General features: G+C 66.9%; 44 protein-coding genes and 1 tRNA gene. 22 read left to right on the top strand and 23 right to left on the bottom strand.

Annotated features, from left to right (window positions below; all coding sequences use genetic code 11):
• Positions 1-197: 197 nt before the first annotated feature.
• The 7 genes from lexA to EDC64_RS22500 all read right to left on the bottom strand — a co-directional run bounded on the left by lexA (position 198) and on the right by EDC64_RS22500 (position 5,643).
• Complete coding sequence (gene lexA, locus EDC64_RS22530; protein ID WP_132035983.1) at positions 198-905, bottom strand: transcriptional repressor LexA; 708 nt, start codon at positions 903-905, stop codon at positions 198-200.
• Positions 906-1,039: 134 nt separating this feature from the next.
• Positions 1,040-2,251 (bottom strand): molybdopterin molybdotransferase MoeA, encoded by a 1,212-nt coding sequence (locus EDC64_RS22525; protein WP_132035981.1) that lies wholly within the window; start codon positions 2,249-2,251, stop codon positions 1,040-1,042.
• Positions 2,252-2,258: 7 nt separating this feature from the next.
• Entirely contained in the window at positions 2,259-2,738 is a 480-nt protein-coding gene (moaC, locus tag EDC64_RS22520) for a cyclic pyranopterin monophosphate synthase MoaC (protein ID WP_132035979.1), read from the bottom strand.
• A gap of 2 nt (positions 2,739-2,740) precedes the next feature.
• Positions 2,741-3,157 (bottom strand): DUF2147 domain-containing protein, encoded by a 417-nt coding sequence (locus tag EDC64_RS22515; RefSeq protein ID WP_132035978.1) that lies wholly within the window; start codon positions 3,155-3,157, stop codon positions 2,741-2,743.
• Positions 3,158-3,217: 60 nt separating this feature from the next.
• Positions 3,218-4,009: an indole-3-glycerol phosphate synthase TrpC gene (trpC, locus tag EDC64_RS22510; RefSeq protein ID WP_132035976.1), complete on the bottom strand. Its 792-nt coding sequence runs from the start codon at positions 4,007-4,009 to the stop codon at positions 3,218-3,220.
• Entirely contained in the window at positions 4,006-5,040 is a 1,035-nt protein-coding gene (trpD, locus tag EDC64_RS22505) for an anthranilate phosphoribosyltransferase (RefSeq protein WP_132035974.1), read from the bottom strand. Before trpD ends, trpC begins: the two co-directional genes overlap by 4 nt.
• Before the next feature lie 3 nt (positions 5,041-5,043).
• Positions 5,044-5,643 (bottom strand): anthranilate synthase component II, encoded by a 600-nt coding sequence (locus EDC64_RS22500; RefSeq protein WP_132035972.1) that lies wholly within the window; start codon positions 5,641-5,643, stop codon positions 5,044-5,046.
• 281 nt (positions 5,644-5,924) lie between these two features.
• Here EDC64_RS22500 and EDC64_RS22495 point away from each other — a divergent pair, with 281 nt between their 5' ends.
• Positions 5,925-7,736: an FAD-binding protein gene (locus EDC64_RS22495; RefSeq protein WP_132035970.1), complete on the top strand. Its 1,812-nt coding sequence runs from the start codon at positions 5,925-5,927 to the stop codon at positions 7,734-7,736.
• A 120-nt stretch (positions 7,737-7,856) separates the two neighbouring features.
• Here the strand turns inward: EDC64_RS22495 and EDC64_RS22490 are convergent, their stop codons facing one another.
• Together EDC64_RS22490 and EDC64_RS22485 are read right to left on the bottom strand one after the other, a co-directional pair.
• Positions 7,857-8,096, bottom strand: coding sequence for a CsbD family protein (locus EDC64_RS22490; protein WP_132035968.1), 240 nt, complete (start codon positions 8,094-8,096; stop codon positions 7,857-7,859).
• An 84-nt stretch (positions 8,097-8,180) separates the two neighbouring features.
• Positions 8,181-9,128, bottom strand: a complete 948-nt coding sequence (locus EDC64_RS22485; protein WP_132035966.1) for an alpha/beta fold hydrolase — start codon at positions 9,126-9,128, stop codon at positions 8,181-8,183.
• A 207-nt stretch (positions 9,129-9,335) separates the two neighbouring features.
• On the opposite strand from EDC64_RS22485, the gene EDC64_RS22480 reads away from it, so the two are divergent.
• The gene (locus EDC64_RS22480) at positions 9,336-9,842 is read left to right on the top strand and encodes a DUF305 domain-containing protein (protein WP_132035964.1); all 507 of its coding nucleotides are present in this window, start codon (positions 9,336-9,338) and stop codon (positions 9,840-9,842) included.
• An 87-nt stretch (positions 9,843-9,929) separates the two neighbouring features.
• On the opposite strand, the gene EDC64_RS22475 is transcribed toward EDC64_RS22480, so the two are convergent.
• On the bottom strand, positions 9,930-10,316 hold the full coding sequence (locus EDC64_RS22475) for a hypothetical protein (protein ID WP_132035962.1): 387 nt from the start codon (positions 10,314-10,316) through the stop codon (positions 9,930-9,932).
• 425 nt (positions 10,317-10,741) lie between these two features.
• Between EDC64_RS22475 and EDC64_RS22470 the strand changes: the two genes are divergently transcribed.
• The 10 genes from EDC64_RS22470 (at position 10,742) to EDC64_RS22425 (ending at position 21,131) form a co-directional block, all read left to right on the top strand.
• On the top strand, positions 10,742-11,527 hold the full coding sequence (locus EDC64_RS22470; RefSeq protein ID WP_132035960.1) for an enoyl-CoA hydratase-related protein: 786 nt from the start codon (positions 10,742-10,744) through the stop codon (positions 11,525-11,527).
• Between the two features lie 50 nt (positions 11,528-11,577).
• A tRNA-Gln gene (locus EDC64_RS22465) sits at positions 11,578-11,652 on the top strand.
• Positions 11,653-11,679: 27 nt separating this feature from the next.
• Entirely contained in the window at positions 11,680-12,612 is a 933-nt protein-coding gene (locus EDC64_RS22460; protein WP_132035958.1) for a 2-hydroxyacid dehydrogenase, read from the top strand.
• A gap of 41 nt (positions 12,613-12,653) precedes the next feature.
• Positions 12,654-12,926 carry a hypothetical protein gene (locus tag EDC64_RS22455; protein ID WP_132035956.1) on the top strand — a complete coding sequence of 91 codons (273 nt, stop codon included), beginning with the start codon at positions 12,654-12,656 and terminating at the stop codon, positions 12,924-12,926.
• Between the two features lie 294 nt (positions 12,927-13,220).
• Positions 13,221-14,243, top strand: a complete 1,023-nt coding sequence (locus tag EDC64_RS22450; RefSeq protein ID WP_132035954.1) for an ABC transporter substrate-binding protein — start codon at positions 13,221-13,223, stop codon at positions 14,241-14,243.
• A 310-nt stretch (positions 14,244-14,553) separates the two neighbouring features.
• The gene (locus EDC64_RS22445) at positions 14,554-15,576 is read left to right on the top strand and encodes an ABC transporter substrate-binding protein (protein ID WP_132035952.1); all 1,023 of its coding nucleotides are present in this window, start codon (positions 14,554-14,556) and stop codon (positions 15,574-15,576) included.
• Positions 15,577-15,688: 112 nt separating this feature from the next.
• The gene (locus EDC64_RS22440) at positions 15,689-17,437 is read left to right on the top strand and encodes a CocE/NonD family hydrolase (RefSeq protein WP_207916166.1); all 1,749 of its coding nucleotides are present in this window, start codon (positions 15,689-15,691) and stop codon (positions 17,435-17,437) included.
• Positions 17,438-17,525: 88 nt separating this feature from the next.
• Entirely contained in the window at positions 17,526-18,689 is a 1,164-nt protein-coding gene (locus EDC64_RS22435) for a serine hydrolase domain-containing protein (RefSeq protein WP_132035950.1), read from the top strand.
• 13 nt (positions 18,690-18,702) lie between these two features.
• Entirely contained in the window at positions 18,703-19,851 is a 1,149-nt protein-coding gene (locus EDC64_RS22430; protein ID WP_132035948.1) for an alpha/beta hydrolase family protein, read from the top strand.
• Positions 19,852-20,108: 257 nt separating this feature from the next.
• Positions 20,109-21,131, top strand: a complete 1,023-nt coding sequence (locus EDC64_RS22425; protein WP_132035946.1) for an ABC transporter substrate-binding protein — start codon at positions 20,109-20,111, stop codon at positions 21,129-21,131.
• Positions 21,132-21,193: 62 nt separating this feature from the next.
• Here the strand turns inward: EDC64_RS22425 and EDC64_RS22420 are convergent, their stop codons facing one another.
• The 5 genes from EDC64_RS22420 to EDC64_RS22400 all read right to left on the bottom strand — a co-directional run bounded on the left by EDC64_RS22420 (position 21,194) and on the right by EDC64_RS22400 (position 27,194).
• The gene (locus EDC64_RS22420; protein ID WP_132035943.1) at positions 21,194-22,738 is read right to left on the bottom strand and encodes an acetolactate synthase large subunit; all 1,545 of its coding nucleotides are present in this window, start codon (positions 22,736-22,738) and stop codon (positions 21,194-21,196) included.
• 67 nt (positions 22,739-22,805) lie between these two features.
• Positions 22,806-23,531: a GntR family transcriptional regulator gene (locus EDC64_RS22415; protein WP_132035941.1), complete on the bottom strand. Its 726-nt coding sequence runs from the start codon at positions 23,529-23,531 to the stop codon at positions 22,806-22,808.
• A gap of 65 nt (positions 23,532-23,596) precedes the next feature.
• Positions 23,597-24,355, bottom strand: coding sequence for an SDR family oxidoreductase (locus EDC64_RS22410; protein ID WP_132035939.1), 759 nt, complete (start codon positions 24,353-24,355; stop codon positions 23,597-23,599).
• Positions 24,356-24,470: 115 nt separating this feature from the next.
• A complete protein-coding gene (locus EDC64_RS22405) occupies positions 24,471-25,526 on the bottom strand; it encodes an ABC transporter substrate-binding protein (RefSeq protein WP_132035937.1) in 1,056 nt (351 codons plus the stop codon).
• 75 nt (positions 25,527-25,601) lie between these two features.
• On the bottom strand, positions 25,602-27,194 hold the full coding sequence (locus EDC64_RS22400) for a phytoene desaturase family protein (protein ID WP_165933864.1): 1,593 nt from the start codon (positions 27,192-27,194) through the stop codon (positions 25,602-25,604).
• Positions 27,195-27,309: 115 nt separating this feature from the next.
• On the opposite strand from EDC64_RS22400, the gene EDC64_RS22395 reads away from it, so the two are divergent.
• Positions 27,310-28,353, top strand: a complete 1,044-nt coding sequence (locus tag EDC64_RS22395) for a ketopantoate reductase family protein (protein ID WP_165933863.1) — start codon at positions 27,310-27,312, stop codon at positions 28,351-28,353.
• 73 nt (positions 28,354-28,426) lie between these two features.
• Here EDC64_RS22395 and EDC64_RS22390 read toward each other — a convergent pair whose 3' ends face one another.
• The 5 genes from EDC64_RS22390 to EDC64_RS22365 all read right to left on the bottom strand — a co-directional run bounded on the left by EDC64_RS22390 (position 28,427) and on the right by EDC64_RS22365 (position 33,401).
• Complete coding sequence (locus tag EDC64_RS22390) at positions 28,427-29,578, bottom strand: Gfo/Idh/MocA family protein (protein ID WP_132035930.1); 1,152 nt, start codon at positions 29,576-29,578, stop codon at positions 28,427-28,429.
• A 28-nt stretch (positions 29,579-29,606) separates the two neighbouring features.
• Entirely contained in the window at positions 29,607-30,491 is an 885-nt protein-coding gene (locus EDC64_RS22385) for a polysaccharide deacetylase family protein (RefSeq protein WP_245504846.1), read from the bottom strand.
• 4 nt (positions 30,492-30,495) lie between these two features.
• Entirely contained in the window at positions 30,496-31,626 is a 1,131-nt protein-coding gene (locus EDC64_RS22380; protein WP_165933862.1) for a C45 family autoproteolytic acyltransferase/hydrolase, read from the bottom strand.
• Between the two features lie 31 nt (positions 31,627-31,657).
• Positions 31,658-32,473, bottom strand: coding sequence for an ABC transporter ATP-binding protein (locus EDC64_RS22370; RefSeq protein WP_132035921.1), 816 nt, complete (start codon positions 32,471-32,473; stop codon positions 31,658-31,660).
• Between the two features lie 88 nt (positions 32,474-32,561).
• The gene (locus tag EDC64_RS22365) at positions 32,562-33,401 is read right to left on the bottom strand and encodes an ABC transporter permease (RefSeq protein ID WP_132035918.1); all 840 of its coding nucleotides are present in this window, start codon (positions 33,399-33,401) and stop codon (positions 32,562-32,564) included.
• Between the two features lie 190 nt (positions 33,402-33,591).
• On the opposite strand from EDC64_RS22365, the gene EDC64_RS22360 reads away from it, so the two are divergent.
• The 4 genes from EDC64_RS22360 (at position 33,592) to EDC64_RS24130 (ending at position 36,966) form a co-directional block, all read left to right on the top strand.
• A complete protein-coding gene (locus EDC64_RS22360) occupies positions 33,592-34,422 on the top strand; it encodes an IclR family transcriptional regulator (RefSeq protein WP_132035915.1) in 831 nt (276 codons plus the stop codon).
• 115 nt (positions 34,423-34,537) lie between these two features.
• Complete coding sequence (locus EDC64_RS22355; protein WP_132035912.1) at positions 34,538-35,605, top strand: calcium:cation antiporter; 1,068 nt, start codon at positions 34,538-34,540, stop codon at positions 35,603-35,605.
• Positions 35,606-35,689: 84 nt separating this feature from the next.
• Positions 35,690-36,100 carry an NADH:ubiquinone oxidoreductase subunit NDUFA12 gene (locus tag EDC64_RS22350; RefSeq protein ID WP_245504845.1) on the top strand — a complete coding sequence of 137 codons (411 nt, stop codon included), beginning with the start codon at positions 35,690-35,692 and terminating at the stop codon, positions 36,098-36,100.
• Between the two features lie 182 nt (positions 36,101-36,282).
• Complete coding sequence (locus EDC64_RS24130; protein ID WP_420808975.1) at positions 36,283-36,966, top strand: DUF2155 domain-containing protein; 684 nt, start codon at positions 36,283-36,285, stop codon at positions 36,964-36,966.
• Here the strand turns inward: EDC64_RS24130 and aat are convergent.
• Positions 36,876-37,574 carry a leucyl/phenylalanyl-tRNA--protein transferase gene (gene aat / locus EDC64_RS22340; RefSeq protein WP_132035902.1) on the bottom strand — a complete coding sequence of 233 codons (699 nt, stop codon included), beginning with the start codon at positions 37,572-37,574 and terminating at the stop codon, positions 36,876-36,878. The two genes, EDC64_RS24130 and aat, sit on opposite strands and share 91 nt — an antisense overlap.
• Before the next feature lie 170 nt (positions 37,575-37,744).
• On the opposite strand from aat, the gene EDC64_RS22335 reads away from it, so the two are divergent.
• Both EDC64_RS22335 and EDC64_RS22330 read left to right on the top strand, forming a co-directional pair.
• Positions 37,745-39,487, top strand: coding sequence for an ABC transporter permease (locus EDC64_RS22335; RefSeq protein WP_132035899.1), 1,743 nt, complete (start codon positions 37,745-37,747; stop codon positions 39,485-39,487).
• Between the two features lie 11 nt (positions 39,488-39,498).
• Entirely contained in the window at positions 39,499-40,824 is a 1,326-nt protein-coding gene (locus EDC64_RS22330) for an ABC transporter ATP-binding protein (protein ID WP_132035896.1), read from the top strand.
• Between the two features lie 7 nt (positions 40,825-40,831).
• On the opposite strand, the gene EDC64_RS22325 is transcribed toward EDC64_RS22330, so the two are convergent.
• Together EDC64_RS22325 and EDC64_RS22320 are read right to left on the bottom strand one after the other, a co-directional pair.
• Positions 40,832-41,989, bottom strand: a complete 1,158-nt coding sequence (locus EDC64_RS22325; protein WP_132035893.1) for an enolase C-terminal domain-like protein — start codon at positions 41,987-41,989, stop codon at positions 40,832-40,834.
• Between the two features lie 3 nt (positions 41,990-41,992).
• The gene (locus EDC64_RS22320) at positions 41,993-42,832 is read right to left on the bottom strand and encodes a fumarylacetoacetate hydrolase family protein (RefSeq protein ID WP_132035890.1); all 840 of its coding nucleotides are present in this window, start codon (positions 42,830-42,832) and stop codon (positions 41,993-41,995) included.
• Positions 42,833-42,996: 164 nt separating this feature from the next.
• Between EDC64_RS22320 and EDC64_RS22315 the strand changes: the two genes are divergently transcribed.
• The 3 genes from EDC64_RS22315 (at position 42,997) to EDC64_RS22305 (ending at position 45,463) form a co-directional block, all read left to right on the top strand.
• On the top strand, positions 42,997-43,872 hold the full coding sequence (locus EDC64_RS22315) for a polysaccharide deacetylase family protein (RefSeq protein ID WP_132035887.1): 876 nt from the start codon (positions 42,997-42,999) through the stop codon (positions 43,870-43,872).
• Between the two features lie 53 nt (positions 43,873-43,925).
• Positions 43,926-44,612: a GntR family transcriptional regulator gene (locus EDC64_RS22310; protein ID WP_245504844.1), complete on the top strand. Its 687-nt coding sequence runs from the start codon at positions 43,926-43,928 to the stop codon at positions 44,610-44,612.
• Between the two features lie 83 nt (positions 44,613-44,695).
• On the top strand, positions 44,696-45,463 hold the full coding sequence (locus EDC64_RS22305; RefSeq protein WP_132035881.1) for an HXXEE domain-containing protein: 768 nt from the start codon (positions 44,696-44,698) through the stop codon (positions 45,461-45,463).
• Positions 45,464-45,562 lie beyond the last annotated feature (99 nt).

Below are 45,562 nucleotides of genomic sequence, written 5' to 3'. Positions count from 1 at the left end.
AGCGGTCTGGGTCGGGCCGGGTTTCTTCAGCATACCCGAATGAATCAAAAACCCCCGGCTCGCGCCAGGGGTTTGTCAGCGGTCTGAGGCCGCCTGAAGGCGGCCTACGCTCCGCGTCAGACGGCGCGAAAAATCCGGATCGGCCCGGCGCTCGCCCGGGCCGTTTCCTCCAAGCGGGCGCCAGCGAAGCTCGCGCCTCAATAGCGGCGCATCAGTCCGATCAGCCGGCCCTGAATGCGCACCCGATCGGGTCCGAAGATGCGGGTCTCGTAGGCCGGATTGGCTGCCTCGAGCGCGACGGACGCGCCTTTGCGGCGCAGACGCTTCAGCGTCGCTTCCTCGTCGTCCACCAGTGCGACGACGATGTCGCCGGTCTCCGCCGTGTCGCCTTTGCGGATCAGCACCGTGTCGCCGTCGAGAATACCGGCCTCGATCATGCTGTCCCCGCGCACTTCCAGCGCGAAATGCTCGCCAGAGCCGAGCATTTCCGGCGGCAGATGCAGCGTGTGGCTGCGGCTCTGAATCGCCGAGATCGGCGAGCCGGCGGCGATCCGCCCCATCACCGGGACGGCGACGATCGGCGGCACCTCTTCGTCTTCCGCCATCGGACGGACTTTGCCCAGGCTGCCCTCGATCACGCTCGGTGAAAAACCGCGCCCACTCCGCTGTCCGGCGAGCCCCGGCGCGACACTGTCCGGCAGGCGGACCACTTCGAGCGCCCGCGCGCGATTGGGCAGGCGCCGAATGAAGCCGCGCTCTTCGAGTGCCGTGATCAGGCGGTGAATGCCCGATTTGGAGCGCAGATCGAGCGCCTCCTTCATCTCGTCGAAGGAGGGTGGCACGCCGGTCTCCTTGAGGCGCTCATGGATGAAGCGCAGGAGATCGTACTGCTTGCGTGTCAACATGGCCGCCCCGTCCGTTCCGGCATCCTCGCCGCCCGCCCTCGTCCCCAGGCGGGAAAAGCGGCGAAACAAATCGGGAACGAGGATTACCTGTTCCTTTTGTGTTCCGCAAGCGTGAACATGGCGTAAACGGCCGGTCAGGCGTTGAAGGGAATGATCTCGCAGCCGTCGCCCGGCTCTCCCGGCGGGGCGTTCGGCTCGCGAATCAGCAGGCAGTCGGCCTGCGCCAGCACTGAGAGCATGGCCGAATCCTGGGTGGCGAACGGCGCCACAGCGAGGCCGCCATCGGCCGACGGCGTCGTGCGCGCACGCATATAATCCCGCCGGCCGTCATTGGCGCGCACCGGAGCGGCGAGCCGCGCGGGGCGGCGGTTCGGGCCGGGGGCCGCCCCCTGCAGCGCGTTGACGAGGGGCACCAGGAAGAGCAAAGCGCAGACATAGGCGGAGACCGGATTGCCCGGCAGGCCGAGCACCCGCAGGTCGGCGCGGCGGCCGAACATCAGAGGCTTTCCCGGGCGCAGGGCGATCTTGTGGACGGAGAGCGCGATCCCCTCCGCGCGCAGCGCCGGGGCGATGAGATCGTGCTCCCCGACCGACGCGCCGCCGGACGTGACCAGAATGTCGTAGCCGCGCGACGCCGCATCGCGCACGGCTGAGCGGGTCGCGTCCATGTCGTCGCGCACCAGGCCGAGATCGTCGACATGGGCGCCGGCGGCACGGCACAAGGCCGCGAGACCATAGACGTTCGAAACCACCACTTCGGATGCCGCGCCGGTGGCGTCGCCCGGCCGGACCAGTTCGTCCCCGGTCTGGAGAATGGCGATGCGGGGCCGGCGCCGCACCGGCAGTTCGGCCAAATTTCCGGCGGCAGCGAGCATCAGGCTGCGCGCGTCGAGCCGGTGGCCGGCGGGAAGAAGCAGCCCCCCGGCCGCGAAATCGAAGCCGGCCAGGCGGACATTGCGGCCGGCTCCCGTCGCTGCGATCAGCGTGACGTCGTCGCCGTCCCGGCTGGTGTTTTCCTGAATGACGACGGTGTCGGCGCCCGCGGGCACGAGGGCGCCGGTAAAGATGCGCACCGCTTCGCCGGCCCCCACCCGACCCTGGAAAGGATGTCCCGCCGCCGATGTGCCGATCACCCGCAGGCGGGCGGGGAGACCGGGGAGCGCGTCCGACGCCACGGCATAGCCGTCCATCGCGGACATGTCGGCTTCCGGCTGGCTGCGGCGGGCGGACAGCGCCGCGGCGAGCACCCGCCCGTCGGCTTCTCCGATCGCCACGGTTTCGGCGGGCAGGGGATCGAGATCGGCGAGGATCTCGGCGAGCGCCGTATCCACCGGCATCAGGGCCATCGGCGCCTCACGCCTCCGCCACGAAACGGCCCGAGCGCCCGCCGGATTTCTCCAGGAGGCGTACGCCCTCGATCCGCATGGCGCGGTCGGCGGCCTTGGCCATGTCGTAGATGGTGAGGCAGGCCACCGAAACGGCGGTCAGGGCTTCCATCTCGACCCCGGTCTGCCCAGCGGTTCGCACCCGCGCGATGACGCGCAGGCCCGGAAGCGCAGCATCGGGGGTGATCTCGACCTCCACCTTGGTCAGCATCAACGGGTGGCAGAGCGGGATCAAATCATGGGTCCGCTTCGCTGCCATGATGCCGGCAATGCGGGCGACGCCCAGCACGTCGCCTTTCTTGGCATTGCCTGAAAGGATGAGGTCGAGCGTCTCCGGTGCCATCGCGACATGGCCTTCGGCCAGCGCCTCGCGTGCGGTCGTCTCCTTGTCGGAGACGTCGACCATCCGGGCGGCGCCGCTGGCGTCGAGATGGGTGAGGGACGCCATGTCTATTTGGACCGCGTCCAGGTCTGGGTTTCGCAGAACGGCACCACCACGCAGCCGCGCACCTTGAGGGTGTTGTCCCCCTCCAGTGTCAGGGTGGCGCTGTAGGTCTTGCCGTCGTCGGGATTGTAGATCTTGCCACCGGACCAGGCCCCCCCGCTGCCGGTGAAGCCCTGGAGCATCAGCAGGCCCTTCAGCGGCCGGCTGCGTTGGCTCGCGTCAGAATTGCGGGAATCGGTCAAAGCCGGATTGGCCTTGATGTCGTCGGAGGAAACGAGGCGGCCGCAGACCGACGCGCCGCAGGGCGCGATCTCGACGATGCCGTTGTCGGTCGGGGTCAGCCAGGTGCCGGTGACGTCCGCGGCCAAGGCCGGTGCGGACAGAAACGCGAGGGTTGCGACCGCAATGAGCGCCGAACGCATGAAAGTCTCCGAAGCAAGCGCCGCATCCCCCGGCGCGGCGGCACTATGCCAGAGCCGGTTTCACCTCGCCAGCAAGGCGCGCGTGGCGGCGGCGACATCCGCCTGCCGCATCAGGCTCTCGCCGACCAGGATGGTGTGGATCCCGGTCGCGGCGAGGCGTGCGACGTCGGCGGGCGTGAAGATCCCGCTTTCGCCGATGCACAGCCGGTCGTCCGGAACCCTCGCCGACAGGCGCTCGCTGGTCGCCAGATCGGTCTCGAACGTGCGCAGATTGCGGTTGTTGATCCCGATGAGCGGCGCGGGCAGCCGCAGCGCACGGTCGAGTTCTTCTTCGTCGTGTACCTCGACGATCGCATCCATGCCCCAATCCTGCGCGCAGGCATAAAGGTCGGCCGCGAGCGCGTCGTCGACCGACGCCATGATGATCAAGATGCAGTCGGCCCCCCAGGCTCGCGCTTCCGCAACCTGATAGGTGTCGTGCATGAAATCCTTGCGCAGCGCCGGCAGGCGCGTCGCGGCGCGCGCGGCGATCAGGAAATCCGGCGCGCCCTGGAAGGAAGGGCCGTCGGTGAGCACCGAGAGGCAGGCGGCGCCGCCGGCCTCATAGGCGGCGGCGAGGGCGGGCGGATCGAAGTCGGGGCGGATCAGGCCCTTGGACGGGCTCGCTTTCTTCACTTCGGCAATCAACGCCGTTTCGCCCGCTTCGAGCCGCGCGCGCAAGGCGCCGGCGAACGGACGCACCGGATCGGCCGCGCGCGCCGCCGCCTCGATCTCCGGCCGCGGCCGGGCGGCCTTGGCGGCGGCGATTTCTTCGCGCTTGTAGTCGGCGATCCGGGTCAGAATATCGCTCATGGCTCGACCTTGGGGGCAAACTTCTGGGACACCGAGACCAGCGTTTCGAGCCGGGCACGGGCCGAACCGGTGTCGAGCGCGGTGGCCGCCATCGCGACGCCTTCGGTGAGGTCGGCGGCGCGGCCGGCGATCAGCAAAGTGGCCGCGGCATTGAAGATCGAGACGTCGCGATAGGCCCCCGGCGCGCCGTCCAGCACCGCCCGCAGCGCCTCGGCATTGTGGGCGGCATCGCCGCCCTTCAGCGCATCCGGCTCGGCACGGGTCAGTCCGACCTGTTCCGGGGCGATGGTGAAGGTGTGGATATGGCCGTCCTCCAGAGAGGCGACATCGGTGGGGCCGCACAGGGTGATCTCGTCCAGCCCGTCCGATCCGTGCACCACCCAGGCCCGCTCCGATCCCAGCGTCTTCAGCACCTCCGCGAGCGGCGCCAGCCACGCTTTGGAGAACACGCCGACCATCTGCCGCCGCACTCCCGCGGGATTGGACAGCGGACCGAGCAGATTGAAGATGGTCCGGGTGCCGAGTTCGACGCGCGCCGGCCCGACATGCTTCATCGCCGGGTGGTGGGCGGGGGCGAACATGAAGCCGATGCCGGCTTCGGCGATACAGCGCGCAATGGCGTCGGGGGCGAGATCGATCCGCACGCCGAGCGCGCTCAGGGCGTCCGCCGCCCCGGAGCGCGAAGACAGGGCGCGGTTGCCATGCTTCGCCACCGGCACGCCGGCTCCCGCAACGATGAAGGCGGCACAGGTCGAAATGTTGTAGGAGCCGGAGGCGTCGCCCCCAGTGCCGACCACATCCACCGCCGCGTCGGGCGCTTCGACGGGCAGCATCTTGGCGCGCATGACGGATACGGCGCCAGCGATTTCCTCGACCGTCTCGCCCCGCACCCGCAGTCCCATAAGCAGCGCGCCGATCTGCGCGGGGGTCGCCTCGCCCGACATCATCCGGTCGAACACATAGGCGGCTTCGGCGCGGGTCAGCGATGCGCCGGTGGCGACTTTCGAGAGCAGGGGGCGGAACTCGTCCATGCGTCAGCCTTTCCGGCTCTGGTTGAAGGCCGTCGCGATCTCCAGGAAATTGCGCAGCAGCGCGTGCCCGTTCTCCGAGGCGATGCTCTCGGGATGGAACTGGACGCCGTGGACCGGCAGCGCGCGGTGCGCGAGCCCCATGATCAGCCCGTCCTCGGTGTGCGCCGTGACTTCGAGGGCATCGGGAAGCGTCTCCCGCGCGACGATCAGGGAATGATAGCGCGTCGCCTGGAAAGCGCGGTTCAGCCCTCGGAACACCGAGCGGCCTTCGTGATGGATCTCCGACATCTTGCCGTGCATCGGCAGCGGGGCGCGCACCACGTCGCCACCGAACACCTGGCCGATCGCCTGATGGCCGAGGCATACGCCGAACAGCGGCACCTCCGGGCTCGCCCGCGCGATCAGATCGAGGCAGATGCCCGCCTCTGTCGGCGTGCAGGGGCCGGGGGAAATGACGATCGCGTCCGGCTTTTCCCCGAGCACCGCCTCGACGTCGCGCGCATCGTTGCGGTGGACGGTGACGGTCGCGCCGAGCTCGCCCAGATAGTGCCAGAGATTGTAGGTGAAGCTGTCGTAATTATCGATCAGCGTTACGGCGGTCATCGTGGCTCCCGGCCCGGCGGATCCGGGCGGCGCGCTCGCGCTCGATCCCTCGCAAGCCGCGGTTCGAATTAATGCCTAAGGCGGCCCGCGGCAAGCGCGGGCTCCCTTTGATGGTCCAAGAACCCCCGTCACGCCCGGATCGACGATGGGCGCAGGGGCGCGCGGCGCGCCCTTGGCCGGTCGGACCTGCGTGATCCAGCGCCCACGGCGATGCGTCCGCCCGTCATTCAGCTTCAACTCGGCCGGATGCGGCTTTAGTCTCTGTCGAAAAGGGAGGGGAAATGGACCGCCGGCAAGTGATCAAGACCTTCGCCTCGGCTGCCTTTCTGGCGCCGGCGGGTCGGCTGAATGCACAGTCGCCGCTTCCCGCCGCGCCCCAGACACGTGTGCGTCCCGCCGATCCGCAATGGCCGAGCGCTGCGGACTGGGCGGAGCTGCGCCGCCGCGTCGGTGGCCGGCTCGAGCGTGTCGCCTCGCCTTTGGCCGCGTGCGAGCGCACGCCCGATGGAGCGCTGTGCGAGACGGCGCTGCAAAATCTGGCGAACCCGTTCTTCATCCAGGACCAAGCGGGGGGGACCCAGTCCACGGGGTGGCTCGACGGCTGGACGGCCGCGCCGAGCGTCTATGCGGTCGTGCCGGAAAGCGCCGCGGACGTCGCCGCCGCGGTGGATTTCGCCCGCGCCAAGAGTCTCCGCCTCGTGGTGAAGGGGGGCGCGCATTCCTATCTCGGCCAGTCGAACGCCCCGGACAGCCTCCTCGTCTGGACCCGGCGGCTCGACGCGATCGAGATGCATGACGCCTTCGTGCCGGCAAACTGCGCCGGGGCGATCGCCCCCCAGCCCGCGGTGAGCATCGGTGCGGGCGCGAAGTTCATCCAGCTCTACGACCGCGTGGTGACGCAAGGCGGGCGCTTCGTCCAAGGCGGGGGATGCACCAGCGTCGGGGTCGGGGGACATGTCCAGACCGGCGGGTTCGGCAGCTTCTCCAAATATGGCGGCCTCGTTGCCGCGAGCCTGCTGGAGGCGGAAATCGTCACCGCGGACGGCCGGGTGCGGATCGCCAATGCCTGCACGCATCCGGACCTGTTCCTCGCCTTGAAGGGCGGCGGGGCCGGCTTCGGCATCACCACGCGTCTGACGCTCGCCACCCGCGACCTGCCGGAGCGGGCGGGATTTTTCGGCTGGAGCCTGCGCGCGACGTCCGATGCGGACTTCCGAGCCCTCGTCGCGGCGTTCTGCACCTTCGCGCAAGACCGTCTGATCAATCCCCATTGGGGCGAGCAGGTTGCGCTCGCCCCGGACAATGTGCTCGCCATCGCCATGGTGTTCCAAGGGCTCTCCGACGCCGAGGCCCATGCGACCTGGGAGCCCCTGCGGCGGTGGATCGCGGCGCAGGACGGGCGCATCGCCGAAGTCGCGCGGCCGCGCATCGTGTCGATGCCGGCGCGCCATTGGTGGGACTTCGCCTATCGCAAGGCACATGTGCCGCAATCGATCATCGAAGACACGCGCCCCGGGGCGGCGCCGGGGCGGTTCTGGTGGGCGGGGAATGCCGGGGAAGTGAGCCTCTACCTCACCGGCTACGAATCCGTCTGGCTGTCCGAGCGGTTGCTCGCGGCGGATCGCCGGGGCGGGCTGGTGGACGCCTTGTTCGCGGCGTCGCGCCATTTCGAGGTGTCGCTGCATTTCAACAAGGGGCTCGCGGGGGCAACGGAGGCCCGGCGGCGGGAGGCCCGCGAGACGTCGATCCATCCCGACGCGGTCGATGCCTTTGCGCTCGCTCTGGTGGCGAGCGGTCAGCCGCGCGCGTTTCCGGGGGTGCCGGGCCATGAGCCCGATGTCGTCGCGGGGCGGGCGAGCGCGGCGAAGATCGCCGCCGCCTTCGCGGAATTGCGCACGATTGCGCCGCGCGCGGGCTCCTATTCCTCGGAAATGAGCTTTTTTGAAAAGAAGTGGCAGGAGGCGGCGTGGGGGCCGAACTATGACCGTCTTCTCGCGGCCAAGATGAAATACGACCCGCAGGGCCTTTTCACCGGTCATCACCAGGTCGGTAGCGAATATTGGAGCGAAGACGGATTCACCCGTCTTAAATAGCGCCGCCGCACTGGATGGCGCGGAAGCTCCGTCCCGAGGTCGCGACCGAGCCCGTTCAGGATCAGGCGATCCTGAACGGGCTCGGTCTTTCAGCCGCGCGCTAAAGCGCCGCCTGTCGCCTCAGTGACGGCCGACCCACATGCCGACCACGAACCCGATGACCCCCGCCGCCAGAACCGCGTTCATGGGCCGGTCGTTCACGTAATCCTTGACCTGCCCGACCGCATTCTCGGCACGGCCCTGGATCTGGTCGGCATAGCCTTCGCCCCGGAGCGAATCGTTGCCGGAGATCGCGCCCGCGGCTTCTTTGGCCTTACCACCCCATTCGTTTGCGGCGCCCTTGATCCTATCCTCGTCCATGTGCATCTCCTTTGCGACGTCGGAAGCGCAACGTATTGGTGAGGTGTCTGTTCCACGGAGTGGCGGAATCCGGGCGCTTCACTTTCACGCAGACTGCAGAGCAGGCGGTGCGTCGAGAGCAGCCATGAGTGCGGCGGTGTGGGTCTGGTGGATCATGTGGCCGCCGCCGCGGACACGGTGAAGCGTGCTGTCCGGAATCAGGCGGTGCAGGCGTTTGGAATGGCCGAAGCCGATCACGCGGTCGGCATCGCCGGCGATGATCGCGACGGGCGCCGTGATACGCGCATAATCCTCCTGCGCCGCGAAGGCATGGGGAATGAGCATGGCGGTTTCCGCTGCCGCCGCCCGCAATTGCGAAGGGCGTAGCGCCATGCTGCGGGGGAAGGCGGAAAATTTCGCCGGTGTGCGTGGCGGTCCGAAGAACATGCGCATCAGAAGGGGCCAGGCCATCCTGCTCAAGGCGGGGGCGATCGTATAGCGCACGATGTCGCCGAGGATCGGGATCGCCGGCACGGAGAGGCCGAGAAAGCCCGGGCGGAAGGTCGGGAAATAATAGCCCGAGGCCAGGACCAGCCGCTGGACCATGTCCGGATGCCGAGCGGCCAATTGAACGGCGATGCTCGCGCCGAAGGAGTGGCCGAGCACGGTCGCCTTTTCAACGCCGATCAGGCCGAGCGCCTTGTGGATGAGATCCGCCTGCGCGGCCGGGGTCCACAGACGCCGGCGCGGCCGCGTGCTGTGTCCGAAGCCGGGACGGTCGAAGACGATGACCCGGTGTGTCTCGGCCGCGCGATCGAGCAACCCGCTCGCGGCGAAATCCTGGATCATCGCGCCGTTGCCGTGCAGCAGGACAAGCGGCGGCCCGCTTCCCCGCTCGACGAAATGCAGGCGCAACCCGTCGACTTCGAGGATCCGACCCTTCGCCGGATTGTCGCGTTCCGCCTTGCGGGCGAGGCGGGCATTGATGAGTGCCGCCGCGGTGAGGGCGGCGACGGTGGCTGCTGCGGAAAGGGCGATGGTTTTGGATTTCATGATGCGCGTCCTTGCAGGTGCGCGTGCTGCAGTGCGGGATGAGGCGCGATTCGATAACGGCCCAAAGTCCGCAGGTGTTCCGACGCGGTCCGACGTATTCCGTCAGGGATGCTGCGAAAGCCGGACGACGCTCATCTTGAGCCGTGGCGCGGTCCGCGAAACTTCGCCGCCGCCAAGGCGTTTCCGCCAAAATGCGGAGGATCAATCATGAGCTATGTGCGCTTCGCTGCCATGATCGCCACGTCGACCATCGTCATGTTTGGTCTGATGTATCTCAATACTTATGCGCTCGACCACGTGCTCTATAGCCAAACACGCACCTGGATGGCGCTGCTGATGGGGGCCACCATGGCGGTCGTCATGATGGCGTTCATGTGGGGGATGTATCCCAACCGACGTCTCAATGCCGGGATCATCGGCGCTGCGTTGGTCGTGTTCGGCGGATCTCTCTGGCTCGTCCGAAGCCAGGAGACAGTCGCCGATTTGGCCTACATGAAGGCGATGATCCCGCATCATTCGATTGCAATCATGACCAGTGAGCGTGCGCACATCCGAGACCCCCGTGTGCGCGAACTGGCCGACGCGATCATCGCGGCCCAACGGCGGGAAATTGCGGAAATGAAGAGCTTGATCGGCGACTTGTCGGCGCATCCGATTTCGGCCGACGCGCCGGATCTTCTCCCCTCTCAGCGGCTCGGGACCGCTTCGAACTGACCCCGACCTCGCTCGCCCCGGCGACGCGCGGGCGGCCGGAACGCCGCCGGGGCGGCCGGCTCTCTGGCCGGCCGTTTTGCCATAGCGTCAGTACATTGGCATGAAGGGGCCGCCCCAGGGCCCGTAATCGAACGCCATCTGCTGGTTCATCATCGCCGTCATCTGCTGCTGATTGGCGAGGCGTTGCTGAAACATCATCTGCTGATAATTCGCGTAATTGTCCTGCGTCCCATAATAAATGCAGCCGCACACGGTCGGATCGGCATAAATGTAGACCGGCTGGCCGTTCTGGTTCTGGACGGTGAATTTGTGCGGCGGCAAGGTCTTCAGCGAAGCGATCTTGTCCGGGGTATCAGCCAGGCGCATGCGGAAGCCCGCAGCCGCGAGCATGTTTTCCTTGTTCTGCGTTGCGGTCACGCACGCGCCGAGCGTCAAGCTTGCAAGCGTCGCAAGGGCAATGGCTTTAAGTTTCACTCTGGGCTCCTTGGCTGTCTCGAGGGCTTAACCCTAGCCGCAGAGGCTCGCGTGTCGAGTCGGAAGCTGGCGCATCCGGACCAGACGTTCCGAGGTGCAGCGAGGTTGCAGGCCGTTTGTGATGGCACGTCTCGGGATCCGGCCGAAGTCGTGAAAGAGTATTGGACTGGATCCAAAAAAGCTCGAACTGGATTGCAATGGGGTGCGGCGGCAAGTAACAAACCGGGCACTCAATCGGTCGCGCCCCATCCGCAGCGGCTTCCGGGTGTCAAGCCCTGACCGGCACCCGGCAGAGGCGGGGCGGTGCCCTGTGGCACCGCCCCGCGTTCGTCGCCGGCACAACCGACCGGGGCGCATTCGCAGTATGGCGGTGGCCGCGGCGAAAAATATTGGCTATGTGGTTCCAACGCTACGGTGGGGACCCCATGGCAACCGGTGATGTCTCAGTGACGATCGAGGGCGGCATCGCGCGCCTCACCCTGTCGAATCCCGCGCGGCGCAATGCCATATCCAGCAAGATGTGGCACGATCTGTCGTCTTTCGCCGCCGAAGCCGGCGGACGCGGCGACATTCGTGTCGCGCTGCTGCGCGGGGAGGGGACCCTGGCCTTTTCCGGGGGCGCCGACATTTCCGATTTCAGCGCCGCGCGCTCCGATGCCGCCGGCGCGCAGACCTATGACGAGCTCGTCGAGAGCGCCTGTACCGCGATCGAGAACCTCGCTTTTCCCGTCGTCGCTCTGGTGCGCGGCGCGTGCGTGGGGGCCGGAGCCGCTTTGGCCGCGAGCTGCGACATCCGGGTGGCGGCCGACGACGCCTTCCTCGCCATTCCCGCAGCGCGCCTCGGTCTCGGCTACGACCCGCGCGGCGTGGCACGGCTGGTGCGCGCCTTCGGCGGTCCGGTGGTGCGGCAACTCTTCTTCACCGCGACGAGCCTCGCCGCCCGGCGCGCCTATGAAATGGGGGCGCTCGACCATCTCGAGCCGCCGGATGCGGTGGATGCGGTCGCCGAGCGAATCGTCACGCGCATCTCGGAGAATGCGCCGCTGACGCTGAAGGCCGCGAAGCTGTCGATCCGCGCCGCCGAGGGCGTCGGCGGCGGTATCCTGACCGAGGCGCGGCACGTCACGCAATTGGCCAATGCGAGCGCCGATTACCGCGAGGGCAGGCTCGCTTTCGCAGAAAAACGGGCGCCGCGATTCACCGGGACGTGACGGCGGGCGTTGCACAGACGGCGCGGCCCGAATATGGTCCGCGCCCGCATTGGGGCGTAGCCAAGTGGTAAGGCAGCGGATTTTGATTCCGCCATCCCCTGGTTCGAATCCAGGCGCCCCAGCCACCCTTTCCGCGATCGGAGACAGAACAGATGCCTGAGGCGCTGGTGTTTCATTCCGCGGTCGATGCACGGGACAAGTGGGAAGCGGCGTTGCGGGCAGAAATGCCGGACATCGACATCCGCGCCTCTCCCGATATCGGGGATCCGGCGGACGTGCGCTACGCGCTGGTCTGGCGGCCGCCTGCGAATTTCTTCGTGCCGTTCAAGAACCTCGCCTTGATCACGAATCTCGGCGCCGGCGTCGATGGCCTCCTGATTCGCGACGATCTGCCGAACGTGCCGATCACCCGCATCTCGGACCCGAACATGTCCCGGATGATGGCGTCGTTCGTGACGTTTGCCGTGCTGCGCCATGCCCGCGACATCCCCACCTTCGAACGCGCGCAGCGCCAGCGCCGCTGGCATTACGTCCAGCCGCGCACGGCCGATGAAATCCGCGTCGGCGTGCTGGGACTGGGCGAACTCGGCGGCCTCGCTGCGGGCGAACTGGCGCGGCAGGGGTTTCAGGTGAGCGGCTGGTCACGCAGCGCGCGGCAGATTCCGGGTGTCGCCTGCGTCGCGGGGATCGAGGCGCTGCCCGGCTTCCTGGCCGGCTGCGAGATCCTGGTCGTGATGCTGCCGTTGACGCGCGAGACGCGCCACCTTCTCGATGCCGATCGGCTCGCCATGCTGCCGGCCGGCGCGAAGCTGATCAATGTCGCCCGCGGCCCGATCATCGACGAGCCGGCGCTGATCGCGGCCCTGCAGTCCGGTCACCTCGCCGAGGCGACGCTCGACGTGTTCGAGCACGAGCCGCTGCCGCCCGAGAGCCCGCTTTGGGATATGGACACCGTCCTCATCACGCCGCACCTCGCCTCGATTGCGATCCCGCGCTCCGCAGCGGCGCAGATCGCCGCGAACGTGCGCCGAATCCAGGCCGGGGAACCCGTTCTCCAGACGGTCGATCCGGCGCGCGGGTATTGAGCGCGCCATAACTCGGCCAAAACCGGGCGCTAGACAGGGGCATGATCCGTGGACGCCCGAACATGAACCGCTTCTTCGTCACCTTTCGCACCGCCGCCATTTTGGTCGTCGGCGGCATCGCTGCGGCGCTGCTGTTCGCGGTTTTGGGCAGCCTCCTGGTGGCGCTCGGTCTGTTCGCCATTGTCGCCGCCGTGGCGGGCGGATTGCATTTCCTGATCTTCGGCCGCGGGCGGGTCGCTCCGGTTCAGCGCTCGCCCGACGGCTACGACATGATCGACATTACGCCGCCGCGGCCGCCCCGACATAAACGCTGACCGCGGCCGGCGGGTCGCCGGCGTCGTGAATTCCTCTCCCGATCCCTGTCTTAGCTGCCCGCTCGGCCTGCGACCGTCATTCCGTTGCCGCACGCCAAAGCGATTGACAAGCGCAGGATCGTGGCGTTCCCTTCTGGAATAATAAAAACGTTCGTATTGTAATACAATACGAAAGCATCAGAGGGGCGTGGTGACTGACGCGTTTCTGCGGTCTCGCCTTCCGTTCCGCCCTCCCTCGTGCCGGGGGCGGTCGCCGGCCGCCCGCCGGGTCGTTTCCCTGCGCGGAGTCCTGCCATGAAGCCGTTACGTCGCCTGATTCTCGGGCTTGTCGCCCTTGCCACTCTGCCGTCTGTTTCCGCGGTTCCCGCGCACGCGCTCGATCAGGTCGTGCTGCGGATCAACTTCACGCCCTGGGCCATGCATGCCCAATATTATGCCGCGATCGCTCAGGGCTTTTATGCCAAAGAGGGCATCGCGGTGGAAATCCGCGCCCCCTCCGCCGGGCAGAGCAGCGAAGTGCTCGTCGGTTCCGGCCGGGAGCAATTCGGCGTCGCGAACATCGACAGCTTCGTGAAGGCGCGGGCCAATGGCATTCCGGTGGTGGCGGTGATGGCCGACCAGCCGGATACGCCGACGTCCGTCATCACGCTCAAAAGCTCGAACATCACCAAGCCGTCCGACCTGAAGGGCAAACGGATCACTTGGTTCTCGTCCAATGTGAAAGGCCAGATCGACCCGCTGCTGAAGGCGGGAGGGCTGACGCGCGACGACATCGAGTTCGTCCTGGTCTCGCGCGGTTCCGAGGTGCAATTGGTGGCGGCTGGCAAGATGGACGCCTTGTGGGGCTATGCGTTCGGCCAGGCGCTGACCTTGGAGAGCAAGGGTTTTCCCGTCAATATCATGCCGCTGAAGGATTACGGGCTGAAGAATTACGGCACGCTGCTTTATACCAGCGACGCCCTGCTGAAGAGCAATCCCGATCTCGTCCGGCGGTTCGTCAAGGCGACCCTTCAGGGGCTCATCTGGACCCACGACCATCTGGAAGCCGCGGTGGCCGAGGTGGTGAAGGTCGCGCCGGACCGCGATCTCAAGCTCGAAACCCAAAAGCTCGCCATCATCTACGATCTCTACAAGTCGCCGGACTTCTCCGAACGGTTCGGCAAGATGAACGAAGCGAAATGGGAAACCTCGATCAATGCTCTCGCCGAGGACATTCCGCAAAAGCCGAAGGCATCGGACATGTTCACCAACGCGATCGTCGACAGCCTCGACGAGTCCAAGGATCTTGCGACGGTGATCCGTACCCCGGCGAAATAAGGTCGGATCCCTCGGGGCGGCGTCGCGTGAGGCCGCCTCGGGTGGAAAATACCCGGTCACATGGGCGGCGCGGCACGGCGATCGTGAAACCCGGTTGACAAACGGTGCCCGCTGGCGTTCCATTTTCGCGAAAATAAAAACGATCGTATTGTATATTAATACGACAAGATCAGAAGGGCCACATGTTCAACGCAGCCTCGCGCTTCGGCGTGCACAACCGCTCGTCTGCGGTGCGTTATGGCCCCGACCATCGCTTCTTCATCCCGCCGTCCCATCCGGCACGGCGCGTGATCTCCGGAGGAATCCTTCCATGAAAGTCGTGTCCCGCCTGCTCACCGGACTTGCCGCGCTGGCATCGGTCTCCGTTCTTTCGGCAGTGCCGGCGAGCGCGCTCGATAAGGTCGTTCTGCGCATCAACTTTTCGCCCTGGGCGATGCACGCGCCCTATTTCGCGGCGGTGTCGCAAGGCTTCTATGCCAAGCAGGGACTCGAGGTCGAGATTCGCCCCCCGTCCGCCGGCCAGAGCGGCGAGGCTCTGGTGGCCAGCGGGCGCGAGCAGTTCGGCGTCGCCAATGCGGACGGCTTCGTGAAGGCGAAGGCGAGCGGCATGCCGATCATCGCCATCATGGCGGATCAGCCCGACACACCGATTTCGGTCATCACGCTCAAGAGCTCGAACATCGCCGCCCCCAAGGACATGAAGGGGAAGAAAATCACGTGGTTCCAAGCCAATGTGAAGGGCCAGCTCGATCCGCTGCTGAAGAAGGGCGGCCTCAGCCGTGACGATATCGAATTCGTCCTGGTGGCGCGCGGCGCCGAAGTTCAGATGCTTGCGGCCGGCAAGGTGGACGCGCTGTGGGGCTATTCGTTCGGCCAGGCGCTGACGCTCGAAGACAAGGGCTTCCCGGTCAACATCATGGCGCTGCGGGACAACGGCCTGGTGAATTACGGCACCGTGATCTATTCCAACGAAGCCCTGGTGAAGAACGATCCCAAGCTGGTCCAGCGTTTCGTGACGGCTACGCTTCAGGGCTACATCTGGGCGCAGAAGAACCAGCAAGCCGCCGTCGCCGAGGTCATCAAGGTTTCGCCGGACCGCGACCTCAAGCTCGAAACCCGCAAGCTCGGCATTATCTACGGTCTCTACAATTCGCCCGATTATGCCGAGCGCTTCGGCAAGATGAACGACGCCAAATGGGCGGCGACGATTGATTCCCTCTCCGAGGACCTGCCCAACAAGCCGGCCCCGTCGAGCATGTACACCAACCAGTTCGTGGATGCGGCCGAAGAAGCGAAGACGTTGTCCGCCGCGGTGCGCAAGCCAACCAACTGACATGACGGCGCGGCCCTCGGCCGCGCCGCTTGCTCCCTCAGCGCCTGAGGTGCCGCGCGGCTGCGCGCCGGCAGCGCCCGGCCATGTCCGAAAATCGAAGCCGGAGTGCCCCATGAGCGACGACCAGCACAAGATCGAAGTCCGCGACGGGATGCGCGTGGAATGGGATGCGCCCATCCCGATGCCGGACGGCATCGTGCTCCGCGCCGATATCTTCCGTCCGCTCGACGACGCCAAGTATCCCGTGATCCTGCATTACGGGCCGTATGCCAAGGGCCTCCACTTCGAAGACGGCTATAAGAGTGCCTGGACCCGTATGATCGCCAGCTTTCCCGAAGTCCTGGAAGGCACGACCAGCGCGTACCAGAGCTGGGAATTGTGCGATCCCGAAAAGTGGGTGCCGGACGGCTATGTCTGCCTGCGCATCGATTCCCGTGGCGCGGGCCGCTCCCCCGGCTTTCTCGATCCCTTCGGGCCGCAGGAAACGCAGGATCTTCACGACTGCATCGAATGGGCCGGCGTGCAACCCTGGTCCAACGGCAAAGTGGGGGTCTCCGGCATCTCTTATTATGCGGTGAACCAGTGGCTGGTTGCGCCCACCCAGCCCAAGCATCTCGCCGCCTTGTGCATCTGGGAAGGCTATTCCGACTTCTACCGCGAACAGCTGCGCTCCGGCGGCATCCTCAACGAGTTCATGGGAAATTGGTACGAGCGCCAAGTCATCTCCATGCAGCACGGCCAGGGCGAGCGCAGCAAGAAGAGCCGCGTCACGGGCGAACATGTCGGCGGCCCCGAGACCTTGTCCGAAGAGGAATTGAAGGCCAACCGGATCGACCTGCTCGGCGAGATGCGCGGCAAGAGGCTGATCGACAAATTCCACGAGGATCGCTCGCCGTCGGACTTCTCCAAGATCGTCACGCCGCTGCTCTCGTCCGGCAATTGGGGCGGCGTCGGCCTGCACACGCGCGGTAATTTCGAGGGCTACCTCAAGGCCGGCACCAAGCAGAAATGGCTGGAGGTGCATGGCGATACGCACTTCTCGCATTTCTATTCCAATTACGGACTCGCGCTTCAGAAGAAGTTTCTCGGCTATTTCCTGAAGGGCGAGGATACCGGCTGGGACAAGCAGCCGCCGGTTCAGCTCAACATCCGCCATCCCGGCGAGAAATTCGTGCTGCGCGACGAGCAGGAATGGCCGCTGGCGCGGACCGAGTGGACCAAGTTCTATCTCGATCCCGCCACCATGACCCTCGGCACGGAGAAGCCGGCCGCGGCCACCACCTTGACCTACGAGGCGATGGGCGACGGCCTTTATTTTTCGACGCCGCCGCTCGAAGCGCCGATGGAGATCACCGGGCCGCTCGCGGCCAAGCTGTTCCTGTCCTCGCAGACCGAGGATGCCGACGTGTTCCTGGCGATCCGGGTCTACGATCCGGAGGGCAAAGAGGTGGTGTTCATCGGCTCGAACGACCCGCGCACGCCAGTCGGCCTGGGCTGGCTGCGCGCCTCGCAGCGCAAGCTCGATCCAGAGCAGAGCCTGCCCTACCGGCCCTGGCACACCCATGACGAGGTGTGGCCGCTCGAGCCGGGCGAGCCGGTCGAGCTCGACGTCGAAATCTGGCCCACCTGCCTCGTCATTCCGGCCGGCTACCGGCTCGCGCTGAACATCCGCGGCAAGGATTACGAGTATGACGGAACGCCCGCCGACCTGCCGTACAATTCCTACAAGATGTACGGCGTCGGTCCGTTCACCCACAACGACCCCGTCGATCGTCCGATGGAAATCTATGGCGGCACCTACACGCTGCATTTCGGGGACGGCGAGACCTATCTGATGCTTCCCGTCATTCCCATGGCGTGACCAGCAGGCCCGGCACCTCAGGTGCCGGGCCTGATTTTTTCGTGCCCCCTTCCGGTCGCCCGCCGCCAGTCGAGAGAGGATACGGCCCATGGCTGACACCATCGATGTTCAGGTGCACGGGCAGTGCGATCCCGAATTTGCGGCCGTGCGCGACGCCTTCGCCGAGAATTTCAGGCGGCGCGGCGAGATCGGCGCCGCGGTGGCCGTCTACAAGGACGGCGAAAAGGTCGTCGACCTCTGGGGCGGCCACAAGGACAAGGCGCGCACCGACCCCTGGCGCGAAGACACCATCGTCATCATGAACTCGCTCGCGAAGAGCATGAGCGCGCTGTGCGTTCACATCCTTCTCGATCGCGGGCTGGTGGCGTTCGATGCGCCGGTCGCGGACTATTGGCCGGAATTCGCCCAGGCCGGGAAGGACAAGGTCCTGGTGCGCCATGTCCTCTCCCACACCTGCGGGGTGATCTATTGCGACCATGCCTATCCCGGCTCGATCTATGACTGGGACGGTCACATCCGCGCCATGGAACTCCAGGAGCCGGCCTGGGAGCCGGGCACCTATGGCGCGTACAATTCCCTGAATATCGGCTTCCTGCTGGGCGAGATCGTGCGCCGGGTCACCGGGCGGACGATCGGCACCTTCCTGCGCGAGGAGGTTACGGCCCGGCTCGGCGCCGATTACAATATCGGCCTAAAGCCGGACGAGGTCGCGCGAGTCAGCGATCTGCACAAGAACCCGAACAACGGCTTTGCTTTGGTCGCCGCCGATCCGACCTCGCCGCTCCACCGGACCCGCAAGGCGGTGCCGCCCGGTTTCTACCAGAACGACGTCGAGATCCGGGTGCGCGAGGTGCCGTCCTTCGGTGGGCACGGAAACGCCCGCGGCATGGCGTGCATCTATGCCAGTCTCGCGGCGGGCGGCAGGCTCGACGGCGTCGAGATCCTCAGCCCGGAGGCGGTCGAGCGGGCGAGCCAATTGGTCTGGGCGCACGATTGCATGATGACCCGGCGCAAGATGCGCATGGGCTACGGCTTCATGCACAATGAGAGCGAGACGGTGCCGATGGGCAGCAACCCGGCGGCCTTCGGCCATACCGGCACCGCCGGTGCGTTCGCCTGGTGCGACCGCGACCGCAATATGAGCTTCGCCTATTGCACCAATTTCCAGCGCGAGGGACCCGGCATCGGTCCGCGCGGCGCGAGCCTCGCGGTGGCGGCCGGCGGCGGGCCGGCTCCGACCTGGCTGACTTGAACCGGAGCCTCCCATGTTCGAATATTTTCGCGGCAATTATCCCTGGAACCTCGCCATCTGCGCCGCGCTCAACAATGGCGCGAACATCAACGAAATCGACGAGGTGTGCCGGCCCCTCATCGAGAAGGCAGGCGACGGCGTCGCCGCCTCCGGCGACTGGGGACGCGCCTGGGCGCAGCTTGGTGACCGGCTCGCGCGACTCGGGGCCGCAGACGAGGCGGCCGGCCACCGGCGCAGCGCGGGGCGCAAATATCGCCGCGCCGCGCTCTACGACCTCGTCGCCGAACGCAATATGAGCTCGCACGACGACCGGCGCCTGGAATTCTACACCAAGGCTCTCGGCGAATTCCGCAAGTTCGTGGAGCTGATGGACGAGCCGGTGGAGTTCGTCGAGGTGCCCTATCAGGGCGACACGCTGCCCGCGCTCTTCATCCCGGCCAAGGGTGTGTCGGGGCCGGCGCCCTGCATGATCCATTTCGACGGCTTCGACGTGATGAAGGAGATCCTTTATCTGCGGGGCATCGCGACCGAACTGCGCGAGCGCGGCATCTCGGTGCTTCTCGTCGACCATCCCGGCGTCGGGGCGGCGCTCCGGCTGAAGGGCATGACGCTGTTTCCGGAGACCGAAGTGCCGGCGGGTGCCTGCGTCGATTATCTGGAGACCCGCGCCGAGGTGGATCCGAAGAAGATCGGCATCATCGCGATTTCGCTCGGTGGGTATTTCGCGCCGCGCGCTGCGGCGTTCGAGAAGCGCCTCGCCTGCTGCGTCGCCTGGGGGGCGATCTGGGACTATGGCGCGATTTCGGAGAGCCGGGCGAAGAAGCTGGAGGGCAAGGCCCTCTCGGTCTCCGACTGGGTGGATCACATCAAATACGTGTTCGGCACGCAAACGGTGGAGGAGGCGCTCGCCATCACCCGGCGCATGACGTTGGAAGGGGTGATGGAGAATTTGACCTGTCCGATCCTGATCACCCATGGCGAAGGCGACCGGCAGGTGCCGCTCGATTATGCGGTCAAGACCTACGAGGCCGCGATCAATTCCTCCCGCCGCGAACTGAAGGTGTTTACGGCTGCGGAGGGCGGCATCGAGCACTGCCAGGTCGACAATGCGCCGAACGGCACCGACTATATGTGCGACTGGATCATGGACGTGCTGAAATAAACAGCGTGTCGAAAGCGGCGGCGCGGCTCTTGCGGGCGGTGTCGCCGCGCCGCAACGTGGTGGCGGTTGACATCGGTGACCGGCTGGCGGACCGTATTCGAAAGATAAGCATAATCGTATTACTATAAAAGACGACCTCTTCCGAGGGACGTGATGAAGACGACACCGTCCCGGCTCCGAGACCTCCCTCCGCCCGATCGCTTTCGGGCGCGACCCGGCACGGGTCACATCTTCCACGCAACCTATGGAGTGGTGCCATGAAAGCCTTGCCGCGTCTTTTGCTCGGGCTCGCCGCCTTTGCGTCCGCAAGCGGCCTTGCCGCTTTGCCGGCCGCCGCTTTGGACAAGGTCGTCCTGCGCATCAACTTTTCGCCTTGGGCGATGCATGCCCAATATTATGCTGCCATCGCGCAAGGCTATTATGCCAAGGAAGGGATCGAGCTGGAAATCCGACCGGTTTCGGCGGGCCAGAGCGTCGAGGCGCTGGTGGCGAGCGGGCGCGAGCATTTCGGTCTCGACAATGCGGATTCCTTCGTCCAGGCCAAAGCGAGCGGGATGCCCATCGTCGCCATCCTCGCCGACCAGCCGGATGCGCCCACCGCGGTGATCACCCTCGCATCGTCCGGCATCGCCAAAGCGAACCAGCTCAAGGGCAAGAAGATTTCCTGGTTTCAGGCCAATGTGAAGAGCAAGCTCGACCCGCTGCTGAAGTCCGCTGGCCTGTCCCGCGACGACATCGAATATGTGATGGTGACGCGCGGCGCCGAGGTGCAGATGCTCGCGGCTGGCAAGGTCGACGCCATCTGGGGCTATGCCTTCGGCCAGGCGTTGACGCTAGAGAGCAAGGGCTTTCCGGTCAACGTCTTGGCGATGAAGGACAATGGCCTCGTCAATTATGGCACGGTCATCTTCACGACCGAGGCGCTGATCAAGAGCGACCCGGACCTCGTGCGCCGCTTCGTCAAGGCCACGCTGCAGGGCTATATCTGGACGCAGAAGAACCAGGAAGCGGCGGTCGCCGAGGTCATCAAGGTGGCCCCGGACCGGGACCAGAAGCTCGAGACGAAGAAGCTCGGGATCATCTTCGCGCTCTACAATTCGCCCGATTATGTCGAGCGCTTCGGCAAGATGAGCGATGCGAAATGGGCTGCGACGATCGACTCTCTCGCCGAGGATCTCCCCTCCAAGCCGTCGCCGTCCAGCATGTACACCAACCAGTTCGTGGATTCGATCGACGAGGCGAAAACCCTGTCGCAGGCGGTGCGCGCGCCGACGAACTGAGCCATTCAGACCTGCGGCGCCCGGCGCCGCAGGTTCTCCTCGCAGCGCCGGTCCGTTTCGGCCTAAAGGACAGCCTCGATCAGGAACGGGCCGGTGCGCCGCAGAGCGGCGTCGAACAGATCCGCGAATCCCTCGATCGTCGTGGCACGGGCGGCCTCGACGCCCATGCCCCGAGCCAGCGACACCCAGTCGAGGTCGGGATCCGAGAGCGTCAGCATGCGGCTCGCGTTGCGGCCGAACGTATTGACGCCGACATTGCGCATCTCGCCCTGGAGAATGGCGTAAGCGCGGTTCGAGAACACGATGGTCACGACGTCGAGGTTTTCCCGCGCCTGGGTCCACAGCCCCTGCACCGTATACATGCCGGAACCGTCGGCCTGGAGGTTCACCACCTTTCGGCCGGGCGCGGCAACGGCGGCACCCGCGGACAGGGGAATGCCGATGCCGATCGCGCCCCCGGTGATCGGCAGATGGTCGTGCGGCGCCATAATGGGGGCGAGCATCGGATAGCGCCCGCCCGAGGTCAGCGCTTCGTCGCACAGGATCGCGCCTTCGGGCAGGGCCCGCGCCACCGCGATCGAGATGGCGTCCGGCGTCAGCGCGCCAGTGGGAGCGGGGAGGTCGCGCGCCGTCCAGCCGCTGGTGACGGGCGGGGCCTTGGCGCCCAGCGCCTCGGCGAGGGCCTCCAGCGCCGCGGACAGGTCGTTGGCATGCGTGGCGAGCTCGACCACCTCGCAGCCCTCGGGGAGCAGCACGCCGGGCTTGCCGGGATAGGCGAAGAACCCGACCGGCACCCGCCCGCCGACCAGAACCACCACTTCGAGGTCCGCGAGCGTGGCGATCGCCATGTCGATCGGATAGGGGACCGGCCGCGCATAGACCCGTCCCGCGCCGCGTTCGCTGCGGCCGGAGACCTGCGAGAACAGGGTGACGCCGGTGGCGGCGGCTATCCGCCCCGCAGCCGCCAGCGCGTCGACACGCAGCGCCTTGCCGGCGAGGAGCAGGGCGGCCTTGCGCCCGCTTTTCAGCGCGGCCACTGCTGCTGCAAGCGCCGTGTCGGCAATCGGGGCGGGCTGCGGAACCTGGGTCGGGGCGAGGGGCGTATCGTGCGCCGCGCTCCATGCGGCATCCGCCGGCAAAATGAGGGTCGAGACGCCCGGGTGCGACATGGCGGCGGCATAAGCCGCGCCGCAGACGGGCGCGACATCGTCCGGCCCGGCGGCGCGGCCGACCCAGTGCGACATGGGCCGCGCCAGGCTCTCGATGTCGCTGGTCAGGGGCGCATCGAGGGCGAGATGGTAGCTCGCATGATCGCCGACCACATTGATCATGGGGGTGCGGGCGCGGCGGGCATTGTGGAGGTTGGCGAGCCCGTTGGCGAGGCCGGGGCCGAGATGGAGCAGAGTCGCCGCCGGCTTGTCCGCCATGCGCGCATAGCCGTCGGCGGCGCCGGTCACCACGCCTTCGAACAAGCCGAGCACGCAGCGCATTTGCGGCTTGCGGTCGAGGGCCGCGACGAAATGCATCTCCGACGTGCCGGGATTGGCGAAGCAGACATCGACCCCATTCACGAGAAGCGCATCGCACAGGCGATCGGCACCATTCATCACGCAAGGCTCCGAAGGAAGGAGAGAGAAGGAAGGCGCCGGAGAGGCGTCGCCCGGCATCGTTTGTTCAGACCGAGCCGGTCCGATCGGAGGCGGTCGCTGCCGGGACATCCTGCGCCGCGGCACTCTCCGCGGCTTCCGCCATCAGCGCCCGGATGGCGTCCAGATTGAACTGGGCGTGCTGGCGGCTGAGCGTCCGAAATCCTTCGAAATCGCGCTGCTCGATCAGGTGGATCATTGCATCGTGCTGGGCCGTCGCCTCGGCGACGAAGGCGGGGCCGCGTTTGAACACCTGCGAGCCGCGCTCGCCCCGATCCCAGACATCCTCTATATTGGCGACCAGCTTCTGGTTCGGGCAGAAGCCGAGAATGGTGCGGTGGAAGGTGCGGTTGAGTTCGGAATAGCGCGCCGCGCTCTTGGCCCGCCGGCGATCCGCCATCTCGGTATTGATCGTCTTCAGCAGCTTGATCGCCGCTTTGTCGAGCAAGGGTGCGGCGAGAAAGTTGGCTTCCGGCTCGAGCAGGGTCCGGATATGGGTGTAATCGAGGATCTCCTCGACGCGGAGCTGGGTCACGTAGGCGCCGCTGTGCGGGACCAATTCGACGAAGCCCCGCGCCTCCAGCGAGCGGAACGCCTCGCGGACGGGGATCTCGCTGCAGCCGAATTCGTCCGCCACCGCCTTCAGCAGCAGGCGCGTGCCCGGCTGGAGGCTGCCTTCCAGAATGCGCTGCTTCAGCTCGCCGAAGACGACCTGGGTCTTGGTCTGGAAGTCGGCAGGCTGAGCCCGGGCCATCGGGATGGTCCTTCTTGTCGCCGGGAGCGCCCGGGCGCCGCGCAAAGCGGATTTCGATTCTGTCTTCAAGGCATATACCAGCCGCCATTGATGTCGAGTATTGCGCCCGTGACATAACTCGCCTCGTCGGAGGCGAGATAGAAGGCGCAGGCGGCGACTTCCTCCGGCGTGCCGAGGCGGCCCGCCGGAATGAAGGTGTCGATCAACTGGTCCGAGGTCCCTTCCGCCTGGTTCATGTCGGTGAGGATCCGGCCCGGGGCGATCACGTTCACGGTGACGCCGGCGCGCGAGACTTCCAGCGCGAGGGTGCGCGACATGCCGATGAGGCCGGCCTTCGAGGCGGAATAATGCATCCCGTTGATGCGCGAGCCGACGCGGCCCCCCATCGAGGACATGTTGATAACGCGGCCCCAGCCCGCTTGCGTCATCGCCGGCACAAAGGCGCGCACGAACAGAAAGGCGCCGGTGAGATTGACCGCGAGCACGCGGCTCCAATCTTCCAGGCTCAGGGCGAGGGCAGGGACCTTGGTCCCCTCTTTGCGTAGAACGATGCCGGCATTGTTGACCAATATGTCGACCTTGCCGTGACGCGCCTTCACGTCCTGCGCGAGCGTGGCGACGGCGGCTTCGTCCGAGACGTCGCAGACGAGGCCCTCCGCCTTCAGTCCGTCGGCGGTCAGCTCCGCCGCATAGGCACGGGCGCGGTCCGACTGGTCGACGACGACGACATGGGCGCCGGCCTCGGCGAGACGCCGGCAGATGCGACGGCCGATCGATCCCGCGCCGCCCGTCACGAGCGCGACGCGGCTTTCATGCATGGCCATTTTCTTTCACTCCGGGGGGCGGCGGGAGGTTGGGGATTGGCGGCTCAAAGGGGCCGAAGAGCAGCCCGGCGCGCGGACGCGCCGGGCTTCGGGGGAGAAGGCGCGGGCTATCGGCTCACTGGCTGCCGGATGCCTTGATCTTCTTCGCAAGGTCGGCGGTCTCTTTCGCCCCGTCGACGAACTGGTTGGTGTACATGTCGGACGGCTTGATCGGCTGAGAAAGATCGCCCCCCTCCTTCAAATAATCGATGGTGGACTGCCACTTTTCATCGTTCATCTTGCCGAAGCGCTCGGCGAAGTCCGGCGACTTGTAGAACTGGTTCTGGATGATCTTGAGCTTGACCGTCTCCAGGTCCTGGTTCCGGTCGGGCGAAACCTTGATCACCTCCGCCACCGCTGCCTCGGGGGCGTCCATCGCCGCCATGATCGCGCGCGTGGTCGCCTTGACGAAACGCTGGACGAGGTCGGGATTTGTCTTGATGAGGTTCTCGTTGGTGTAGATCAGCACCCCGTAGAACTTCACGCCGTAATCCTTCAGCGCCATCACGTTCATCGGAAAGCCGCGCATTTCCATGGTGAGCGGCTGGCCGTGGATCATCGCCCACATCACGTCGGTCTGCCGGGCGGCGAGCATCTGCGTCTCGGTGCCCGGGGCGATGGTGATGAACTGGATATCGTCGAGGGTCAGATTGCCCGACTTGAGCAAGGGCAGGATCAGGCTTTTCACGTTCTGGTGGAACCAGGAGATTTTCTTGCCCTTGAGCTGGCTCGGATCGGTGATGTTGTCCGCTTTGTGGGACGCGACCGAGAACGGCGTGTCGGGCTGTTCCGCCATGATCGCGACGATCGGCAGGCCGCTGCCCTTGGCGCGGGTGAACGCGTCGGCATTGGTGACGCCGAACTGCTCCCGGCCGGAGGCGATGAAGCCTTCATTCTGCTGGCCCGTCGAGGGGGGGCGGATTTCGAGGTCGATCCCCTCCTCGCGATAGAAGCCCTTCGCAAGGCCGTAGAAATAGGGGGCGTGCATGCCCCACGGGGTGAAGTTGATCCGCAGGATCACCTTGTCGAGCGGTTTTTGCGCGGGTTGTGCGTGACCTGGCACGATGGACGCGACGGCGCCCATCACGGCCAAGCCGAGACCCAAGATCCACGAACGTCGGCTGCACGTCATTGTACCCCTCCATCGTGCTCGTCTGGAAAGAAGGTTGGTTGTTGCGGACCGCTTATGTGCGGCCTTGTCGCTCCGTCAGTGCGTCCATTCCGGCGCCGGAACCGGCGTCCAGGTTCGCACAAGTCCGAGATCGTCGCTCACCGCATTGGCGGCGATATAACCGGGCGCTCCGTTGAGCCCGCCGCCGGCGCCGGTGGTCGAGGAGCCGCACAGATAGAGGCCCTCGATCGGCGTCCGCGTGCCCGACAATTCCGGGTGCGGGCGGTTGTAGCCGAGCTGGCTCGGCACCCAGGCCCCCATGCGCGCGGCGCCCTGCACCATGTTGACGTTCAGCCGCTCATAGTCGAGCGGCGTCGCGAGATGGCTGGCGCGGATGTTGTCGCCGTCGAGATTGTCGGAATGGGCGCGCCAATGCTCCAGCAGGCGGGCGGCATAGTCCTCCGCGCGGTCATCCCAATTGGACGGGCTGCCATCGACGCTGTAAGGCGCGAACGGCCACCAGAAGGCGACGTGCCCTTCGGCCGGCGCGTAAAGCGGATCGACCGCGCTGTTGCAGGCGCCGTTGCCCATCAGGATGCTGGGGAAGCGCCCGGTCTCGCAGTCATGAAACGAGGCTTCGATGTCGTCGAGGCTGTCCATGCCGAAGAAGATGTTGAACGCCTTGCCGATCTCCGGGTCGTAGGCGGCCGAGCGGTAGGTCGGCGGCCGCTTCAATGCGAGGTGGAGCGTCACCGAGGAATGATTGCCCCAGTACCAGTTCTTCAGCTTGTCCCGCACGCTCTGGGAATAATGCTCTTCCCCGGAGATGCGCATCGTGGTCGGCGCGTCGATGCCCGAAGCGACGAAGCGTGTGGCCCGGACGGTCTCGCCCGTGTCCAGCCGCACGCCGGTCGCCCGGCCGTTCTCGACCACGATCTCGCGCACGTCGGCATTGCAGATGACGCGGCTGCCGCCGGCCTCCAGAACCCGCTCCAACGCGCGCGTGAAGGAGGCGGAGCCGCCCACGGGCAAAGTATAGGCGCGCACCGCAGCCATGCTGCCGGGGAAGAGGGCGCCCGCGCCGGGCGCGTTCTCGATGGTGCCGACATGCATCAGCGCCGCGAACATGGTGCGCACCCGCTCATGCTCGAAATAATGGCGGATGACGCCGAACAGGTCGAACCGGCCGTGGGAGAGGAATTCCTTGCCCTGGGGACCGGACAACCGATCGCGCAGGACGTCCGGCGGCAGCGGGGCATTGTAGCGCAGCGAGGTGAGAAGCGGGCGCATCTCCTGATCGTAGCGCAGCGACAGTTCCCGGAACGTGTCGGCATCCCGCTTCGAGAAGCGCGCGATGGCGGCGCAACTCGCCTCCAGATCCTGATGGAGCACGATGCAGGTGCCGTCGGAAAAGGTGGTGCCCTGCTGGACCAGCGGCTCGACGAAAGAGAAGCCGTAGCGATAGAGTTCGAGGTCCCGCATGAAGGGGGCGTGGCGGAAGCCCATGTAGAAATTGGAATGGATGTTGAACCGGTAGCCCGGCAAAGCCGGCTCCTCCGTGGTGCAGCCGCCGCCGACCCGGTCGTTGCGTTCCAGAACCGCGATCTTCAGGCCGGCGCGCGTCAGATAGGCCGCCATTACCAGGCTGTTGTGGCCCGCGCCGATGATCACTCCGTCATAGCTCGTCATGAGTTCCCGGCCCCCTGGACGTTCCTGCAGATCCGATATCATATATTTGATATCTTTCCCTCGCCGGTCAACCCGCGTGTTTGCAGGCCGGCGCCATCGCTGTCAGAGGTGCGTGATGACTGAAAACGAACACGGCCGGCCCTGGGCCGGCGCTCCCGTCCTCGTCTGGGGCGCGGGTGCGATCGGCGCGACCCTCGGCGCGCATTTCGTGCGGGCCGGGCGCCAGGTGCTGTTCGTCGATGTCAACGACGCCCATCTCGCGGCGATCCGTGCCGGGCAGCTCAAAATCGGCGGTCCCGTGGTGCAGATTCAGATCGGCGCGCCGGCGGTGCGGCCGGAAGCGGTGGATGGAATCTTCCCCCTGATCCTCCTCGCGGTGCGGCTGCCCCAGACCGATGCGGCGATGACGGAGCTGCTGCCCCATCTGGCGCCAGACGGCACCGTCGTCTCCTGCCAGAACGGGCTCGGCGCATTGGACGTGGCGCGCCATGCCGGCATCGGCCGCACCATCGCCGCGTCCTTCTTTCTACCGGCGGACTTCAACGGGCCCGGGGATGTCACCTACGGGGCGCGGGCGAGCCTCACCTTGGGCGCGCTCGATCCGGAGCGCGGCCCGCCGCTCGATCCGGTGCTCGCGGTTTTCCGCGATTTCGACCCGGACATCCATGTCTCCGACGATATTCTCGGCGTCGTCTGGACGAAGATGGCCTATGGCGCGCTGCTGGGTGCCGCAGCCATGGACGATGGCCTGACGGCTAAGTTCCTGTCGGACCCGCGGTTGCGCCCGATCGCGGTGGCGATCGCCCGGGAGGTCACCGACGTGGCGCGGGCGAGCGGCCATCCCGCGCAGGACGCCCCCTGGTTCGCGCCGAACGATCTCGGCTCGGACGATCCGTTGCGCCAGCAAGCCTGCGTCGATGCGGTGCTGGCCCGGTTGAAGGGGTCCGCCAAGCAGCACAGCGGCTATTACACCCAGATCATCCAGGGCCATGCGCCGGAACTGCCGGTCCAGTTCGAGCCGATGCTGGCTTTGGCGCAGCGGCAGGGCATTTCGGTCCCCGTGACGCGGACCATGCTCGCCTTGATGGACGACCTGTCCGCCGGGCGCCTGTCGCCGGAGCCGGCGACGATGGAGCGCCTGCTTTCCGCCGCCCGATAGCGGCCGGCGCAAGCCGGCCGATGCGCGCGAACCCGACGCCGGGATGGTTCCCGGCGCCCATTCCTTCCGGGTGCTACAGAGCCAGCGCCGGAAGATCGACCCAGCGCCGCTCGCGGTTTGAGCGGTAGCACGCGTCGACGAGTTGGAGCCCCTTGGCGCCTTCGATCAGAGGGGAGGGGAAGGGTGCGCCTTCGACCACGTGCTTCAGGAACAGTTCCCAGCCGCAGCGATAGCTGTTCTTGAAGGGATCGACGTCCGGCACTTCCTGCCAGTCCGCCTGGAAATCGTGGTCCACCCGGGTCTGAACGTTCCACGCCGGCTTGGGGGTCGCGACGTCGGGCTGGATGAAGCAGCGGTGGAGGGTGGCGAGCGCCGAGCCCTTCTCGCCGTCTACCTGGAGGGTGAGCATGTCGTCCTTGCGCACCCGCGTCGCCCAGGAGGAAGTCACCTGCGCGAAGGCGCCGCCCTCCAGCTCGAAGGTCGCGGCGACCTCGTCCTCGACGTCGACGGCATAAGGCTGCCCCGCCTCGTCGCGGCGTGTCGGGGTGACGGTGGCATGGCGGCAGCTCACCGCCGTGACGGGCGCGACGAGGCCGTCGATCATGTAGCGCCAGTGAGGGAACATATCGAGGATGAGACCCCCGCCTTCCGCCTTCCTGTAGTTCCAGGACGAGCGCTGGGCGGGATGCATCTCGCCATCGAAGATCCACCAGCCGAAATCGAGCTTCACCGAGAGGACGCGGCCGAAGAAGCCGGCCCGCTTCAGTTTGCGCAGCTTCTGGAAGCCCGGCAGGAACACCTTGTCCTGCACCACGGCATTGCATAGGCCGGCGCCCGCCGCTGCGCGGGCGATGGCGAGCGCATCCTCCAGCGTGTCGGCGATCGGCTTCTCCAGATAGATGTGCTTGCCGGCGGCGATCGCGGCGAGCGCCCGCTCGCGCCGGCCGGCAGTCGCCGCGACGTCGAAATAGATCTCGACCTCGGGATCGGCGAGCACCGCGGCCATGTCGGTCGACCAATCGGCGACCCCGTGGGCGGCGGCGAGGCGGGCGAGCTTGTCGGCGTTGCGCCCGACCAGGATCGGCTCGGGCATCAGCCGGTCGCCATTGGCGAGCGGCAGTCCGCCTTCGCGGCGGATGGCGAGGATGGAATTGACGAGATGCTGGTTTTGTCCCAGCCGGCCGGTCACGCCGTTCATGGCGATCCGGATCAGGCGCTCGGCCATGAGGGTCCTCGGGATTGGAAGGGACGGATCAGAGCGTGGCTTCCGCGGCCACATAGGCCTCGGCGACTTCGGTGCCGGTGGCGAACCAGACGCCCGGCAGGCGACGCACTTCGGCGATGAACCGGCGCAGCAAAGCGATGCGCGAGGGCCGCCCGGAAATCTGCGGGTGCATCACCACGTCGACCAGCCCGCCCCAGCGGTAGATTTCGTGAAATTCTTCGAGCCAGACTTCCAGAATATGGCTGTTGGTCATGATCGGGCGCGCATTGCGGACCGAGAACAGGGCCTGGGGCGCGTCGTCGATCGACCAATGCCAGGGGATCTCCACCACGCCGGGCCGCCCGTCCGCCAATTCGTGGCGATAGGGAACGATGCCGTCCATCAGGGTGGAATCGTAGAGGAAGCCTTTTTCCGTCAGCAGCCGGATCATATTCGGACTGGATTCCCCGGCCGGCGAGCGGAAGCCCTTCGGCTTGATGCCGGCGATCTTCATCATCGAGGCGAGGCCCTTGTCCATCGCCTCCTCTTCCTGCTCGGGGAAATCGGGATCGACCCATTCGTGGAGATAGCCGTGATGGCCGAGCTCGTGGCCTTCGGCGAGAATGCGCTCGATCGCCTGGGGATAGCGTTCGATGGTCCAGCCCGGGGTGAAGAAGGTGGCGGGCGTGCCTTCCTCCTTCATCAAATCGAGCACCTTATGGACGCCGACCCGCCCGCCATAGATGCCCTGGCTGAGGATGCCCGGCTTGCGGGCATTGTCCGGATCGCGCGAGAACCACAGCGTCTCGGCGTCGAAGTCGAAGGTCAGCATGACCGCACAGCGCGCGCCGTTCGGCCAGGGGAACGGCTCGTCCATGCGCGAGAACGGTCGCTCGACGATCGGCTTGGGCGGGATCGGGATATCCGGATGCATCTTGTTATTCCTCCCCGTCGACGGTGAACGGCACATAGGGATAGGTGCAGGGCGGCCCGTTGGCGACGTGCATCGTCCGGCTGTCGAGATCGATCAGCACCGCGCCCGTCGTCATGGTGCGTTTGGCGCGCGGCTGGCTTTCGTCGGGATGGCGGCAGATCGAATTGGGATAGCCGAAATGGTCCTGCGCCGCGGTCCGCATGTCCTCGAACGTGATGGCGCCCGCGGTGCGCGCCAGCAGCCGGCGGATCCGCGAGGCCCGGTAGAGCGTGTTCGGCGCGATCTTCTCCATCTGGGATTCGCCGTGCCCGGTCCCGACGAAATGATTGGAGTGACTGACCATGCCGGTCTCCGGATGGAGATAGGAGAGATGGTTCGGGCTGCTTTCGATGTCGATGATCTCGCCTGCGGCGTCGCCGATCATGAAGTTCGCCGAACAGGTGCGGCGGCTGTCGACGATTGGGCGCAGGGCATCGTCGAAGCGGCGCGCGTCCATGACTTCGCGGCAGCGCATGTGGAACGGCTTCTCATAGGGATTGACGCCGTCATGGGACGAGGCGAGGCCGTTCTCGACCAGGCCGATGCCGGCTTCGTTGACCCCCATCTTGCCGCCGACGATGCCCGCTTCGGTGAAGCAGACAAAGCTCGGCTTGTCGCGCCGGCGGACCCGCAGAACGAGGTTGCGCTTATGCACGCCCTCGAGCCAGTCCCAGTTCTGGCCCAGCCAGGTATGGCCGTCGGCGGTGGTCTCCGGCAGGAGCCCGAAGGTCGTGCAGCCGTCGGGGCCGACGGTCAGCAATTCCTTGCGCAGCGCCTCGTTGCGCTGGGCGTCCTTGCCGAACAGGGTGAAGGCGAGTTCGTACCGGGCATTGAGCAGGGCGATCGCCGCATCGCCATGCCCGGAGGCTTCGGAGATGCCGCGCATCTCCTCCGCATAGTCCTCGTTCTGGCGCCGGATCGAGGCGAACCAGCGGGTGCCTTCGAGAAATGCGGTGTCCCGATCGAGCCCGGAGGCCTCGAAGCGCCGCAGATAGGTCTCGAGGTTCGCGGCGATATCGTCGGCGAAGCGCGCGCCGTGCAGGCGCCCGCGCTCGCGCGGATCATCGCCGACCGTCAGGGAGGGAACGGTCAGCATGGCGGGGAGTCTCTTTTCGGTGGCGGGCGCGTCAGGTCATGACCTCATAGAGCTCGCGGTTGAGCTCCAGGACCAGCTTGGAAAAGCCCTCGGTCAGCCGGGTCTCCGGTGTCCGCGGGCGCGGTAGATCGATGTCGAAGATGCGGTGGATGCGGCCGGGGCGGGGGCTCATGAGCACGACGCGATCGGACAGCATCACGGCTTCGCTGAGGCTGTGGGTCACGAACAGCACCGTCTTGCGGTATTGCTGCCAGACCCGCATCAACTCGAACGCCATGCGGTCGCGGGTGATTTCGTCCAGCGCGGCGAACGGCTCGTCCATCAAGAGCACCGCCGGGTCGAGCGCCAGCGCCCGCGCCAGCGCGGCGCGCTGCTGCATGCCGCCGGACAATTGGTGCGGGAACTTCTCGCCGAAGCCCGTCAGGCCGACGACGTCGATCAATTGGTCGACCGAGGCACCGGTCTTGGACACCGTTCCGCCGTGGCCCGCGACGAGGGATTTCAGCAGGCCGATATTGCCGCGGATGTTGAGCCACGGCATCAGATTGGCCTGCTGGAACACCAGCCCGAGCCGGCCCGCTTTGCGCAAAGCGGACGGGGCGAGGCCGTTGACCGTAACCTGCCCGCCGGTCGGCGGCATCAGGTCCGCGACCACCTTCAGAAGGGTGCTCTTGCCGCAGCCCGAGGCGCCGACGAGCGAGACGAACTCGCCTTCCTTCACCTGGAGATTGATGTTCTTCAGCGCCGTGACGCCGCCGTCGCCGCCATAGACCACCGTGACGTTGGAAATGCCGATTCCCGAATTCGTCTCGCTCGCCGTCGCCGCGTCCGCCTCGATCAAAGCCATGGATCCCTCCGATGCTGGACCCGGATCCAGCCGGGGGTCGACCCCGGCCATTGAATCCGCACGTTTGTCTTCATTGCCGGACGCACGCTCAAACGCGCGTCGTTTCATCGCTCGAGGCGTGGCGCTTCCAGGACAGGCGGCTCTCGATGAAAGTCATCAGGCCGAAGAAGCTGGTCCCGATCACGGCGAGAGCGATGATCGCGGCGAAAGAGCGGGCGGTGTTGAAGTTGAAGCTGCCCGACAGGACGAGGTATCCGAGGCCGTTCGAGGCGGCGAGATATTCCGCGACGATGGCGCCGAGCACCGCGAGGGTGGTGGCGATGCGCAGGCCGGCAAAGATGTAGGGCATGGCATAGGGCAGGCGGAGCTGGAAGAAGATCTGCCGTTCCGTCGCCGCCACCGACGTGAACACGTCGCGCAGCCCGCGATCGACCTGCTTGAAGCCGGTCATGGTGTTGATGATGATCGGGAAGAACGCGATCGCGGTGACGACGAGGAGCTTCGAGTGGAAGCCCGCGCCGACCCACACCAGAATCAAGGGCGCGATGGCGATCTTCGGCACGCTCTGGAGCGCCACGAAGATCGGCATGACGCACCGCTCCATCAACGGGAAGCGGATCATCAAGGCGGAAATGGTCAGCGCGAAGAACACCGCGCAGAGATAGCCCGAGACCATGCTGGTAATGGTGGCGATCGCGTGCATCTGCAGCAGCGACCACTCATTGTACATCAGCATGACGATCTGGGAGGGCGCCGGCAGCAGGAAGGACGGCACCTCGAAGAAGCGGACCGCGAATTCCCAGAAACCGATCAGGAACGCGGTCAGGAGGAAGGGGCCGGCCCGTTCGACGACCGCGCGCAAGGTGATCCCGCGTCCGTTGCGCTCCGGCGCGGCCAGGACGGTGTCCGTGCTTTGGATGTCAGTCATCGCGTGCTGTCCCCGTAGTGTCGCATCACATCACCGGCCCGCCGGCCGGTCCGCCGTCCGGGCGGGGGAAAGATGAGGGCGAGGGTTCGCTCCTCGCGCGCCGCTCCGCTTGCCATAATGATCCCCATCTGATATTTGCGTATTGAATTACAATACGATCGTTTTTATTGTCGAGAGAAAGGAACGCTCCTTGGGCGGGTTTGTCAACTCCCTCGCGACCCTTCCGGAGCAGCCGGACGAGGATAGTCCGGCGATCGATCAGAGGCAGTTCGTAAATTCCCTGGGCAAGGGAATCGCCGTCCTGGAAGCGTTTTCCAGTCATCCCGGCGCAATGAGCCTGCAGGAGATCGCGGACCTCGCAGGGCTCGACAAGAGCACGGTCCAGCGCATGGCCTATACGCTGCTCCAGCTCGGCTATCTCCGGAAGGGGCTCGACGGGCGGGGCTTCTGCCTCGGCACCAAAGTGCTCGACCGCGCCTTCGACTTCCTGCGCAGCTGGCCGCTCATCGAGCGCGCGACCCCGGTGCTCAACGAACTCCAGCTGGGCTCGCACGAACGGGTCGACCTTTCGATCTTCGACGATCTCACGATCTGCTACGCCATCCGCAGGCAGAGCAAGCGGCAGACCTTTTACGCGACGCTGGTCGGGCGGCGGATTCCGACCTTCTGCTCCTCGGGCGGGCGGGCGATCATGGCGCGGCTTTCGGACGGCGAGGTGGACAGCATCCTGCGGCGGTCCGATCTGATCGCGCTGACGCCGAAGACCCTGACCGACCCCGATGCGATTCGCGAGGAGGTGCAGCGCGCGCGCCGTGAGGGCTTCTCGCTGGTGCACGACGAGAGCCTGATCGGCGAAGTCGCCGTGGCGTGCGCGGTTCTCGATCACCGGGCGCGCCCGGTGGCTGCGGTCCACATCGCCGGCAGTCTTTCGGAATGGAGCCCGGAGAGCTTCGCGAAGCGTTTCTCGCCGCTCGCGGCCGAGGCGGCCGGAGCCTTGAGCGGCGCCATCGCGCCATTCTAAGCCGTGCCCGCCCGATCCCGCAGCCGGCGGGTCGGGCCGCGCCGCCGTAAGCTTCCTGTTGCCGCACCGGCCGTCCTCTGCCAAAGGGCGGGGACACTCAGCGTGAAGGCGGCACATGACGATGGCGCGCTACGCCTATTTCCTGCCGATCGCGGCGGTTCTCGGCGCGGTTCTCGGGCGGGCGCTGCATGTGCCGCTCGACGATCTGGGCGCTGGCGTCGCGACGCTGCTTCTGCTCGGTGCCGCCTTTTCCGCTGTCCAGCATGCCGAGCGCATCTCGGCGCGGCTCGGACAGCCTTACGGCACCCTCGTCCTCACCTTCTCCGTCACCTTGATCGAAGTGTCGGTCCTGATGTCCCTGATGCTCAACAGCACGGGCAACCCGACCCTCGCACGCGAAGCGGTCCTGTCGACCGTGATGTTCGTGCTCACGGGGGTGGTCGGCCTCTGTCTGCTGATGGGGGCGCTGCGGCATTACGAGCAGGAGATCCGCCAGCAGGGCGTTTCCGGCTATCTCTCGGTGATCATCGCCATTTCCGTGCTCGCTCTGGTCCTCCCGGAGGTGACACGGGGCGGCCTTGTCGGCGCGCCGCTCAAGATCGACGTGTTCGTCATCATGGTCGCCGTGGTGCTGCTCTACGGCTCGTTCCTGTTCATGCAGACGGTCCGCTACAAGGCGCATTATCTGGAGGGGGGCGAATCGCTGCATGCGCCGCCGAGCCGGCGCGCGACGCTGATTTCCATCGTCTTCCTTCTGATCAGCCTCGCGGGCGTCGTCCTGTTGTCGGACCGGGTCGCCGCCGGGGTCGAGCATCTGGTGTCCCTCGGCCATCTCGCCGATCCCGACGCGGTGATCGGCGCGGTGGTGGTCGCGATGCTGCTTCTGCCGGAGACCCTCACCGCGCTTCGCGCGGCGCGGCGCAACCAGCTCCAGCAGGCCCTCAACACCGCCCTCGGCTCGGGCCTCGCCACGATCGGCCTCACCATGCCGGTCATGGTGGCGATCGGCTATCTGATCGGCCAGGAGGTCCAGCTCTCGCTCGATCCGGAGGACCGCATCCAGCTTCTGCTCGCTTTGGTCCTGTCCGTCGTCTCCTTCGGCACCGGCAAGACCAATGCCTTGACGGGCCTCGTTCACCTCGTGCTGTTTCTGGTTTACGTCATGACGCTGTTTTCCCCCTGACGCGGCGATCCGCGCCAGTGGCGGCGATGGACAGGAGGCGGGCACGGTGGCATGGTCCGCCCAAAGCGAGCGAGGCGAGGTCCCGTGAAAGATCTGCTGCTTTACATCTTTGCCTGGTGGCAGAAGGCGACCCCCGGCACCCTGCTCTGGACGCGCCGCTATGGCGAACTGGTGGGCGAGGACGAATTCGGGAACCGCTATTACCGCACCCGCAACGGGGCGGTGGACCCCACGCTCGGCTTCGAGCGGCGCTGGGTGCTCTATAACGGCTATGCCGAGGCGAGCACGATCCCGCCGGGCTGGTACGGCTGGATGCATCACCGCACGGACGTTCCGCCGACAGAGATGACCTACGTCCCGCGCCCTTGGCAGAAGCCGCACCGCCGCAACTTTACCGGATCCCCGGCGGCCTACCGCCCCAAGGGCGCCGTCATGACCGGCCGCGCCCGCCCGGTGGTCACGGGCGACTACAAGGCCTGGACGCCCGGCGAGTAGGGGGCGGGCCTCGGCTCCCATCGCGCGGGTCCGCCTGCCGCCGCGGGACTCCGGGTCCCGGGCTGTCGCCGCGCACGACAACCTCCCGGATTGCCCTTGCTTGGCCGCATTGCGCGTGTCTACCGGGTGCAGGCGGCGGCCCCGCCCAGGTCCGCGGCATCATGTGTCAGGTTCGCTTTTCCATGAAGAAATTCCGTCCCGCCTTCGTTCCGGCCGCCGTCTTGGTCCTGTTGATGGCCGACGCCGCGGGGGCGGCGCGCGCGCAATACACCATTCAGTCGGCGCCGCTCGCTCCGCCGGCGGGAATGTCGACCACGCCCGCGGTTCCGCCTTCCGGACCGCTGCCTCCGGCGCCCCAGACGCCGGGTTCGGCGCGGCAATTGCCGCCTCCCGGTTCGCCGCGTCCGGGAGCGCGGGACGCATTTCCCGGCCCGGCGCCCGCCGTGGTCCCGCCCGCGGCCGGCACCGCTTCTCCACCGACCGGGACCGATGAGGGCGACATGGTCGTGGTCCAGCCGCCGGCCGAAAAGATCCCCAATCCCACCGCGGTCTATGCCGGGCTCGACAAGATCACCGGCCGCATCACCTCGTTCGAGGTGAAGATCGGCGAGACGGTGCAGTTCGGGGCGCTCCAGGTTACACCGCGCGCCTGCTATACCCGGCCGCCGACCGAACCGACCAACACGACCAGCTTCACCGAGGTCAACGAGATCACCCTGAAGGGCGAGGCCAAGCGCATCTTCACCGGCTGGATGTTCGCCTCAAGCCCCGGGCTTCACGGCGTCGAGCATCCGATTTTCGACGTCTGGCTGACCACCTGCAAGGCGGCCCCGCCCGCCACGGCCAAATCTGCCGGCCAGCAATAAAAGTCGCCCTCGGTCGCCAGCGCGGCGTCGAGCAGGCGGTGATAGTGCCGCCGGCTGACCTCGACGGCGCCGAGGCTTTCGAGGTGCGGGGTGACGAACTGGGTGTCGAGCAGGCGGAAGCCGCCGGCCCTCAATCGCGCCACGAGATGCACCAGCGCGACTTTCGAGGCGTCGCGCTCGACGTGGAACATGCTCTCGCCGAAGAAGGCCGCGCCGAGCCGCACGCCGTAGAGCCCCCCGACCAGCCGACCCTCGCGCCAGACCTCGACCGTGTGACACCGGCCGCGCGTGAACAATTGGCCATAGAGGGTGCGGATCCGCGCATTGATCCAGGTCTTCGCCCGGCCGGGCTGGGAGGCGGCGCAGCCGTCGATCACGCCGTCGAAGTCGCTGTCGATGCGCACTTCGAATCGGTCGGACCGCACGGTGCGGGCGAGGCGGGAGGAGATCCGCAGCCCGTCCAGCGGGAAGATCCCGCGCCGCTCGGGCTCGATCCAATAGAGCCCCGGGTCTTCGGCGCTTTCCGCCATGGGGAAGATGCCGCAGGCATAGGCCTTCAGCAGGACGTCGGGGGTGATGTCGACCACCGCGTCGCGGGGACCGCTCATGCGCCGGCCGCCCGGGTTCGCGCGACCTGAAGCCCGCGTCGCGCGGGATGGCGGCGCGCGCGGAGGTCGCAGGGCGATGTGCGCAGAGTGCGTAGCGTATTTGTCATGGACGCGCTGTACTGGCCTCAAGCAGACGTGATCAATCTTCCACATTCCGGGTGGACGTTCCCATGCTGTTTCAGCCTGCAGCCGTCGGCAATGGTCCCGCCCCGGTCCGGTCCCGTTTCTTCACCCCCTTCGATCTGTTCGCCTTCGCCGTCGTGTTCGGCTTGCTCGCTTTGTTCACCCAGAGCACGCAGGAGGCCCTGGTCCCGATTTCCGACCTCGACAGGACGCCGATCACGCTCGATCCCTCCGCTCTGCCCGAATATGCCCTGCGCACCACCGCCCGCATGCTCGCGGCGATCATCGCCTCTTTGATCTTCACCTTCCTCTATGGCGCCATCGCGGCCAAGAGCCGCCGCGCGGAAATGGTGCTGATCCCGATCCTCGACATTCTCCAGTCGGTGCCGGTCCTGGGCTTCCTGTCCTTTACCGTCGTGTTCTTCATGGGGCTGTTCCCGGGCCAGGTCCTGGGGGTGGAATTCGCGGCGGTGTTCGCGATCTTCACCAGCCAGGCCTGGAACATGACCTTCAGCTTCTACCAATCGCTGAAGACCCTGCCGCGCGACCTCGAAGAGGTGTCGAGCAGCTTCCGCCTGACCGGGTGGCAGCGCTTCTGGCGGCTGGAAGTGCCGTTCTCCATGCCGGGCCTGGTGTGGAACACCATGATGTCGATGTCGGGCGGCTGGTTCTTCGTCGTCGCCTCCGAGGCGATCACGGTCGGCTCGACCACCATCACCCTGCCGGGCATCGGCGCCTATGTCGCGACCGCGATCGACCAGAAGGACCTCGTCGCCGTCGGCTGGTCGGTGGTGGCCATGCTGGTGGTGATCCTGATCTACGACCAGCTCCTGTTCCGCCCGCTCGTCGCCTGGGCCGAGAAGTTTCGGTTCGAGACCTCGGTCGGCGGGCCGCCGCCGCGCTCCTGGGTGCTCGATCTGATCAAGCGCGCGCATCTGTTCCAGTTCGTCATCGCCCCCTTCGGCCGCGCGCTGCGCGGCGCCGCGCGCATGCCGCTGGCGCTGCCGGTCGCGGTGCCACGCCCGGTCGGCGTCGCCTGGTCGAGCCGCGCGATGGATCGGATCTGGTCGGTTCTGATCGCCGCCGCCGCGCTCTACAGCGTGTGGCTGATCGTGCGCTTCGTTGCCACCGAGGTCGGGCTCTCCGAGGTGTTTCACGTTCTCTGGCTCGGCTTTCTCACATTGCTGCGGGTCGCCGTGCTGATCTTCATCGCCTCGCTGATCTGGGTGCCGATCGGCGTCTGGATCGGCCTGCGGCCCAAAGTGGCGACGGCGGTGCAGCCGCTCGCCCAGTTTCTCGCCGCCTTTCCCGCCAATATCATCTTCCCGTTCGCGGTCGTGGCGATCGTGTATTTCGGCCTCGATCCCAATATCTGGCTGTCGCCGCTGATGGTGCTCGGCACCCAATGGTACATCCTGTTCAACGTGATCGCTGGCGCGAGCGCGTTCCCAACCGACATGCGGGAGGCGGCGGCCTCCTTCCATATCCGCGGCTGGCACTGGTGGACCAAGGTGATCCTGCCGGGGGTCTTTCCCTATTACGTCACCGGCGCGCTCACCGCCTCGGGCGGATCGTGGAACGCCTCGATCGTCGCCGAGGTGGCGAGCTGGGGCGATACCACGCTGCGCGCCGAGGGCCTCGGCGCCTATATCGCCGACGCCACGACGGCGGGCGACTATCCCCGCATCACGCTCGGCATCGCGGTGATGTCGCTCTATGTCATCGCCTTCAACCGCACCCTCTGGCGGCCAATGTTCAATTTCGCCGCGCGCCGGCTGCGTCTCGACTGAGGACACCGATCATGCTCGACACCACCCAGTCCTCCGGCACGCCGATGCTGTCGGTGTCCCATGTGGTCCAGTCTTTTCGGAAGAGCGAGAACAATCGCATCCTGGTGCTGGACGACGTCTCCCTCGCCATCAAGGAGGGCGAGATCGTCGGCCTGCTCGGGCGGTCCGGATCCGGAAAATCGTCCCTCCTGCGCATCATTTCCGGCCTGACGCCGCCCTTCGCCGGCGATGTCACCTGGTATGGCGAGAAGGTCAGCGGTCCCAGCGAGGGGATCGCGATGGTATTCCAGACCTTCGCCCTCTTCCCGTGGCTCACGGTGCGCCAGAATGTCGAGATCGGGCTGGAAGCGCTGGGCATTGCCGCCGCAGAGCGGCGCCGCCGCGCCGAGGAGGCGATCGACCTGATCGGCCTCGGCGGCTTTGAGAGCGCCTATCCCAAGGAATTGTCGGGCGGCATGCGCCAGCGCGTCGGCTTCGCGCGGGCCCTCGTCGTGCATCCCCGGCTGATGCTGATGGACGAGCCCTTCTCGGCGCTCGACGTGCTCACCGCCGAAACGCTGCGCACCGATATCATCGATCTGTGGACCGACGGCGCGCTGCCGATCAAGTCGATCCTGATCGTCACCCACAATATCGAGGAGGCGGTGCTGATGTGCGACCGCGTCCTGATCTTCTCCTCCAATCCCGGCCGGGTCGCCTTCGAGATGCCGATCGCGCTGCCGCATCCGCGTGACCGGCAGGCGCCGGAATTCCGCGATCTGGTGGAAGAGATCTATGCCCGCATGACCAATCGCGAGGGTCCTGGTGCGCCGCTCCACGGCGCCGCGGCCCCGCACGCCGACATCACGCTCACCACTTATCTGCCGCCGATCTCCACCAACGTCCTCGCAGGCCTGATGGAGGAACTGGCCGATCCGCCCTATAGCGGCAAGGCGGATCTGCCGGCGCTGGCCGAGAGCCTGCACATGCCGGCCGACTCGTTGTTCCCGATCGCCGAGGCGCTGCATATGCTGCGGTTCGCGGACGTCGCCGGGGGCGACATCACGCTCACCGAGGCCGGCAGGCGGTTCGTCGCGGCGGAGGTCGAGCCGCGCAAGGCTCTGTTCGCCGAGCACCTTCTCGCGCATATCCCGCTCGCCGCCCATATCCGGCGGGTGCTGGACGAGCGGCCGAGCCACCGGGCGCCCTGGTCGCGCTTCGCCGACGAGCTGGAAGACCATATGTCGGAGGACTTCGCGCGCGACTGCCTGCGTGCCGTCACCAATTGGGGCCGCTACGGCGAGACCTTCATCTATGACGAGCAGGTCCGGCAGTTCAGCCTGGAGACCGAGGACTGAGCCGGGCTCAGTCCAGGACGCTCTGGAACAGGCGGAACAGCTCGGCCTGGCGTTCGAAGCCCATGCCGGGCCAGTCGCCCGCCGTGATGTAGCCGTCCTCGACGCGCACGTCGTCGCAATAGCCGGAGAATACCCCGAAGGCGTCGGGATAGGCCTCGCACATGCCGAGGCCGAAGCCGGCACTCTGGTTGAACGACATCTGGTTGCCGCCGTGCGGCAAGACCGAGGCGGGCGTAAAGCCGTGCTCGGCCAGCATGGCGAGCACCCGCGCCGCGGTGCCGATTCCGTAGGACTGGGGAATGTCGCTCTGGATGATGTCGATGCCGGGCCGCATGCCGCCGTGGCGCACCAGATTGCGCACGTCCTCGAGCGCGAACAGGTTCTCCCCGGTGGCGACGGGATTGCCGTAGGCGGCGATGAAATCGGCATTTCCGGCGAAGTCGGCGGGATGCGCCGGCTCCTCGAACCAGCGCAGACCGAGCGGCTTCAGCGCCTGCGCATAAGCCGGCCGCAGCGCGGGCGGAATGCCGCAATTGGCGTCGACGGCGAGCCGCGCGGGATCGCCGAGCAGGCTGATCACCGCCTCCAGCCGCGCCAGGTCCTCGGCGAGCGGCAGGCCGCCCACCTTCACCTTGATGAGGGTATAGCCCATGCCGAGATAGCGGCGGACTTCCTCGAGCAGATCGGCGACCGTCTTGCCCGGCGCGTACCAGCCGCCGCCGACATAGCAGAACACCCGCGTCTGGGCGTCGCCGCCGCGATAGCGGTCGGCGATCAGCCGGTAGACCGGCACGTCCGCGATCTTGCCGACCGCGTCCCACAGCGCATGCTCGATGGTGCCGATGGCGACCGAACGCTCCATGTCGCCGCCGGGCTTTTCGCCGAACATCATGGCGGTCAGCCAGAGGTCCGGATCGAAGGCGGCGGGGTCGAGCGTCAGCGCCTCCGCGCGCATCAGGCGCGGGACGAAGCGGTCGCGCATCTGCGCGCCGCAGGCATAGCGGCCGGTGGAGTTGAAGGCGTAGCCGACGACCGGCCGGCCGTTACGCACGACGTCGGTCACCACCGCGACCAGGGAGGTGGTCATCTCGTCGAACGAGAAGGCGGCGTTGCGCAGCCGGCTTTGCAGCTTGACCGCCTTCTCCCGGATCTCCACCACCCGCATCGGTCAGGCCTCGTCGACGATCGGGTTGGTGAGGCGGCCGATCCCCTCGATCTCGATGACGATCTCGTCGCCCGCTTTCATGAAGACGGGCGGCTTGCGGGGATAGCCGACGCCGGCCGGGGTGCCGGTGGCGATCATGTCGCCGGGCTCAAGGGTCATGATCTCGGACAGGGTGGACACCACCTTGGCGACCGAGAAGATGAAGTCGGAGGTGTTGCCGTCCTGCATGACCTTGCCGTTCAGGATCGAACGCACCGCGAGACCGTGGGCGCCGTCCGGCAGTTCGTCGCAGGTGACGACTTCGGGGCCGATCGGGCCGGTGGCGTCGAAATTCTTGCCGGCGGTCCATTGGGTCGACTTGCGCTGATAGGCGCGGACGCTGCCATCGTTGAAAATGGTATAGCCGAACACGGCCTCGAGCGCCTTGTCCTCGGGGATGTGCCGGCCGCCTTTGCCGATCACGATGGTCAGCTCCGCCTCATAGTCGAAGGTCGGCGAGGCCTTGGGGCACACCATGGGCTCGCCGTCGGCGATCAGCGAGGAGGGCACGCGCAGGAACAGAGCGGGATAGTCCGGGATCGGATTGCCGCCTTCCTTGGCATGGTCGGTGAAGTTGAGGCCGATGCAGATGAACTTGCCGGGATTGAGGACCGGCTGGGCGGCCTTGACCGAGGCGCGCGGCACCTTCGGCGCCGCCGCGGCCGCCGCGGCCACCGCCTTCAGCGCGGCCTCGCCGCCGCCGCAGACTTCGCGCAGGGTCCGGCCCGGCAGGATGGCGACGCCGTCGCCCTCGACCACGCCCAGGGCATCCCCTTCGGGGGTCTTCACCATCATCAGCCGCATGCGCCACTCCTGCCGGAAAATCGATATTGGCGCGGTGATAATGGGTTTGAACCGGAGTGTCCAGGCGGAGCGACGAGCGGAGCGGGGCGGAAAAGGTAAATCGATTTTCAGTTGACGGTCCCGTCGGAACATGGTGAGGGACGCGGCACCAAGGGAGACCCGCCATGACCGACGCCGCCTCGTCTTTCCCCCGCATCACCAAGCCGGGCCGCGATTTCCGCTGGCCGGGCGGCCGGCACGTCGCGGTGGTGTTCAACCTTGCTTACGAGGCCTGGTCGGACGGCAAGGCGCCGGGCATCGGGCCGATGGGCAATCCGCTCCCGCCCGGCACGTTCGATGCCAATGCGCTGTCCTGGGGCAGCTATGGCGCGGTGGCCGGGATCGAACGGTTGCTGCGCATCCTCGACCGCAACAAGCTCACCGCGAGCGCCATGGTGAGTGGCGTGTTCGCCGAGCGCAATCCCGAGCAGGTGCGCGCGATCTTCGGCGCGGGACACGAGATCGTCGCCCATTCCTACGCCCAGGACATCATCCCCGCCGGCCTCACCGAGGCGGAGAACCGCGACAATGTCGTGCGCACCACGCAGGCTTTGGCGGCGATCACCGGCACCCGGCCGCGCGGCTGGATGAGCCCGCGGGGCACTGCCGGGCTCGATACGATGCGGGTCCTGGTGGACGAGGGCTATGCCTGGCAGGGCGACGTCCTCGACACCGACGCGCCCTATCTCCAGACCTTCGAGAACGGCGACATCGTCGCGGTGCCGTTCAACATGGAGATCAACGATCTGCCGCACGCCATGCGGTTCGGCCGCACGCCGGCGCAATTCCTGGCCTTGTTCGACGATTTCCTGTCCCATACCCTGAAGGTGGACGACGGGGCGGTGATGATCGACGTGACGGCGCATGCGCATTGCTACGGCCGGCCGGGTGGGGCCTGGGCCTATGAGGCGATCGCCCAGCGCGTCGCCGGCCGCGACGACGTCTATGTCGCGACCCGCGGCGAGATCGCGGCGCACACCCGCGCCAGCCTCGGCCTGTGAGGGCCGCCGGCATGCGCAGGCCGGGGGGCGAGACGATATCGGTTCCGGGGGGCGTGGCTCCCGGTGCGCCGGTGCGCTCGCTGACCTCGGCGGTGCATGCCGCCTTGCGCTCGGACATCCTCACCTGCCGCCTCGCGCCGGGCGAAAAGCTGCCGGTGGCGGCGCTCGCCAAGCGCTTCGACGTCAGCCTCTCGGCGGTGCGCGAGGCGCTCTCGCGCCTGGTCGCGGACGGCTTCGTGCTGAGCGAGGACCAGCGCGGCTTCCGCGTCAGCCCGCTCGACCTCGCGGACCTGCTGGACCTGACCTCGACCCGCATCGAGATCGAGGCGCTGGCGCTGCGCCGGTCGATCGCGCGCGGCGATGCCGGGTGGGAGCGGGCGGTGCGCGAGAGCTGGGACGCGTTGCGCCAAGTCCCCTATGCCCTGGCCCGCCAGACCGCGCCGCATGACGGCGGCTGGGCCGATCTGCATTTCGCCTTTCACGAGGCCCTGGTCTCGGCCTGCGGCCTCGGCTGGCTGATGCGCTTCCGCAAGGCATTGTTCGAGCAGTCGGAGCGCTACCGCGCCTTGGCCCGCGCGGTGGGCGGCAGCGACCGCGACGTGAATGCCGAGCATGCCGCGATCGTCGAGGCGGCGCTCGCCCGCGACGCGGCGGCGGCCGAGGCGGCGCTGGCGCTGCATTTCACCACGACGATGGAATTGGTGCGCGCCGCGGTGCCGGCCGGTTCGCCGCCGCGCTGAGCGGGCGGCCCGCCGCGCCGCCGCGATCTGTTCGGGAGCGGTGGTTTCCGGTTCCGAAACCTTCTCGCCTTAAGCTGCGCGACATGCCGCTGTTCGCAATCACCTGGCCCTGGATCGGCCTCGGCGCCGCCGGTCTGCTGCTGATCCTGCTCGCAAGCGGGGACGGCCTGCAGACCGACCGGCGCGTCGCGCGCTGGCAGGACATGACCTGGCTGACCTGGGCCGGGATCGCGGCTTATCTGCTGCATCAGTTCGAGGAGCACGGGATCGACCTGTTCGGCCGGCCCTATGCCTTTCGCGGCTTCCTGTGCGCCGAGATCGGCTTTCGCGACGCCGTCTCCTGCCCGGTGCCGCTGTCCTTCATCACCGCGGTCAATGTCGGCTCGGTGTGGGGCTCGGCCCTGATCGCGGCCCTCCTGGCGCCGCGCAAGCCGCTGATAGGGTTGAGTTTCTTCGCCATCCCGCTGGTCAATCTGTTCGCCCATCTCAGCCCGGCCGTCACCGCGCAGCGCTACAATCCCGGGCTCGCGACCGCGCTCCTTTTGTTTCTGCCGCTCTCGCTCTGGGCGCTCGCCGTCGCCGTGCGGCGCTACAAGGCCGGCGTGCGGGCGGTGCTTCTGGTGCCACTCGCCGGGATCGCGGTGCATGGCGTGCTGATGGGATCGCTGCTGCTCTATCTGCGCTTCGGCTATGGCGATGCAGTGCTGGCGGCGATCCAGGTCCTCAATGCCGTCGTCCCGGCCGGCCTCATGCTCCTCGTTTTGCCGCGCGCCGCCCCGCCGCCGGCCGCCCCCAAGGCCCGCAGAGCGCCGAAAGCGGCGGGGCAGGGGGCCTCCTCGACCGGGCCGTGAGGCGCCAGCGCCTCCAGCCCCGCCGGTTTCCCGGCGGGGGGAGGGATGCGGGAGCGGTCGGCACGCCGGCGAGGCATGCCAGGGGTAATCTTCGACGTC

The sequence above is a fragment of the Aquabacter spiritensis genome (assembly GCF_004346185.1).
Lineage (GTDB): Bacteria > Pseudomonadota > Alphaproteobacteria > Rhizobiales > Xanthobacteraceae > Aquabacter > Aquabacter spiritensis.
The sequence above is the reverse complement of the archived record's forward strand: the minus strand, read 5'-3'. Positions and strand labels throughout refer to the sequence as shown.

Coding starts and splice junctions, on each gene's coding strand:
- lexA (WP_132035983.1), bottom strand. CDS start 905: ATGTTGACACGCAAGCAGTACGATCTCCTGCGCTTCATCCATGAGCGC.
- EDC64_RS22525 (WP_132035981.1), bottom strand. CDS start 2,251: ATGGCCCTGATGCCGGTGGATACGGCGCTCGCCGAGATCCTCGCCGAT.
- moaC (WP_132035979.1), bottom strand. CDS start 2,738: ATGGCGTCCCTCACCCATCTCGACGCCAGCGGCGCCGCCCGGATGGTC.
- EDC64_RS22515 (WP_132035978.1), bottom strand. CDS start 3,157: ATGCGTTCGGCGCTCATTGCGGTCGCAACCCTCGCGTTTCTGTCCGCA.
- trpC (WP_132035976.1), bottom strand. CDS start 4,009: ATGAGCGATATTCTGACCCGGATCGCCGACTACAAGCGCGAAGAAATC.
- trpD (WP_132035974.1), bottom strand. CDS start 5,040: ATGGACGAGTTCCGCCCCCTGCTCTCGAAAGTCGCCACCGGCGCATCG.
- EDC64_RS22500 (WP_132035972.1), bottom strand. CDS start 5,643: ATGACCGCCGTAACGCTGATCGATAATTACGACAGCTTCACCTACAAT.
- EDC64_RS22495 (WP_132035970.1), top strand. CDS start 5,925: ATGGACCGCCGGCAAGTGATCAAGACCTTCGCCTCGGCTGCCTTTCTG.
- EDC64_RS22490 (WP_132035968.1), bottom strand. CDS start 8,096: ATGGACGAGGATAGGATCAAGGGCGCCGCAAACGAATGGGGTGGTAAG.
- EDC64_RS22485 (WP_132035966.1), bottom strand. CDS start 9,128: ATGAAATCCAAAACCATCGCCCTTTCCGCAGCAGCCACCGTCGCCGCC.
- EDC64_RS22480 (WP_132035964.1), top strand. CDS start 9,336: ATGAGCTATGTGCGCTTCGCTGCCATGATCGCCACGTCGACCATCGTC.
- EDC64_RS22470 (WP_132035960.1), top strand. CDS start 10,742: ATGGCAACCGGTGATGTCTCAGTGACGATCGAGGGCGGCATCGCGCGC.
- EDC64_RS22460 (WP_132035958.1), top strand. CDS start 11,680: ATGCCTGAGGCGCTGGTGTTTCATTCCGCGGTCGATGCACGGGACAAG.
- EDC64_RS22455 (WP_132035956.1), top strand. CDS start 12,654: ATGATCCGTGGACGCCCGAACATGAACCGCTTCTTCGTCACCTTTCGC.
- EDC64_RS22450 (WP_132035954.1), top strand. CDS start 13,221: ATGAAGCCGTTACGTCGCCTGATTCTCGGGCTTGTCGCCCTTGCCACT.
- EDC64_RS22445 (WP_132035952.1), top strand. CDS start 14,554: ATGAAAGTCGTGTCCCGCCTGCTCACCGGACTTGCCGCGCTGGCATCG.
- EDC64_RS22440 (WP_207916166.1), top strand. CDS start 15,689: ATGAGCGACGACCAGCACAAGATCGAAGTCCGCGACGGGATGCGCGTG.
- EDC64_RS22435 (WP_132035950.1), top strand. CDS start 17,526: ATGGCTGACACCATCGATGTTCAGGTGCACGGGCAGTGCGATCCCGAA.
- EDC64_RS22430 (WP_132035948.1), top strand. CDS start 18,703: ATGTTCGAATATTTTCGCGGCAATTATCCCTGGAACCTCGCCATCTGC.
- EDC64_RS22425 (WP_132035946.1), top strand. CDS start 20,109: ATGAAAGCCTTGCCGCGTCTTTTGCTCGGGCTCGCCGCCTTTGCGTCC.
- EDC64_RS22420 (WP_132035943.1), bottom strand. CDS start 22,738: ATGAATGGTGCCGATCGCCTGTGCGATGCGCTTCTCGTGAATGGGGTC.
- EDC64_RS22415 (WP_132035941.1), bottom strand. CDS start 23,531: ATGGCCCGGGCTCAGCCTGCCGACTTCCAGACCAAGACCCAGGTCGTC.
- EDC64_RS22410 (WP_132035939.1), bottom strand. CDS start 24,355: ATGGCCATGCATGAAAGCCGCGTCGCGCTCGTGACGGGCGGCGCGGGA.
- EDC64_RS22405 (WP_132035937.1), bottom strand. CDS start 25,526: ATGACGTGCAGCCGACGTTCGTGGATCTTGGGTCTCGGCTTGGCCGTG.
- EDC64_RS22400 (WP_165933864.1), bottom strand. CDS start 27,194: ATGACGAGCTATGACGGAGTGATCATCGGCGCGGGCCACAACAGCCTG.
- EDC64_RS22395 (WP_165933863.1), top strand. CDS start 27,310: ATGACTGAAAACGAACACGGCCGGCCCTGGGCCGGCGCTCCCGTCCTC.
- EDC64_RS22390 (WP_132035930.1), bottom strand. CDS start 29,578: ATGGCCGAGCGCCTGATCCGGATCGCCATGAACGGCGTGACCGGCCGG.
- EDC64_RS22385 (WP_245504846.1), bottom strand. CDS start 30,491: ATGCATCCGGATATCCCGATCCCGCCCAAGCCGATCGTCGAGCGACCG.
- EDC64_RS22380 (WP_165933862.1), bottom strand. CDS start 31,626: ATGCTGACCGTTCCCTCCCTGACGGTCGGCGATGATCCGCGCGAGCGC.
- EDC64_RS22370 (WP_132035921.1), bottom strand. CDS start 32,473: ATGGCTTTGATCGAGGCGGACGCGGCGACGGCGAGCGAGACGAATTCG.
- EDC64_RS22365 (WP_132035918.1), bottom strand. CDS start 33,401: ATGACTGACATCCAAAGCACGGACACCGTCCTGGCCGCGCCGGAGCGC.
- EDC64_RS22355 (WP_132035912.1), top strand. CDS start 34,538: ATGACGATGGCGCGCTACGCCTATTTCCTGCCGATCGCGGCGGTTCTC.
- EDC64_RS24130 (WP_420808975.1), top strand. CDS start 36,283: ATGAAGAAATTCCGTCCCGCCTTCGTTCCGGCCGCCGTCTTGGTCCTG.
- aat (WP_132035902.1), bottom strand. CDS start 37,574: ATGAGCGGTCCCCGCGACGCGGTGGTCGACATCACCCCCGACGTCCTG.
- EDC64_RS22335 (WP_132035899.1), top strand. CDS start 37,745: ATGCTGTTTCAGCCTGCAGCCGTCGGCAATGGTCCCGCCCCGGTCCGG.
- EDC64_RS22330 (WP_132035896.1), top strand. CDS start 39,499: ATGCTCGACACCACCCAGTCCTCCGGCACGCCGATGCTGTCGGTGTCC.
- EDC64_RS22325 (WP_132035893.1), bottom strand. CDS start 41,989: ATGCGGGTGGTGGAGATCCGGGAGAAGGCGGTCAAGCTGCAAAGCCGG.
- EDC64_RS22320 (WP_132035890.1), bottom strand. CDS start 42,832: ATGCGGCTGATGATGGTGAAGACCCCCGAAGGGGATGCCCTGGGCGTG.
- EDC64_RS22315 (WP_132035887.1), top strand. CDS start 42,997: ATGACCGACGCCGCCTCGTCTTTCCCCCGCATCACCAAGCCGGGCCGC.
- EDC64_RS22305 (WP_132035881.1), top strand. CDS start 44,696: ATGCCGCTGTTCGCAATCACCTGGCCCTGGATCGGCCTCGGCGCCGCC.